A 57,671-nucleotide genomic window follows, 5' to 3' on the forward strand; every position below is an offset into this window, starting at 1 on the left:
CGGCAGGCCTCGTCGGCCTGCCCGCGGTATCCGGTTCTCAAGGTGCCCGCCGCGGGTGCTCGCCCGCGCGGCAGGGAGATATAGTGCCACTCCCCGGGGGCGCCGGGGGCGGGATTCTCTCCCTCCACACTGTCTACATATTTGCACCATTCTTTCCGTTAACTCACCCGATCTTTACCGTATAGGCGCTAACGGCCTTCCCTGCCCTATGGCCTTCCCCCTAGACCTTATAGAGTCCTAACCTGGCGGCGTGCTTTTCTTTGTAGACATTCAAACGAAACGGGGTACCCTCAGGCACCCCGTTGCAATAGCTATAGGCAGCTGGCTTAAGCCTCGAGCGCCTTCTTGGCGATGGCGGCAAGCTCGTTGAAGGACTCGGTGTCCTCGTAAGCCATCTGAGCGAGAACCTTGCGATCCAGCTCGATGCCGGCAAGCTTCAGGCCGTGCATGAACTGCGAGTAGGACAGGCCGTTCAGACGCGCGGCGGCGTTGATACGGGTGATCCAGAGGCTGCGGATCTCGCGCTTCTTGTTGCGACGATCGCGGTACTGGTACTGCAGGGAGTGCTGGACCTGCTCCTTGGCATGCTTATACGTACGCGAAGCGGCACCGTAGTAACCCTTCGCACGGCTCATAACGGTACGGCGCTTCTTCTTGGCGCTCACAGCGCGCTTCACACGTGCCATATCTGATCAACTCCTAGTCAAATAGTCTTTCGTACGTAAGATGGGAAGTTCGGCTTAGCGGCCGGCGAGACGCGCGGTGACGACCTTCTTGTCGGCAGCGGCGATCTCGGTCTCCTGACGGAAGTTGCGCTTGCGCTTGGTGGTCTTCTTGGTGAGAATGTGGCTCTTGAAGGCCTTGGCGCGCATGAGCTTGCCCGTACCGGTGCGGCGATAACGCTTCTTGGTGCCGCTGTGGGACTTCATCTTAGGCATGAGACTTCTCCTTAATCTTCCTTACGCTATTTCTTAGCTTCGTTCTCGCTGTCCTCGACATTGTCGAAGGCGCCCTTGATGGGAGCGAGGAGCATGAGCATGTTACGTCCCTCGAGCTTGGGAGCGCTCTCGACCGTGGCATACGGCTTGAGGTCCGCTGCCAGGCGCTCGAGCACATTGAGACCCTGCTCGGGATGGGCCATCTCGCGGCCACGGAACATGATGGTGACCTTGACGCGGGCGCCCTTCTTCAGGAAGCGCATCACGTGACCCTTCTTGGTCTCGTAATCGCCCACATCGATCTTAGGCCGGAACTTCATTTCCTTGACCTCGACCCGCGACTGGTTCTTGCGGGCCTGCTTGGCCTTCATGGCCTGCTGGTACTTGAACTTGCCATAATCCATGACCCTGCAAACCGGGGGCTCCGCGTTGGGCGCGATCTCCACCAGGTCGAGTCCCTGCTCGTCAGCGACGCGCTGGGCGTCGCGGATGCCAAACAGGCCGAGCTGCGAACCGTCGACACCGATGAGACGGCAGGTGGTCGCGGTGATCTCCCCGTTGATGCGGGTGGCATCAGACTTAGCTATTGTCCCAACCTCCTTCTTGAGAGACAAAACAATACCCGGATGCCTGACAGGCGGCATCCGGGTACACAGGTCAAATTAAGGCATGATTCGCCTTGATCTTCTGTTGTGCAACCAGACAGCTACCTCGCAGGCGCCGAAAGGTGGGAGCTCTTGCCCCGCTTTCGATGGGCACTGGAATCAGTGCGTTGGCTATACTAGCACAAAGTCGCTCGGCAGTTGGGCCTTCATGCTTTCGCCATAGGAATCAAGCGACAGCGGCTCGGCCTATTCCCACGTCTTCCAGATATCGGGCTCATAGCCGATCGTCGCCTTCTTGCCGTTGCGCACGATGGGCTCCCGCAGGACCTGCTGGTTCTCGAGGAGCTTGTCGAACTTCTGGCTCTCGGCGAGATAGGTGATGAGTGCAACGGTGTCCTGATCTTTCGCCTTGGGGTCGATGAGCGCATCGATGCCGCCCGCTGCCTGCATGACGCTCATGAGCTCACCTTTGCTCATCTCCTTTTCCTTCAGGTCGATGAACTGGAACTTGATGCGGCGCTCCTTGAAGTAGCGCTGGGCCTTCTTGGTGTCGAAGCTCTTCTTGGTGCCGAAGATCTGGATGTTCATGGGACCTCCCCCGGGCAAAAGGGGACGGCGCCCCCCTTTACCCCGCTTATGAAAAGGGCCCCATTGCTGGGGCCCTGACTGTTCTATATGGTGCCCGAGGCGAGACTCGAACTCGCACGATGTCGCCACCGGTGGATTTTGAGTCCACTGCGTCTGCCAATTCCGCCACTCGGGCACAGCACGCGACCTATAGTAGCATACGGCCGGTCGGTTACACCTCGTGCATTTCGACAAGCTCGATGGCGCGGCGCATCTCGTCCTCGTCGCATCCGCGGCCCTCCACGGTCGCCTCGCCCATCTGGTTATCGAACGGATCCCAGCGCACGCCGTTGGATGCCGGCGTCAGCTCTGCCTGGTACTGGGAGTTCGCCACCATGCGCCAGGGATCGAGGTTGCCGAAGTAGTGGAGACGACGTGCCTCGTTGCCCTCGCGGCGAGCGGACGAGCCGAACGAGCAGTCGGCCCACAGCCAGCCGAACTCATCGGTGTGGAACATCGCCCAATCGTGCGGGCCCACGTAATCCGGGGAGACATATAGTCCGCTTTGCCAACGCGCGGGAATGCCCGCGATACGGCACATCGTGATAAAGGTGAGCGCCATGACGCCGCAGTCGCCGCGCAGCGACTTCGCGCAGTTATCTGGAATGCAGTCGAGCTGGGCATACGGGGGCTGATAGCGGTAATCCACGTTCTTCGTGATGTAATCGTAGATGGCGCGCGCCTGGTCGATCGGGCGCTCGATGTCGCCGACGACGCGCGCGGTCAGGGTGCACAGGTACGGCGTGAACACGATATGGGGCGCAAGCTCGGCAAGGTCGTCATCGGTGACCGTATCATCTGCTACGACGTGCTCCGCGGGAGCCGGCGCGCAGGTGTCGACATACGGGGCGTGGATGCGGTAACGGTAGCTCGCCTCGAAGGAATGGTTCTCCCTCGACCCCCAAAACGCCGTGCGCGCGGGGGCATCCTCCTTGGCAACGAGCACGCCGGGGGTCCAATCGTAGACGTCGATATCGGATTGCTGCGGACAGGCGGCCGGGACGGGCAGCCAGGCGCGGAGCATCTCGCCCGGCGTGGCACCGGGGATATCGATGGAGACCTTAAGCGCGATCTCGCAGGTCAGGCCACCCTTCTCATGCATGCGGTCGAGCATGGCGTCGCGCATCTCGAGGTCGCGGGACTCCTCCTTCTTGAGGCCGGGGACCTCGTGCGGATACACGCGCAGCGAGTCGAGGAAGTTGTCGAGGAAGCGCTGCTCGCCCTCGATGAAGCGGGTGTCGATGCGCTTGCGCGCGATGAGGTCATCCAGCTGCTTTTCGGTGAAGTCCGGCCACTCGGATCGAATGGCCGCAAGGGCATCCGCGCGCGTCACGCAGAACTGCTTCGCGAGCCTGCCCATGCGATGGCGCTCGACACGCAGGCACGCCGCGAGCTCCGGTGTGATATCGCCGCTCAGCAGCTCGTCGCACGCGTGCACGGCCTCGCGAAGATACCCCGCCTGCTTGAGCCGCTCGATCTCTGCGGGCAGCCCCACGACCAGAAAGCGGTAATCGTCGTTGGATACCTCGTCGGTGCATCCGACCGGCCCATCCACAACAAGCTTGCCCTCCTCAGGCCACTCAGTCCTAACCGCCATCTCTCCCCCTCGCATCGCGTACCGAATCCCGCCGCAAGCCGCAGCGGGCCACTCCCGATTCTACCCCCAACACCCCCGAGGCGCGAAGCGCAGCACAACGTCCCGACCCCAACCCCCGCCCAGCTTCGCCTGCTCTGCCGCAAATCGAAACCCCTGGCCCCATAAAACGCGGGAAGGCCCCGGAGGGATTTCCTAAGCTGACAATCCCGCAGCCGCGAAGCGGCGAGGACGTCAGCGTGGAAACCCTCCGGGGCCTTCCGCGTTTTATGGGGCCAGGCGTTACGCCTTGTTCACAGAGCCGAACTCCTCCATGAGTTCCTTGGTGCGGGCGACGATGGCATCGCGGCCGGGCTTCAGCAGCTTGCGGGGGTCATAGCCCTTGCCCTGCTGATCCTTGCCCTCCTCGATGTAGCCGCGAGTCGCAGCGGCAAAGACGAGCTGGAGGTCGGTGTTGACGTTGATCTTGGAAACGCCCATGGAGATGGCCTTCTGGATCTGGTCAACGGGGATGCCGGTACCGCCGTGAAGGACGAGCGGGAGGTCGCCGACCTCGGCCTTGATCTCGGCCAGACGGTCAAAGGACAGACCAGCCCAGTCGGCCGGGTACACGCCATGGATGTTGCCGATGCCGCAAGCGAGGAAGTCGACGCCCAGGTCGGCGATCTGCTTGCACTCGGCGGGATCGGCGAGCTCGCCGTTGGAGGCAACGCCGTCCTCGACGCCGCCGATGCCGCCGACCTCGGCCTCGATGGAGATGCCCTTGGAGTGGGCGAGCTCCACGAGCTCCTTGGTGCGGTCAAGGTTGATCTGGAAGGTCTCCTCATGGGAGCCGTCGTACATGATGGACGTGAAGCCAGCCTCGATGCACTTGAAGCAGTCCTCATACGAACCGTGGTCGAGGTGCAGGGCAACGGGGACGGTGATGTTCAGGGCCTCAACGGCAGCCTTGACCATGTCGGCGCAGACCTTGTAGCCGCCCATCCACTTGGCGGCACCACCGGTGCACTGCATGATCAGAGGGGACTTAGCCTCCTCGGCAGCCTGAAGGATGGAAAGGGTCCACTCGAGGTTGTTGGTGTTGAACGCACCGAGGGCGTAGTGGCCGGCCTCGGCGTTCTTGAGCATCTCTGCCGCGTTAACGAGCATAAGAAGACCTCCTGTTTAGGTTGCTCCAATACCTTCGGCAATTCTACCACTGTCCATTACGGCAGATATCGCAAATGTACTGCCGAAATCGCAGCAAGACCCCTCATTTTGCGACAGATTCCCCCAGCTCAAAGGCATCGCTCAGACACTCTGAAAGACGCTGGTGTTAATTTGTGGAAACCTTCCCATAATCGCCAGCGGGGGCAAAGGGGGTCCGAGTGACAAGCCTGCGTGCGGAAACTCGGCAGATGCGGACACAACGCGGGCTAAACCGGACCGCCCACGTACCGCGCGGAGCTGCGGAACCTGCCGTCCACGCCGATGAGATCGCGTACGAGACGCAGATAATAGCTGCGCTGTGCAGCTTCGGGGAGCTCGATATCGCCCGGGTGGATCTCGCCGGCGGAATTCTCGTCAACCGGCCGCGGAGGACAGCGGTCGTAGAGGCTCACCTTGCCGGTGTCCTGCCACAGCCCGTCCACGCAGGCGATGCGCATGCCGATCGTCCCTTCTTTCCACCGGTCGACCTCGCACAGATGCCGCGCGAACACCTCATAGCCTTGCCCCGTTCGAACGTCCACCAAATTCGCCATGCAGGTCTGCAGATCTTTCTTTTCGATGGCAAATCGCGAGAAGAACTGCGTCTGTGCCACCTGGCGCAGCACATCAACCATCTGAGCAGGAAAATCCTCGGGCGGATCGTCGACAAGAACCTGCAGGGGCGTCTTCCCCTCGCGCATCGGCCGCTCGAACACCAGCCACTCGAAATAGCACATGCTCGCGACCACCAGATCGCTCTCGGTGGGACTCGGCTCGTAGCAGACAGCAGGATCTACGCAGCTGTCGAACTCCCCGCTCGCCTCATCCAGCATCCCATCGAGCGAATCGTGCATCCGCTTGACCGCAAGCTCGACCGCCCTCAGCGCACTTCCACCAGTCTCCATCTCGGTACCTCCCTATACAATGCCTCTGGGACATCGTAAGGGTAGCGATAGGAGTCTTAATTTATATCGGACTTCGTATAGTATTTTTCGCATGTCTTACCGCATATGCAGTGTGCCCAACAGAATCCCGACAAAGCGGGAGGGAGGGCGCCGAACTCCCAGCTCAGTGCCCTCCCCCTTTTTGGTCAAGCTGTTTGGCGACGCAGAAATCCCATAGGTCGCGATGTCACGCTCCGAGGTCCAGGGGATGCGCTTTTAATAGCCCATATTGAGCGCGCGGCGCACGAAGAGGTTGCCCTCGAGCTCAGCCCCCGCAGTCGTCGATTGCCCGTGGCCGCACAGGCAGAGCGTGTCCTGAGGCAGCAGGCGAAACAGATGCGCAAGCGAGTGCATGATGGTCGTCTCGTCGCCGCCGGGAAGATCGGTACGCCCATGGCCGCCCGGGAACAGCGTGTCGCCGCAAAACGCCACGTTGCCGCTCTCGGTCGCGGCAAACAGCACGATACCGCCCGGGGTATGGCCCGGCGTGGCGATGACCTGCAGGTTCACGTCGCCGAACTCGATGCGATCACCCTCTGTCAGTAGGCGATCGGGCGCAGGCGGCTGCTCGGTATCGATACCCCACGCCTGGCGCAGCCATCCGACGTGGTCCCTTGCGGTCTCGACGTCGTCGGCAGCGATAACGAAGGGAACGTCGTCGCCCAGGGCGCGGCGCAGGCCCGCGACGCCTCCCGTATGGTCGGCGTGTCCATGCGTGCACACGAGCGCCACGATGCGGACCTCGGGATGGCGCACCGCGAAGTGCCGAGCGAGCTCCTCCCCTTCCCAAGCGGGATCAATCACCACTGCCTCGTCGTCGGAGGTCACAAAGTACGTGTTCGTCTGGATGGGCCCGTTTTCCACGCACTCGATGGAAAGCGTCCCGTGCGGCTCGAGGTCGAGTGAGAAATCGGAGGCAGGCATGCCAGTCATGTCATTCCTTTCGCATGAAACGCCCCGCAGGCGATCCCGCGGGGCATGAGATGTCGAAACAGCTGCGAGGCCTTTCCAGGTAGACCCGGGTCCGGCCCGAGGCCTTCCCAGGTGCCCGAGATTGCCCCGAAAGCCGAGGGCGCACGCCTTGCGTGCGGCGCCCGAAGGCTTGAGGGCAGGATCGGGACCCAATCCGGCTGTTAGGCCTTTCCAGGTGCCCCAGATCGCCGTGAAAGAGGAAGGAAGCACGCCTTGGCGCGGCGACCGACCGATTGAACGGCGAGGTGGGGTGCCTGGGAAGGCCTAACCCCGGCGCTTCATGGTGATGTTACCCTCTCCCGGCATGAGGCGGCGAACGTCGTAGACGCTCTCGACAGCCGAGATGGAGGCGAACAGCGGGTCGAGGCCGCTTGCATCGGAGATCTCGACGAGGAAGCGCAGGACCGCCATGCCCTCGCGGTCGGTGGATGTCGCCGCCGACAGGATGTTGCCGCCGACATCTCCGATGGCGATCGTGACGTCCTTGAGCAGGCCCATGCGGTCGAGGCACTCGACAACAATCTCGACCTGGAACAGGGCATCGGCCGCGTTATCCCACTCGACCTCGATCATGCGCTCGGGGTGCTCCATGAGACCCTTCACGTTCGGGCAATTCGCACGATGCACCGATACGCCGCGACCGCGCGTGATGAAGCCGACGATGTCGTCTCCCGCAACGGGGTTGCAGCAATGCGCGAGGCGCACGAGCAGGTCCTTGCTCTCGCCGCCCTTGACGATGACGCCGGAATTGGACTTGCTCGACGAGCGCGGCTTGCGGTTGGACCCGCGCTCGACCTCGGTGGCGGCGGGCTCGGCCTTCGTCGGGATCTCGGGCTTGGGGTCGAGAATCTGCTGCACCTTGTTGCCCACCATGCGCACGGGCAGCTTACCGGCGCCGATCGCGGCGAAGATGTCGTCGATCTGCTTGAGGTTCAGCTGCTCGGCAACGGTGTTGAGCGCGCGCGTCGTGCGCTGCGTCGAGATGCCGTATCCGCGCTTGCGCAGGTCCTTGGCGAGCATGTCGCGACCGGCCGTCGCGTTGTCGTCCTTGGTGGCGGCAGCGAAATAGCGCTTGATCTTGGAGCGCGCCGAGGGCGTGCGCACGATGTTCAGCCAGTCGCGCGATGGCCTCGACGCCTTGTTGGTCATGATCTCCACGCGGTCGCCCGTGGCCAGCTCATGGGTGAGCGGCGCCATGACGCCGTTCACCTTGGCGCCCACGCAGTGGTTGCCCACCTCGGTGTGGACGGCGTAGGCGAAGTCGAGCGGCGTCGCCCCGGCGCGCAGGCTCATGACCTCGCCCTTGGGCGTGAACACGAAGATCTCGGTGTCGTAGAGATCGGCCTTCAGCGTGTGGAGGAACTCCTTGGCGTCGTCGATCTCGTCGGAAGCCGCCCAGTCGAGCGAGTGCTTGAGCATGTTGATCTGGTCGTCGAGTCGCTGGGCCTCGTTCGACTTGGTCGCGCTCGAGCCGCCGGAGCGCTTGTACAGCCAGTGCGCGGCGATGCCGTATTCAGCCTGCTCGTGCATCTCGTAGGTGCGAATCTGGATCTCGAGCGGACGCGCGGTCGGGCCGATGACCGTCGTGTGGAGCGACTGGTAGTTGTTGAGCTTCGGCATGGCGATGTAGTCCTTGAAGCGTCCCGGCATGGGATGCCACAGGGTATGGACCGCGCCCAGCGCGGAATAGCAATCGCCCACCGAATTGGTGATGACGCGAAGCGCGACGAGGTCGTAGATCTCGGAGAACTCCTTGCCCTTGCGCTTCATCTTCTGATAGATGGACCAGTAGTGCTTGGAACGGCCGTTGATCTGGTAACCGGTCAGGCCGACGCGCTTGAGCTCGTCGTCGAGCGTCTTGATGGTGTCGGCCAAAAAGCGCTCGCGCACCTCGCGGCTCTCGGCGACCATGCGGGCGATGCGCTGGTAGGCCTCGGGCTCCAGATAGAAGAACGAGAGGTCCTCGAGTTCCCATTTGATGGATGAGATACCCAGGCGGTCGGCAAGCGGCGCGTAGACGTCCATGGTCTCGCGCGCCTTGAACAGGCGGCGATCCTCGCGCAGCGCGGCGAGCGTACGCATGTTGTGCAGACGGTCGGCGAGCTTGACGATGACCACGCGGATGTCGCGGCTCATGGCGAGGAACATCTTGCGCAGGTTCAGCGCCTGCTTCTCGTCCATCGTGTCGACGTCGATGTTCGTGAGCTTCGTCACGCCATCGACGAGCTCGGCAACCGTATCGCCGAACATCCCGCTCACGTCGGCAAGAGAGGTCTCGGTGTCCTCGACCGTATCGTGCAGCAGGGCGGCGCACACCACGTCGCAGTCCATCTTGAGCTCGGCCAGGATGATGGCGACCTCGACGGGGTGGTTGATGTACATCTCGCCGCTGCGGCGCTTCTGCTTGGCGTGTTTCTCGGCCGCGAAGCAGTAGGCGTGCTCCACCTTGTCGCGGTCGTCGTCGCCCATGTACTTGCGGCAGAGGTTCGCGAGCTTGTCGTAGTTGTCCGCCATGATCTCGAAGGGCAGGTCGTCCGCATGAGCATAGTGGACAAGAGCTGATGTGGGCTGCAGCTCGCCCTTCTGATTGCTGTGCTTGTGCGGCTTCGTGCCGAACATCGGCTTGTTCGCAGAGGCGTCCATGGCGTCCCCCTCTTACCTGCTCTGTGGCGTGATAGGTCTGTTGATACGGTCAAGCATATCAGATGCCGATGCGCTGAGCGCCCAGCTCCTGAACGCCGAGAACTCCATGCGCGCATGGATGCCCTCGAGGTAGCGGATGGAACTCGTGAGGTCGACGCGCCCCGGATGCTCTGCCATCTGGATGCGCCTGCCGTCATCGAAACCCGTGATGGATGCGAAGCCCAGCTCCTCGAACACGGCGAGGCCGCACGATACCGTCCGCTCGTTGACCGGGAAGCGCGCATCGATGGCAAGGCACATCTGCGCGATGTCGAGGTCGCTTGCCGAGAAGCTATCCTGGCCGGTGCGTGTCCGGTTGGAGCGCCACATGGTCTGCAGCGCGCGATACAGCGTGACGAGCTCATCGCGCTCGGGCGCCGCGATGTCCAGCAGGCGCTCGTTGATGCGCGCGTCGCGCGTCGAGTACAGCAGGTGGATGAGGGCGGGCATGCCATCGCGCCCGGCGCGGCCGCTCATCTGGTTGAACTCGATGGCGCCGAACGGCATGTGGTACAGCACGACATGGCGGATGTCGGGAAGGTTGACGCCCTCGCCGAACGCCGAGGTCGACACGATGCAGCTAAGCTCGCCCGAGCGGAAGGCATCCTCGACACGGCGGCGATCGTCGCGCGAGAGCCCGGCGTGGTAGAAGGCGATCCTGCTCGCGAGCTCGGGCACGCGGCGGCGCAGCATGCCGGCAAGCGTCATGGCCTGCTCGCGCGAGTTGACGTACACCACGCATTTCTCGCCGAGCGCCACGATGGACACCAGACGGTTCTCCCTGCTCGCAAGGTCGCGGTCGTCCTCCATGCGCAGGTTCTCGCGCACGGCGTCGTCGACCACGATGCGATCGATGGGCAGCAGCCGGCGAATCTCGGAGAGGATGCGGTCATCGCAGGTGGCCGTCGTCGCAAGCACCGTCGGACGGTTGAGGGCGCCCAAGATATCCGGCAGGTCGAGATAGGCGTCGCGCTCCCCACTGCGCGCCATGCCCGCGTGGTGCGCCTCGTCGATCACCACGAATCCGATACGCCCCGCCTGCGCGAACCGCGCGCGGTTGATGGCGAGAAACTCCGGTGTAGTGAGCACGATGTCGGTGGCCCCCTGCGCCAGGCGCGCAAAGGCGCCATCGCGCTGGTCGACAGACGTGCCGCCGGTCAGGACCTGAACATGCAGGCCGAGGTCGGAAAGCGCGTTCACGAGGTGGAACGATTGGTCGGCCACGAGCGCGCGCAGAGGGTACACGAGCACGCTCGCGCGCCCGCGCAGAATCGCCTCGCGCGCCGCGTGCACATGGAAGATCAACGATTTGCCCCGCCCCGTGCCCATGACCGCAAGCACGCCCTTGCCCCGTGCCAAGGCATCGAGCGCCTCGGTTTGGGTTCTATGCGGGCGCGCCGACCCGATAAGCGAGTGAATAAGCGAGCGGGTGAGCTCGTCGTAGGAAAGCCGGGAGAGCATACGTCGGCGATCGGACGAGACGGCGGGGTCTGCCGCCGCGGGCGCGGGATCGGCAGCCTCGAGCAGCATGGCGGCGTCTGCAGCCTCGGCATCCCCATCGACGGCGCCCGCCGGCGTGATATCGCACGACGAGTCGTCGCACGAATGGCACAGGATGTCCTTCACCATGAGCTTCGGCTTCACCCTGCCCTGCCAGTGCTCGGCGACCGCCTCGAACACGAGGTCGACCACCGAATCGCATGCGACGCGGTCGTCGATATCGGGCACGCGGAACATGATGGCGGGCACGCTCGCGATGCCGTCGGTTGCCACGAAGCGCATATGCTCGCCGCTCTTGCCCACCGCGGCGCGATCGACCATGGTCACGCCCGCCACACCGAGCAGCGGGACCTTGTTGCCCTGGCCGAACGGTTCGAGCGCCGAGATGGCCTGGATGGTATCGATATCGAGCTCCGAGAGCTCCACCATGGCGGTGACCTCACGACGGTCCTCGAACTGCTCGGCCGGCAGACGGTCGAGCACCTCTGCCAAACGGGTGCGGAACTCGTCGAGGCGCGAGGCGTCGAGCGTTACGCCCACCGCCCCCGCATGGCCGCCGAAGCGGATGAGCACGTCGGAGCACTGCTCGACCGCATCGAACAGGTTGACCGACCCGACCGAGCGCCCCGACCCGCGCGCGATGCCGTCGACAATGGAGAACATGAGCGCAGGCACGTGATAGCGACTCGTGAGGCGGCTCGCCACGATGCCCTTCACGCCCTCATGCCAGCCCTCGCCGCCCACGACGATGACGCGGCTGCCGTCATAGGTGCGCTCCACGAGGTCGATGGCCTCGTCGGCTAGCTTCGACTCGATATCGCGGCGCTCCTGATTGATGTGCTCGAGCTCCGCGGCGAGCCGTCCCGCCTCGATAGGATCCGTCGCGAGCAGCAGGTCGAGCGCCAGCGTCGGGTCGGCCATGCGGCCCGCGGAGTTGAGGCGCGGGATGAGCGAGAACGAGAGCGAATCGGCGGTTATGGTGGCGAGGTCCGTGCGGGCAAGCGATGCGAGCGCGATGAATCCCGGGCGCGCGGTGGCGCGCATCTGGGCGATGCCCTCGGCCACCAGCGCGCGGTTCTCGGGCGTGAGCAGCATCATGTCGGACACCGTGCCGAGAGCCGCGACCTCGGTATAGCGGCGCCACAGATCGGGCATGCCACGGCGCTCGCCCAGCACCTGGACGAGCTTGAGCGCCACGCCCGCACCGGCGAGCTCGCGGCTCGGGCTGTCGGCAACGAGCTTGGGGTCCGCCACGGGCACGCCCACGGGCACCAGATCTGCCGGCTCGTGATGGTCGGTCACGGCTATATCCACGCCGCGGGCCGTGAGGGCCGCGACCTCCTCGCGCGCTGCGATGCCGTTGTCGACCGTCACGATGAGCGAGGGATGGCACGCCTGCGCCACGCGATCGAGCGCCGCCGTCGTCAGGCCGTAGCCCTCCTCGAAACGATGGGGAATGAAGGGATGGACCGTGCCGCCCAGAACACGCAGCGCCTCGGTGAGCAGGCAGGTCGAGGTGATGCCGTCCACGTCGAAATCGCCGAACACCGCGATGGACTCCTGCGCGTCGAGCGCGGCGCACACGCGATCGGCCACGTCGAACAGGCCGGGGATGCACGACGGATCGGCCCAATCGCGCTCGAGCGACGGGGTGAGGAACAGCCGCCCCTCCTCCACCGAGCGGATACCGCGCGCCGCCATAATGCGCGCGACGAGCGGCGCCACGCCGAGGCCGGCGGACAGTCGCCGCTCGGCGGCCTCGTCCCGATCGACGACGGTCCAACGGTGGGATGTCTTAAGCGTGGACATGCTGCACCGCCCTATCAGCTCGAGGTACGGGGGCGATGCATGATGATGCGCGGCGCGCGCAGGACGCACCGTGCCGGATATGCGGTCGAGGCATAGGGGCACTTCCTAGAAGATGAGCCCGCTGCGGCGGGCCGTGCTGTTGTTCGCCCCCAATTATACGCACGAAGCGGACAAATCCCCCATCCGACCGGATGGACGGAAGCGTTACGGAGGTGGAGCGTCATCGAGGGCGACGGACCGATACGCAACGACCTGGCGTGTGCACCTTGTTTTGTGAAGCGCAGCGAAGGTGCAATCGACCGGTAACACGGGTGCGCTAGCATAGCTTGCGGCAACGCGGGGCTCGCCCGTGCCGTCGTGACGACAAGCTGTTGAGGAAGGGGGTATCGCGCAGATGATCGCACAGGGCTACCGCCAGATGGGGTCGTACCTTTCGTCGCACATGACGTTTTTCGTTCCCCTATGCGTGGCGCTCGGCGTCCTGCTCCCCCAGGCTTTCGGTCCCGTGTCGACCTTCGGGCCCATCATGTTCGCCATCATGACGTTCCAGGGGTCGCTCAACAACACCTTCAAGCAGCTCGCCGGCGTGTTCCGCCATCCTTTGAACCTGCTCATCATCCTCGGCGTCATCATGGTACTCATGCCTGGCCTCGCCTATGCGTGTGCCATGCTGCTATTCGGCGACAACATGGACCTCGTGACCGGCATCGTACTCGAGTACAGCGTACCCATCGGCATCGTGAGCTTCATGTGGGTCGACATGTATCGCGGCGACACCTCGCTCGGCCTGGCGGCAATCCTCGTATCGACGGTGCTCTCGCCGTTCACGATCCCGGCTACGCTCTCATTCCTGCTCGGCGCCACCGTGCACATCGACGTCATGGGCATGATCGTCGACCTGATCTTCATGATCGCAGCGCCCGCGATTGCGGGCATGGCCGTCAACGAGCTCACGCGCGGATGGGGACACGAGAAGCTCTCCGGCGCCCTGAGCCCTGCATGTCGCGTGCTCATGCTGCTGAACATCACCGCCAACTCCACGAAGATGAGCGCCTACGTGCTCAACATGAACCTGCAGCGCCTGGAGGTCGCCTTGTTCATCTTGGTGTTTGCCACCTGCGGGTTCTTTATCGGTCTGTCGGTCGCGCGCCTCATGCACGGCTCCCAGTCGCTGCTCGTGACCATGAGCTTCGACTGCGGCCTGCGCAATATCTCGTCGGGCGCCACGCTCGCCGCGCAGTATTTTCCCGGCGAGACCGTGTTTCCCGTGATGTGCGGCACGATCTTCCAGCAGATTCTCGCAGCGACGTTCGGTCATATCATCGAGCGGCTCTGCTCCGAGGACACTGCCGAGCGCGACCGGAAGGTCGAGCAGGCAAAGCGCCTGTTGCGCAAACGGAACCGCTAGCGATTCGCTGCCCTTGGGCGGCTCCATCGTACTGCGCTGGGGTCTTTCTTGGATGAATATGCCGGTTTTGCACCGCAGGCTACGTCAACGTGAGATGCAAGGATCAAATTTGCGACTTTTGAGAGGGTTGCATCGCGCCTCGATTGATTCGGTCATTGGTCATGTATACGCAATTCATCTGAACAGCGCATTTACGATCATGACTGCATAGAATTGAGACCCTCCAGACATTCAATCTACCCACCGTTCTTGTGAGGTATCTCAAAAGTCGCGAATTTGACACTCAACCTGCCTCGCGTCGCTCTCTGCGGACAAACCACCTGCATAAAACAGGCTGCGCTAAGCCTTTTTGTGGATGCCTGACCGTCAGCCTCGCCTCGACCGTGCGCGGCCCGCCGAACAACCCCCGGCCGCAACACCCGTTACAGCCTAGCAAGCCCCGGCGGTGCGCCAAACAGCCCGCCAAGCGGATGCGCAACGACCGTTCAATGGCAGATCGTCCACTTGATACCGCGACGCGCTACAGCAGGCCGAAATGCTCCAGTGCGCGAGCGAGGCCGTCCTCGTCGATATCGCCGCAGATATAGTCGGCAGCGGCTTTCGCCTCGGCATCGCCGTTGCCCATGGAAACGCCCATGCGCACGAACCTCAGCATGTCGGCATCGTTCTCGCCGTCGCCGAACGCCATGGTCTGCTCCTGCGGAATGCCGTAATGGTCGAGCAGCGCCTTGATGCCCGCCACCTTGCCGCCGTGCGCAGGCACGATGTCATAGGCGCCGCGATGCCAGCGCGTCGCCTTGCAGCCGGGAAGACGCGCCATGAGATCGTCCTCACGCAGGGAGTCCTCGTACACGATGGCCTTGAGCACCGGGATCTCCGGATTCGGCTCGTCGATCGCGGGCACCGGCGTGGAGACTTCCTCCTCCACCTGGCGCACATGGTCGGTCACAACATTAATGTACATGCGCACCGACTCATAAAACAGGATGGGGCGTCGGCGCGCATAGAACTCTTCGTGCAGCACGTCGAGATCGTGGCCCACAATGGGGTCGGCGAAGACAACGTTTCGCTGCGCATCACGTGCTTCCTGGCCACCCACCAGAACATATCCGTCGAATGTGAGGTCCTGAAGCGGCAGGAAATGGAACTCGCTCATGGAGCGGCCGGTCGCCACGAAGACCTTGCAGCCGCGGCGGCGCAGCTCCTCGAGAGCCTCGACCGTGCTGGGCGGGACGCGCTTGGTCTTATGGGAGACGAGCGTGCCGTCCACATCGAAGAAGAACGCCCGCGGCGCGGGGTCGAGAATATGCGCGCTTTCCATAACCTTATGCCTCCATCCGACTCGATTCCGGAAGCATTATAGCGTGCGCACGCTGGAGGCGAGGGCATATCCCCACTTCGCGGTATCGACCTACCAGGTGTCGGCACCATACTCCGCAAAGACTTGCGGGACGATATCCCTCAGCGCCGCCGCGGTGGGAAACACGTCGGTCACGTATTCGAACGTCCCGCGATAGGCATCGAGGCCGACAGTGAGCTTGAATGCCTGGCCGAAGTCCTCGGAATGCGCGTAGGCGATCGCGCTGAGCCCACCGCCGTCGAAGCTGATCGTGAACGTAACGCCCTGCGACTCGCCGAACACGGGCGTGCCCTTGGAGAAGCTATCCTCGTAGCCCGCCCGCTCGAGCAGCTGGCGTATCGCCTCCGTTGTGCCCAAAGGATCGGCATCGAGGGCCTCGGCAAAGGAGGAGGCGCCGCACGCCGAGGCGATATCGCCTGTGGAGATACCCCCTTCCGCAAGGGCCTCGGCGAAGCGCGGATCGCACGCGATCATGTCGTCGGAGGTGGTCGCATCGGCATGGGCGCCGGCGAGTACGCCCTGTGGCAGGGCGCGCAGGTACGCGGAATGCCTGATCACGTTGATGCCGGGAGTGAGCTCCGAGCCCTCGGAATCCTTCTCGTCCTCCCCGCTCGCAGCGGGATCGGCAGAGACCTCCGCAGAGCCCTGTGGGGCGGAGACGCCCTTGGCCGCATCGGTCGCACTCGGCGACGCGCATCCTACCAGTATGGCAGCGAGCATACAGGCAGAGATCGCGATGCCCATAAACGTTGTTGCAAGCGTATAGCCGATACCGCGGCCTCGGTTGGTCATATCGTGCCCCCTAACCGGGTGAGTTCCGCCTTCATGGTACAGGGAGTCCACAGCTCGTTCGCCCGCCCGCCGCGTCGCGCATCGGCCTATGTCGCGCGGGCGTAGCCCAACGGCACGAGCATCTCACCGGTTGTCCGCAACCCAGCAGATGGCAAGCGTCACGGCAAGAAACAACCAAAACGGTAATCCCATAACGCCCCTCCGCAGGCAGACAACCTCCCTTTGAAGCCAGTATTCCCACATCGAATGCATCTTGATCGAGACGACGCCAACTGGGCACAAGAAGCGCAAACGAGTGCGCAGGAGACAGGCGGATGCAATCGGGTTCGGCGAACCCGACACGTACGGCCTCGAGAAAACGCACCCTGAGCATCATGACATCCGCCGAGGAACCGGGAAGCTGGGGCGCTTCGCAGATGTCCGACCTGCGAAGCGCCTGTCGCGAGCAACGGTGGAACGGAACCCGAGGCTACCCTTCGGAACGCGCAGCCTCAAGCAGTGCCGTCTTCAGATCGGACTCGATCTGGCGCATGCGGCCCTCCGCATCGGCGCGCGCAGCGCGGCCCTCCTGCTGAATCTTCAGCGTCTCGTGCAGCGTGTCGATCAGGCGCTTGTTCACCTCTTCGAGCGTTTCCACGTCGACGGTGCCGCGCTGCGTGGCGCGCTCGGCATCCACCGCGCCTTGCTGCAGAGCCTCGGCGTTGGCACGCAGCAGCTTGTTCGTGGTGTCATCCACGTCCTTCTGGAGGGTAAGCGCCGCCTTCTGGTTAGCCAGGCCGAGTGCGATCACCATCTGCGACTTCCAGAGCGGGATGGTGGTGGAGATCGTCGTGTCGATCTTGTCGGAGATGCTCTTGTCGGCGTTTTGCAGCAGCTTGATCTGCGGCGCCATTTGCAAGCTTACGATGCTCACGCGGTCGAGATCGTCCAGACGCTTCTCGAAGCGGTCGAGCTTGTCCTTGAAGTCCTTGAGCACCTGCGCGCCCATCGCGTCGCCGGATGCCTGCGCCTCCGCCTCGAGCGCCGGGAGCTGCTCCGAGCGAAACGCTCCAAGCGCCTCGTGGCCGGCAGCGATGTAAACCTTGAGCGAGCGGTACTGCTCGACGTTGCGCTGGTACATGGTGTCGTACATGGCAATGTCGGCAATCATCTGCGCCTGGGCGCGCTCGAGCTTCTCCACGACCTCATCGACCTGGGGCGATACCTTCTGATAGGTGCGACGCAGCTTGTCGATGCCAACGACGACCTTACCGATGATGGGAACCTGCTTCACACCGGAAAGCTCGGCGCTCTCGACATCGGTCAGCAGCTCGCGCAGCAGCTTGCCGGCCTCACCTGTCGACTTGCTCGACGTGCGGGAGAGCACGTCGTCGGCAAAATCAGACATCGAGCGCTGCGCGTCGCGCGCATAGGTGCTCTCGATACCCGACTTCATGAAATCGATGCCGCGCGCAATCTCATGGGCGCGCGCCTGGTCCTCATCGGACAGCGCAACCGCAGGCGGCCGCTCAAGGGCGACAGGCGCCGCCTGTTGCTGCAATGTCGCCCCCTGCGAGGCGGCGATATCCGCAAGGTTGATCCTCTTCGTCTGAGAAACCGTTGTGTCGAGCTGAGTGTCGGACATGGCAAACCTCCTCGTCTCGGCATGGCGCCGAAATCGTATAGATATGCGCAGGGCCCCTACGAGCCGCTCACGACTTCGATCAGCCGGCCCATAGCTGCCGGTGCGGGCAGCTCAACCGCGGCGGGCACGCGCTCGGCGATGCCGGCGACGCCGAAGCGCTCAGCGCTGTCGGTGCCGAGCTGCGAGGCTCCCCGGAACCCGTGGCGCTCCCACGCGAGCTTCTGCACCTCATCGCTCATCAAGAACTCGGTCAGCTGCTCGCCCGCCTCGTCGAGCGCCATGATCACATGCGTCGACCACACGGTCGGCGTTGTGTAGGCGACCACCAGGCTATCGGCCACCTGTGCGAACAGATCGGGCTCGTTGACCGACAGGTCGAGCACTTGGCTCTCATAGCCAACCATCATGGGCTTCGACCCCTCACCGAGCGTCAGAAACTGACGGAAGGAGTCCTCAGAGCTCGTCTCCATCCAGCCGGACTTCGCGAAGATCTTACGGATGGACCCCACATTCGCGTCGATGCTCTCGACGGAAGCCGGCTGGCCGCCCGCCAGCGAGTTCGCGACGAGCGCTGCCCACTCGTTACCCGAGTTGGACTCCGCCGGATCGGTGCTATCGATGCGGAACTGGCCGTATCCCGCGGTGTAACCGAGGTCCGCCCATGTACGGTCGGCAAGCATCGCTTCCACGGCGGCATCGACGTTCAAGGTGTAGACTTCTCCGTCTTTAGCCATGATTCCCGACCCCACGAGCGCATCGGCAACGTCGCGATAGGTGTAGATCACAATGGGCGAGTTCAGCACGATCTGTTCGGACACGGGCTCGATTCCCCGTTCATGTCCGTGTGCCACCGCAGCTTGCGACGAGGGAAACAGGTAGTCCATGCCCTCGATGGGCGCCTCCATCATGGCGAGCGACCCCGCCTTGCGATAGCCGATGGAAAGCGCCGCCTGCTCCGCCAGGCTGATGAACTCGGGGTCATCGAACAAAGAGATCTTCTCGCCGCCGAGATATCCCGTCATCTCGATGGGCTCCACCGGCGCGGGCGCAGGCTCGGGCTCGGGCTGCGCCTGCCGAAACAGCATCGCGCCGCCGACGACAAGCACCGCCGCGAGCACGCATATCAATCCGATGATCCTGCCCTTAGACATCCTCTTGTTCCATTCTTCCACCACCATCAGACGACGTCGCGTCCGCCGGTGCATCCGGCTTGTATCCATCCATCTCCATCAGGCGTTTAATGGCCTCCGAGCTTGCCTCGAGCTCCGATGCCTTCGCACCGGTCGCACGCGCAAGCTCACCTTTGGCCGCACCCTGCAGCGCTGCGAGCGCCTCGAGCGCATCCGCGTGCGCGCCCCGCAGAAGCTCCGGCGTGCTCAAGCGCTCGACAGCCAGATAGCCATCGAGCATGCGCACGCATTGGTCCGCATAGGTCGACAGAAAATGGCCGAGGCGCCGATAGGTGGCCGGCTGTTCCTCGACCGCCGTGACGAGCGCGCTGATATCGCGCAAGAGATCGTCCACCTCGCGGTTGATGGCCGCATCGCGGATCTTGCCGCGACGCGCCCCGATTTCGCGCACGAGCCGATGCGCCGCGTCAATCTTCTCCACCGCGGCATCCCCTTCGGGAAGCATACTCGCCGCCACGCCCGCCAGCCGACGCTCGGGACGCAGCAGCGCGCCGACGCCCACATACAGAAGCCCCGCGACTGCGACGCCCACCGCGAGCCCCAAAGCGCCGCCGATGATCACCGCGCATGCAATGCCCGCTGCGATGCCCGCTATCGCGCCTACGACATACCCCATATACCCGTGCACCCTAGTTGTAGCCTTTGACCTGGCGGAAGACCGATGCAAGGTCTCCGGAGCGCCCGTCGAAGGTCCGTCCGTTGGATAAGCTCGAAAGCTCATCGAGCTGCGTGGGGTCGGCATCGCCGAACATGATGGGAAAGATAGGTACGTCCACGGCCGCCTCGGCGTAGGCGGAGATGAACGCGTCGCGCGTGTACGTCTCGGATACGCCATCGCTCATGAGGGCGATCGCAACCGTGTAGCCGCCCTCAGTCTTCGCCTGGCGTGCGAAATCGAGCGCGCGTATGAGGGCCGCGTACATGTCGGTACCGCCGATGGCCTCGCGATCCCGCGCGTACCGGAGCAGCGCCGCGGTATCGGAACCCGTCGCGACGAGTGCCTCGTCAGGCTGCCCGGCAAACGGGATGAGCACGTTCACGTCATCCTCGGTCGGCTGGATCATGGACTCTGCCGCGCGCGCCGGGTCAAGCGCTTGGGTGAGTCCGTCGACGACACCCTGCTTACCCGCGCCGAGCATCGAGCCGGAGTAGTCGACAGCCCACACGGTATAGGAGGCCTTCTTGAGACCGGTCTGGTAGAGCGTGAGCGCCTGCGAGATCACATCGCCTGCCGGCAGCGGTATCGACTTGAGCGCACTCGCATCCTCGATGATCCCCCACTCGGAGCTGAACGCCTGCTCGACTTCGGCATCATCGGCATGAACGACCTTTCCTCCCAAGCCCGTTCGCCGTCCCACGCGCTCCATCTCGAGGGTGGCCTCGGGTTCGGCGAGCGCCTCCTGGAAACTCTTAAAGGCGGACTCCGCCTCTTCGCTCTGCCCGCGGTCGACGAACGCCAGAGGGCTGTCGGACACCGCTATGCCGTCGGCCGGGTAGATGACGAGCATCGGCTCATCACCCGCCTCTTCAAGTTCACGGTTCGCCTGCGAGACGAGAGATTCGTAGTTCACCATCGCCTGGTGCTGATCGGGGTCGGCCACGACCATCTCCTTCAGCCAGTCAGACGAACCCGAGGAGCGGTCCACGCCATCAAGCAGTGCCGCCACCCGGCCGGTAAGGTTACCGTCGGCGAGGTCCTCGGAGGTAAGCGGCCCGTCGGCTTCCGACAGCGCCGTCAAGAAGGCAAGATAAGCAGAAGCGCCGCTGTTCGACTGCGTCGCCGATGTCATGGCGAACGTAAGCCTTCCCTCCTGCACAGCCTCGAGAATCTCGGCGGTTGTAGGTGAGGTCGTCGTACCCGACTCGTCTGCCCACCCGAGCTCTATTGCTTTCGATTTCGCGATGCCGAACACGACGGGCGTCGTCGAGGTCGACTGCACGTTGCGCGTGATACGCTGCGTGTCGCCCATCGAGATCCACATGGACGAGGCGGGCCAGACGGCGTCGTAGTCCTCGCCGCCCGCCTCGAGCACCGCCATGATATCGAGCGAACCCATGTAGTGCATCTCGACGGCAACGCCGGTGGCGCCGACGGCGTACTTGATGGCGCGCGCCGCCTCCTTGTTTTCGGAGCCTGACGCGATCTTAAGCGTGGCCACCGGTTCGCCGTCGGTCAGATCGAACGTCTGGACATTATCCTGCTCGGCCACGGTCACGCCTGCGACCTCTGAGGGCTCCTGGGAGTCTGTCTGGGCCGGAGTGTCGGAGGCCGCTTCAGGGGCGCTCTCCGTCAGACCGGAGCACCCCACGAGCACCGTGCACAGCACGACCATCAGCACGCTTGCCAGAAACCCTGCCGCAAACCGATGACCCTTCATGGCGAAACCTCCGCCCAAACCGCTTGAATTACCCAAGCTACCTGTGGTTTTGCCATTCTATCAAACGCATATCAGAGCAATGTAAAGCCCGCGGGCATGGATGATCGAGGCGAATGGAAGGAGCTTCCTGCGCCTTTTCATCCAGGAAGCTCCTTCAAAAGGAGACTCTCATGCAAGCCCGAAAGCAGACACGGGTATGCGCGCAGAAAAGGCGGCCGGCCTCCCATGCGGGAAGCCGGCCGCCGAAACCGTGGCAGATGGGCTATCCCAGCTGCCAAGCTAGCCGCTCTGCTTCGCGTCAGCCGCCCAGATAGGCCTTGCGGACGTCGTCGTTGTGCAGCAGATCCTGACCGGAGCCGGACAGCGTGATGGTGCCGGTCTCCATGACGTAGCCGCGCGTGGCGATCGAAAGCGCCGCCTGGGCGTTCTGCTCGACGAGCAGAATCGTCGTGCCCGCCTGGTGCAGCGCCTGGATGATCTCGAAGATCTGCTCGACCAGGATGGGCGCCAGGCCCATCGACGGCTCGTCGAGCATGAGCAGCTTCGGGTTGGCCATGAGCGCACGACCCATGGCGAGCATCTGCTGCTCGCCGCCCGACAGCGTGCCGGCGATCTGGCGGCGGCGCTCCTTCAGGCGCGGGAAGTGCTCGTAGACGCGCTCGAGATTGCTCGTGATGGTCTCCTTGGGCTGCGTGTAGGCGCCCATGTCGAGGTTCTCCTCGACCGTCATCTGCTGGAAGATGCGACGGCCCTCGGGAACGTGCACAAGGCCCTGCTCCACGATCTTCTCGGCAGGGGTGTGCATGATGTCGGTGTCCATGAACTTGATGGAGCCCGAACGCGAGCGCAGAAGGCCCGAGAGCGTCTTGAGCGTCGTGGACTTGCCGGCGCCGTTCGCGCCGATGAGCGCGACGATCTCGCCATCGTTGACCTCGAAGGAGACGTTCTTGATGGCGTGGATCGCGCCATACCACACGTTGATGTTGTAGACGGAAAGCATCTTTACGCCTCGACCTCCTTCTGCTTACCGAGGTAGGCCTCGATGACGGCGTCGTTCTGCTGGATCTCCTCGGGCGTGCCCTTGGCGATGATCTTGCCGAAGTTGAGCACGCAGATGCCCTCGCAGATGTTCATGACGAGGTTCATGTCGTGCTCGATGAGCATGATGGCGATCTGGAACTGATCGCGGATCTTGACGATGTTCTCCATGAGCTCAGCCGTCTCGGACGGGTTCATGCCCGCCGCCGGCTCGTCGAGCAGCAGCAGCTTCGGGTTCGTGGCCAGCGCGCGCACGATCTCGAGACGACGCTGGGCGCCGTAGGGAAGGCTTCCCGCCTCGTGGTCGGCAAGGCCGGCCATGTCGAAGATGTCGAGCAGCTCGAGCGCGCGCTCGTGGTAGTACTTCTCGCTCTTCCAGTGATGGGGCAGGCGCAGGATGGAGGTCGCCATGCCGCAGTGGTGCTGGTTGTGCAGGCCGACCGCGACGTTCTCCTCCACCGTCAGCGTGTTGAACAGGCGGATGTTCTGGAACGTACGCGCCACGCCCAAGCGGTTCACGCGCGCCGGGTCGAGGCCGGCGGTGTCGTGGCCGTCGACCATGATGGTTCCGCGCGTGGGCTGGTAGACCTTGGTGAGCAGGTTGAACACCGTGGTCTTGCCGGCACCGTTGGGGCCGATGAGACCGCAGATCTCGGTGCGACCGACAGTGATGTTGAAGTCATCGACGGCCTTAAGACCGCCGAAGTCGATGCCCAGATGCAGGCACTCGAGCGCAGGGGCCTTGCCCAGATCGCGCTCGGGCATGATGGACACGCTCGGCACCGGCACCATCTTGGTGCTCTCGCGACGCTGCTTGGCAAAATCGGTGAACTTACTCATTGCCCTCACCGCCTTCCGTGGCCGCGGCAGGGGTCTTGGGCTCACGGCGCAGCTTGGAGCGCAGGGCCTCGGCCGCGCGCTGGTAGAGCTTCGTGTTGGGCACGACCATCACGAGGATGAGGACCACAGCGTAGATGAGCATGCGGTAGTTGTTGATCGGGCGCAGCACCTCGGGCAGCACCGTGAGGAAGGCCGCCGAGATGATGGAACCGGAGATGTTGCCCATGCCACCCAGGACCACATACACCAGAATCAGGATCGACTGGTTGAAGTCGAACTGCGACGGCGTGATGGTCGAGTAGTTCATGGCGTACAGCACGCCCGCGGCGCCCGCGAGGGCGGAGGCCACGGTGAAGGCCATGAGGCGGTACTTGGTGACGTTGATGCCCACGCTCTCCGCGGCGATGCGGTTGTCGCGCACGGCCATGATGGCGCGGCCGTCGCGGCTGTGCATGAGATTGAGCACCACGGCAACGGTGATGAGCACGAGCACGATACCCAGCGCGAACGTCGAGATCTTATCGATGCCCACGGCGCCCTTCGGGCCGTTGACGAGGATCATGCCCTGGTTCATGCCGAGCGAGGAGCTGTCGGTCATCGAGAAGTGCAGACCGGCGTCATCGACACCGATATAGAAGTTGTTCAGCAGGTTCTTGATGATCTCGCCGAACGCGAGCGTCACGATGGCGAGGTAGTCGCCGCGCAGGCGCATGACGGGGATGCCCACCAGAAAGCCGATGATGCCGGCGGCGACGGCGCCGATAGCGGCGGCCGCCACGAACAGCAGCAGCTCGGACTCGATGCCCATGCGCGTAAGGCAACCCGCGGCGACGACGCCCGTGAAGGCACCGACGCTCATGAAACCCGCGTGGCCGAGCGAAAGCTCGCCCGACACGCCGACGACAAGGTTCAGCGACACGGCGAGCGACACATATGCGCAGATCGGAACGAGCTGACCGGACAGCGAGTTGGAGATGAGCCCCATGCCGTCGAGCAGCGTGACCGCGACGAACGCCACGAGCACGATGGCGTAGGTGATGATCGTCGAGCGCGTCTGCGGCTTCAAAGCCTTGATACCCATATGTCTCACCTACACCTTCTCGTTCACGGGCTTGCCGAGCAAGCCGGCCGGACGGATGAGCAGCATGGCGATGAGCACCGCGAAGACGACGGCGTCGGCAAGCTGCGTCGAGATGTAGGCGCGGGCCAGGATCTCGATGATACCCAGAAGCACGCCGCCGAGTGCGGCGCCGGGAATGGAGCCGATGCCGCCGAGCACCGCCGCCGTGAAGGCCTTGATGCCGGGCATGGAGCCGGTCGTGGGCATGAGCGTGGGGTACGCGGAGCACATGAGGATACCGGCGATGGCCGCAAGGCCGCTGCCGATGGCGAACACCATCGAGATGGTGGAGTTCACGTTGATGCCCATGAGCTGGGCTGCGTCGCGATCCTCGGAGCAGGCGCGCATGGCCTTGCCCATCTTGGTCTTCGTGGTGAAGAGCGTCAGCGCGACCATGATGACCACGCATGCGAGGATCGTGATCACCGCGGTGGCACTGATGGTCAGGCGGCCATCGAACAGCTGCAGAGCGGGCAGGGCGATGATGGACGAGAACGACTTGGGGTCGGAGCCCATGATGAGGAGCGCCGCGTTCTGCAGGAAGTAGCTCACGCCGATCGCGGTGATGAGGACGTTGAGCGACGGGGCGTTGCGCAGGGGCTTATAGGCGAGACGCTCGACCACGATGCCCAGCACCGTGCAGCCAATGACCGACAGCACGACGCCCGCAAGGGCGGGAAGCCCGAGGTAGCTCACGGCGCAGAAGCAGATATAGGCGCCAACCATGATGACGTCGCCGTGGGCGAAGTTGAGCATCTTGGCGATACCGTACACCATGGTGTAGCCCAGAGCGATGATGGCGTACACGCTGCCGAGGCTCGCACCGTTGATGATATTGGCGAGAATTTCCATGGCCCCTCCTTTCCACTTTTCATAAACCGAAAGCGGAGGCCGCCCTGCGGCAGGCAGCCTCCGCTCAAACCGTACGTATGCGTTAAGCCCTAGGCATCGAGCGGCATGTAGACGCCGCCCTGGATGACCATGCCCATGGGCTGCTTGGAGATCTCGCCCGTCTCGGACCACGTGGCGGCCTCGCCGGCGGTGGTCAGGCCCGTGAACGAGAAGTCGCCGGAGGTGAAGACCTCTACGAGCGCGTCGCAGATGTCGGAGTAATCGGCATCGGCGGCCACGCCAGCCTGCTCGAGGGCGTCCTTGAGCGCGTAGACGCAGTCATAGGCGTCGGCAGCGAACTGGTTGGGGGTCTCGTCGGCGATCTCCTCGAACTTGGCGACGAAGTCCTTGGTGGCCTCATCCTCGGCGGTAGCGACGAACGGGGTCAGCAGCATGCAGCCCTCGGCGAGCGCGGTGTCGAAGCCCTCGACGGTCAGCAGGCCGTCCATGCCGTCGACGCCGAACCACTTGGGGGCATAGCCCATCTGGTTGGCCTGGGTGAGGATCAGCGAGATCGGGGTGTAGTAGATCGGCAGGAACACCAGGTCGGCGCCGGCGTTCTTGGCGTCGTTCAGCTGCACGGAGAAATCGGTCGCGGAGTCATCGGTGAAGGTGGTCTCGGACACGATCTCCAGACCCAGCTCGCCAGCCTCGGCCTTGAAGCTGTTGTAGATGCCGGTGGAGTAGGTGTCGGAGTTGTTGTAGATGATGGCGATCTTGGTGCCGAGCGCCTGCTCGGAGATGTACTGCGCGGAAGCCGCACCCTGGTTGGGGTCGGTGAAGCACATCTGGAAGACGTTCTCCTTGCGCGGCGTGGAGACGTTGCCGTCGGCATCCGGCTGGCCGCCGATGACGTCGGTGGAGGAGCCGGACGGGGTGATCTGGAACATGTTGTCGGTGTTCGTCTCGGAGGACACGGCGACGCACGGGGTGGTGGTCACGGTGCCCATGAGGATCTGCATGCCCCAGTCCTTGAGGTTGTTGTAGGCGTTGACGGCGCGCTCGGCGTCGTTCTCGTCGTCCTGGAAGTTCAGCTCGAACTGGATGTCGCCACCGGCGGCGTTGATCTCGTCGACGGCGATCTGGGCGCCATTCTTCACGGCGTTGCCGTAGATGGCCGCAGCGCCGGTGGTGGGTCCGATGCCGCCGATCTTGAAGGCGGCACCCGTCGCGGAGCCCGTGGAGCTGCTGCCGGCAGAAGACGCGCCCTCATCGTTGGAGCAGCCGGCGAGAACGCCCGCGGCCCCCAGACCGGCAATACCTGCAATGATGCTCCTGCGGCTGACGACAGGGTTGAACGACGTACCGTTGAGGCTCGACATAACGGCTCTCCTCTCGCATTGAGGCCGGGGCGCTTGCCTCGGCGGAGTATGGAAACACCCACCCCCGAGAACCGGCGACTTTCCCCCGCTGTCCCGTATTGGTGGTTCGGTCCACCTTACTCGTTTTATGCAAAAAACGTAAGGTGTGTGTTTGACGTTAATACGCTGGTGCGCGGCTTACTTTGAACGCCAGCGAATCAACCTGCCCTTTCGTTGCAAACTTGCGGGTCAACACCTCTGTTACATCTTCGTTACACCGCGCGCGTGTATGCAAAAAGCTCCGCTTGCGTCCACATGATGGAACATGTTCAACCCAATTCATCACGGCGAAGGAGACACCATGGACAAGACCGCGCGCACCGTAAACGTCGGCCTCATCGGCCTGGGCACCGTGGGCGGCGGTGTTGCCCGCCTCATTGCCCGCCATCGCGACGAGTATCTGAAGGCGTACGGCATCGACGTGCGCATCAAGCTCGCAAGCGCGCTCGAGCCCGAGCGCGCGGCCCAGCTCGGCATCGCACCCGAGAACTTCACGACCGACTGGCACGATGTTGTGGCCGACCCCGACATCGACATCGTCATCGAGCTCATCGGCGGCGACCACCCCGCCACCGAGATCTTCGAGGCGGCGCTCACCAGCGGCAAGCACATGGTATCCGCCAACAAGGCCCTGCTCGGCCGCCATGTCGAGCGCCTGGCCAAGCTCGCCGCCGAGAACGGCGTGCAGATTCGCTGCGAGGCCTCCGCGGGCGGCGGCATCCCCATCGTCAACGCGCTCGAGCACGCGCTCGTGGGCAACGAGATCCTCACGGTGGCCGGCATCCTGAACGGCACCACCAACTACATTCTCTCGCGCATGGACGCCGAGGGCCTCGACTTCGACGAGGTGCTCGCCGACGCGCAGCGCCTGGGCTACGCCGAGGCCGACCCCACCGCCGATGTCGACGGCTTCGACGCCGCGAGCAAGGTGGCCATCCTCTCGTCCATCGCGTTCCACACCCGCGTGACCACCGACGACGTGTTCCAGGAGGGCATCCGCAAGGTGTCCGCGGCCGACATCGAGCAGGCGCGCAGCCTGGGCTACGTGGTCAAGCTGCTGGGCATCGCCCGCAACACGGCTGACGGCGTCGACGTGCGCGTGCACCCCACCATGATTCCCGCCGACCACATGCTCGCCAGCGTGAACGGCGCCATGAACGCCGTGTACGTCGTCGGTGACGCCGTGGGCGAGACCATGTTCTACGGAGCGGGCGCCGGCTCCTTCCCCACCGCGAGCGCCGTGGTGGGTGACGTGCTCGAGCTCGCCGACGCCATCAGCCACAACGAGCAGGTGCAGGCCGAGATCGAGCCGTTCGACCGCGTGCTGCCGCTGCGCTCCATCGACGACCTGTCCACCCGTTACTACATTCGCCTCGTGGTCACCGACGAGGTCGGCACGCTGGCCCCGGTGGTCGACGCGTTCGCGCGCCACGGCGTATCGATCTCGACTATCAACCAGCTGCACGACGGCGACGGCACGAAGTGCTCTGTCGTGTTCCTCACCCACACGGCATCCGAGCGCGACCTGCAGGCGCTGCGCGCCGACCTCGAGGCGCTCGACCCCGTTCGCGAGGTGGCGAGCGTCATCCGCATCGAGGACGTAGACGCCTGGGCGGAAGGCGCCGAGGCGAACGAGTAGGCCCGCGACGGCGCAACCCCCTTGCATGCCCAGCCCGCGTCCGGCCAGCCAGCCGGACGCGGGTTTTTCCGACGAAAAGCGTTCTCCGAGACCTGGCGGTACCAAATTCGCGACTTTTGAGAGGGTTGCAATCAGCCCGAAGTTGCTCGATCACACCGGCTGCATAGAGTTTTTAATTTACCTGCGTTAATGACGAATGTTTTGCATACTTTTGGATGTTTTGGCGCGGTCAGAAACCCACCGATTTGATGAGATATCTCAAAAGTCCCGGATTTGACACCTCACCCGCAGGGCCACGGTTATATGCGGCGGAGTCGCCGCATATAACCGTGGCCCTGCCGTCAGATAATGAATCGCACCTGCCGGCAGCAGACGGCCGGCGTCCCTAGCGGTAGCCCATCTCCTCGAGCATGGCCTCGTCGTTGCCGAAGTAGTGCCCGACCTCGTGGATCACGGTCTTGCGAACCTCCTCGTGCACGCGCTCGCGCCCCTCGAAGCAGCGCTCGTGCGGCCCCTTGAAGATCGTGATGACATCCGGCAGGTCGCCCTCGCCGTAGTACGCGCCGCGCTCGGTGAGCGGCAGGCCGTCATAGAGCCCCAGAAGCTCGTCGTCGCATACCTCTGCCCCGTCGCTGTCCATGGCGGCAAGCTGATCGTCATCGGGCTCATCCGCCACGGTGACGATGACGTTCTCCAACGCCTCGAACAGATGGTCCGGGATGCTATCCAGCGCGTCGGAAACGATGCCTTCGAACTCCTCGTCGGTCATGCGGTACATACGGTAATCCTTCCTGCGCCCACGCTAGCGGTGGTCCTCCTCGAGCCACTCGACGGCAAGATCGATCCAACGCGCAACATGCTCGTCGAGATGAGCCTCATCGGCGCCGGTCTGCTCGGTGGCAAGCGAAAGCCCATGGCGGCCGCGGTGGAACACATGGCAATCGAAGTCCACACCCGCCCGATCGAGTGCCTCGGCATAGGCGAAGGTGTTGGCCGGCGGCACGAAGGCATCGGCCGCGGTGTGCCATATAAAAGTGCGCGGCGTATCGCGGTCCACAAGGTTCTGCACCGCATCGAGCTCGCCGTCGACACACAGGGCACGCGCGATGACCTCGTCATCCGGCCAGCCGAGCGAGAAGTCGATCACGGGATAGCACAGCACCTGCGCCGCCACGGAGATGTCGCGCATCGCGCAATCCGCCTCGAAGGGAAAGCTCAGACGACGCGAGACGGCGGAGTACGCGGCGCACAGGTGCGCTCCCGCCGAGAAGCCGACGAGCGCGATGCGGTCCTCGTCGACCGACCACTCCTCCGCATGTGCGCGCACCGTAGCCACGGCATGCGCGAGGTCGTAGAGCGGATAGGGCAGCAGCGCCGTGCCGCGCGCTGCCTCCGCATGGTCGAGCACGGTGTAGTCGACCACGAACGCCTGGTAGCCGCGAGCCAAAAACGCGAGCGCGATGGGCTCCGCCTCGCGCTCCGAGCAGCGCTGGTAACCGCCTCCGGGGCAGATGATCACCGCGGGGCGCAGACGTCCGGCCTGCACGGGGATGTTGTCCTGAAGATACAGCGTCATCGTGGGGGTCTTTTTGCCGTAGGGCTGACGAGGCAGCTCGATGGTCTCGAATCGCATGGATGGCTCCCGTTCTGTTGTCGATAGGAATAAAGATACCCAGACGGTCGCACCTCAAGCAGCCGCATGCCCGCACATTCTGGCAACGATGTGCCCCTCCCCGGCTCACGCGCCCGCAGACCTTCGCCTGTCGTATCATGGAAGGGTTAGCACACCGTGCGGCTCAAGGTACCGGGAGCAAGCGCCTCCGGCAGCCGCTGCCGCGCGGAACCCACGGCCACATCCGTACAGGAAGGCAGGATTCAATGGTCTCACGCATCTATGTGGAGAAGAAGCCCGGCTTTGACGTCGAGGCATCGCAGCTCAAGGCGGAGCTGACGAGCATCCTCGGCATCAGCGGCCTCGACGGCTTGCGTCTCCTCAACCGCTACGACGTGGAGGGCGCCGACGAGGAGCTGTTCGCGCGCTGCACGCCCGTAGTGTTCTCGGAGCCCCAGGTCGACGTCACCTACGACGAGCTGCCCGACGTGCCCGGCGCGACCGTGTTCGCCGTCGAGTTCCTGCCCGGCCAGTTCGACCAACGCGCCGACTCCGCGAGCGAGTGCATCCAGCTCATCAGCCAGGGCGAGCGCCCCACCGTACGCTCCGCCAAGGTCTACATCCTGACCGGCAGCCTTTCCGATGCGGATGTCGACGCCATCAAGCACTACGTGGTCAACCCCGTCGAGGCGCGTCTCGCCAGCCTCGAGAAGCCCGAGACGCTCACCACCGAGGTCCCCGATCCCGAGCCCGTCGAGGTGCTCGACGGCTTCCGTGAGCTCTCGCCCGAGGAGCTGGCGGCCTTCATCGCCGAGCGCGGTCTTGCCATGGACGAGGCCGACATCGCGTTTTGCCAGCAGTACTTCCTCGACGAGGGCCGCGACCCGACCATCACCGAGATCCGCGTGATCGATACCTACTGGTCCGACCACTGCCGCCACACCACCTTCGGCACCGTGCTCACCGACGTCGCGATCGACGACGAGGTCGTCCAGGCCGCCTTCGACCGCTACATGGAGATCCGCCATGAGCTCGGCCGCGACGAGAAGCCCGTCTGCCTCATGGACATGGGCACCATCGGCGCCAAGTACCTCAAGAAGATCGGCCAGCTCAAGAACCTCGACGAGTCCGAGGAGATCAACGCCTGCACCGTGCGCGTGACCGTCGACGTCGACGGCGAGGACCAGGACTGGCTCTTCCTGTTCAAGAACGAGACCCACAACCACCCGACCGAGATCGAGCCCTTCGGCGGCGCGGCGACTTGCATCGGCGGCGCCATCCGCGACCCGCTCTCCGGCCGCAGCTATGTGTACCAGGCGATGCGCGTGACCGGCGCGGCCGACCCGACCGTGCCCGTGTCCGAGACGCTCGCCGGCAAGCTGCCGCAGCGCAAGCTCGTGACCACCGCCGCGGCCGGCTATTCCAGCTACGGCAACCAGATCGGTCTGGCCACCGGCCAGGTCTCCGAGCTCTACCACCCCGGCTACGTGGCCAAGCGCATGGAGATCGGCGCCGTCGTGGGCGCCACGCCGGCCGACCACGTGCGCCGCGAGTGCCCCGCGCCCGGCGACAAGATCATCCTGCTCGGCGGCCGCACCGGCCGCGACGGCATCGGCGGCGCCACCGGTTCGTCCAAGGCGCACAACGTCGAGTCCATCGAGAAGGACGGTGCCGAGGTCCAGAAGGGCAACGCCCCCATGGAGCGCAAGCTGCAGCGCCTGTTCCGCCGCGGCGACGCCTGCCGCCTCATCAAGCGCTGCAACGACTTCGGCGCGGGCGGCGTGTCCGTCGCCGTGGGCGAGCTCGCCGACGGCCTGTACATCGACCTCGACCAGGTGACCAAGAAGTACGAGGGCCTCGACGGCACCGAGCTCGCCATCTCCGAGTCCCAGGAGCGCATGGCCGTTGCCGTGGCCGAGGACGACGTCGACGAGTTCATGGGCTACGCCGCCGAGGAGAACCTCGAGGCGACCGTGATCGCCGAGGTCACCCACGAGCCGCGCGTCCGCATGGCCTGGCAGGGCGTGGCCATCGTCGACCTCACCCGCGAGTTCCTGGCGTCCAACGGTGCGCCTAAGCACCAGGCGGCGCACGTGGAGGCCCGCTCCGTGTGGCAGCCCGCTTGGGAGGGCACGACGCTCGCCGAGCGCATGACGAGCCTCGTCACCGACCTCAACGTGTGCTCCAACAAGGGCCTGTCCGAGCGCTTCGACTCCACCATCGGCGCGGCGACCGTGCTCATGCCCTTCGGCGGTAAGACCCAGCTCACCCCCGCCGAGGCCATGGTCGCCAAGTTCCCCGTCGACGGCGAGACCACCACGGCCTCCGCTATGGCCTGGGGCTTCAATCCGTTCCTGATGGAGAAGGACCAGTTCGCGGGCGCCTATCTGTCCGTCGTGGAGTCCGTGGCCAAGCTCGTGGCCGCCGGCTTCGCGCACGAGAGCGCCTACCTCACCTTCCAGGAGTACTTCGAGCGTCTGCGCACCGAGCCCGAGCGCTGGGGCAAGCCCGTCGCCGCGGTGCTGGGCGCCCTCATGGCCCAGGTCGACCTGGGCATCGGCGCCATCGGCGGCAAGGACTCCATGTCCGGCTCGTTCGAGGACCTGGACGTACCGCCCACGCTCGTGAGCTTCGCCGTGGCCGTCGGCCGCGCCGACGGTGCCGTGTCGCCCGAGTTCAAGGGCATCACGCACCGTGTCGTGCGCATCGCGCCGGCAACCTACGGCGAGGACTGGCGTCCCGACGTGGCCCAGCTGCTCGACGCCTTCGCGCTCGTGGAGAAGCTCGCCGACTCCGGTGCGGCGCTCGCCATCTCCACGCCCGGCTACGGCGGCACCGCCGAGGCCCTGTTCAAGATGAGCCTCGGCAATCAGATCGGCCTGGAGCTCGCCGAGGACGTCGACATTGACAGCCTCTTCGAGCCGATGTACGGCAGCTTCGTGATCGAGCTTTCCGACGACGCCGACGCCCTGCTCGAGAACGCGCCCGAGGGCCTCGTCATCGAGCCGCTCGGCACCACCGTCGAGGCCTATGTGCTCGACACCGCCAACGAAACCATCGACCTCGCCGAGCTGCAGGAAGCCTGGGAGAGCGCCCTCGAGGGCGTGTTCCCCTACCGCACGCCCGCCGATGCCGACCTGCCTGCCGTGGAGCCCGTCACCTTCGCATGCGATGCCCCGCACGTGTATACCGGCGAGAAGTTCGCGCGCCCGCGCGTGATCATCCCCGTGTTCCCGGGCAACAACTGTGAGTACGACTCCGCCCGCGCCTTCCGCACCGCGGGCGCCGCGGCCGACACCTTCGTGATCAACAACCTCACGCCCGAGGCCGTTGCCGAGAGCACCCATGAGCTGGCGCGCCGCATCCGCGAGAGCCAGATCGTCATGATCCCCGGTGGCTTCTCCGGCGGCGACGAGCCCGACGGCTCCGCCAAGTTCATCACGGCGTTCTTCCGCGCCCCCGAGGTCACTGAGGCCGTGCGCGACCTGCTGCAGAACCGCGACGGCCTTATGCTCGGCATCTGCAACGGCTTCCAGGCGCTCGTGAAGCTCGGCCTCGTGCCGTACGGCGACATCGTCGACGCCACGCCCGACGCCCCGACGCTGACGTTCAACACCATCGGCCGCCATCAGAGCCGCCTGGTGCACACGCGCGTGGCCTCCAACCTGTCGCCCTGGCTGTCCGCCTGCACGCCCGGCGATACCTACACCGTCGCCATCTCCCACGGCGAGGGCCGCTTCGTCGCCAACGACGACGTGCTCGCCAAGCTCGTGGCCGGCGGCCAGATCGCCACGCAGTACGTGGACGAGGCCGGCGTACCGTCCATGGACCTCGACGTGAACCCCAACGGTTCCGTGTGCGCCATCGAGGGCATCACGAGCCCCGACGGCCGCGTCTTCGGCAAGATGGGCCATGTGGAGCGCCGCGGCGAGGGCCTGTACGCCAACGTCCCCGGCGAGAAGTTCATGCCGATCTTCGAGTCCGGCGTCGCCTACTTCGCGTAGGGCGCGCGACAGCCGATATGCAAGCGGGTCTCCCTCGGGAGGCCCGCTTTTTGGTTCAACGGACACCGATCGTGCATATTGTTTCCAGCCGATCACATATAGCCAGAACGTACTTTAGCATGCTATAGTGACTGCAATCCGATGGCTGGATAGGCCAGCCACAGGACGAGGAGGATTCCATGACCTACACGGCTCACATGCGCTTCGCGTTCACGGCGCAGCCGGTTGCTGCCGCGTGGTGGTGGAACAACTCCATATCTCGTCTTTCGGATTAGCAGCCGGCCTTATCGCATATCGCGCTTACAGGGCTTCCGGGCGATCCGGAAGCCCTTTTTGCGTTCGGGCCGTCTGCAGGCGCGCAGCAGGAATGCGGCCCTTCGCGAAGCGCGAGCGCTTCTGCCGGCTCGCACCCCCGATTTTCAGACAGTCGACGACCACGAGATACGTTCTTCAGAAAGGAACCGCCATGAGCGCCCAGACCGCCCGCACCCCCTATCGCCTGCACCTGACCGAGGACCAGATTCCACGCCGTTGGTACAACCTGCGCGCCGACATGCCCAACAAACCCGAGCCCATGCGCCTGCCGAACGGCCAGGTGGCAACCGCCGCGGATATCGCCCCGGTGTTCGCCGACGAGCTGATCGCCCAGGAGCTCGACGACACGACCCCCTATTTCGACATTCCCGAACCGGTGCTCGAGATGTATCGCGTCTACCGCCCGAGCCCGCTCGTGCGCGCCTACAACCTCGAGCGGGCACTCAACACCCCGGCGAAGATCTACTACAAGTTCGAGGGCAACAACACCTCGGGTTCCCACAAGCTCAACTCGGCCATCGCGCAGGCCTACTACGCCAAGGCGCAGGGCCTGACCAACGTGACCACCGAGACGGGAGCCGGCCAGTGGGGCACCGCGCTTGCTGAGGCCTGCGCGCACTACGGCCTTGACCTCGATGTCTTCATGGTCAAGTGCTCCTACGAGCAGAAGCCCTTCCGCCGCAACGTCATGGAGACCTTCAACGCCCGCGTGACGCCCTCCCCCTCCGACACCACCGAGGTCGGGCGCCGCATGCTCGCCGCCGACCCCACGAACTCCGGGTCGCTGGGCACCGCCATCTCCGAGGCCGTCGAACGCGCGCTCAACGTACCGCAGAACAAGGGCCGCTACCAGCTGGGATCGGTGCTGAACCAGGTCGTGTTGCACCAGTCGATCATCGGCTTGGAGAGCTACGAGGCCATGCACGAGCTCGGTGAGTACCCCGACATCGTCATCGGCTGCGCCGGCGGCGGCTCGAACCTCGGCGGGCTTATCGCCCCCTTTATGCGCGACAAGCTCACCGGCGCGCGGCCCGACACGCGCTTCGTGGCCGTCGAGCCGGCAAGCTGCCCCTCGCTCACGCGCGGGCGCTTTGCCTACGACTTCGCCGATACCGGCCAGACCTGCCCCCTGTGCAAGATGTACACGCTCGGCAACGGCTTCATTCCCAATCCCGACCATGCGGGCGGCCTTCGCTACCACGGCATGAGCCCCATCGTGAGCCAGCTCAAGCACGACGGGTATCTGGAGGCCATCGCCGTGCGGCAGACCGATGTCTTCGCTGCGGCGGAGCAGTTCGCCAAGCTGGAGACCATCCTGCCCGCGCCCGAGAGCGCGCACGCCATCCTCGCAGCCATGCGCGAGGCGGAGGCCTGCCGCGAGACCGGCGAGGCGAAGACCATCCTCTTCGGCCTTACGGGCACGGGCTATTTCGACATGGTCGCCTACGACAAGTTCAACCGCGGCGAGCTCGAGGACTATATCCCCACCGACGAGGAGCTCGAGCGCGGCTTCGCCACGATCCCGAGCAACCCGGGCATTCAGTAACGTGCCTGCACGGCCGGGTTTTATACGCGACGGCCCGGCCGTGCGGATCCCCTTGGTCACGCTGGGGCATTCGCGCAAAAAGGGCGGCCGAACTCGGTTCGACCGCCCTTCTCTTGAGGGGTTTTCGCTTTCGCGTCCGCCCTACTTAGCGAGACCCGCCTCCTCTGCCGGCAGCGGCTTCTTGAGGAACGACAGGATCAGGCAGGCCACCACGGCGCCGATCGCCAGCGCGGCGAGGTACATGACCGGGTTGCCGATAACGGCGATGACCCAGGCGCCACCGTGGGGTGCGGGGCTCGTGCAGCCGAAGGCGGCGGAGATGGCGCCGGCAAGCGCAGAGCCGATGATGCAGGAGGGAAGCACACGACCGGGGTCGGCGGCGGCATAGGGGATCGCACCCTCGGTGATGAACGACAGGCCCATGATGTAGTTCACCACGCCCGCCTTGCGGTCGGCGGAGCTCCAGCGGTTCTTGAAGATCGTCGTGGAGAGCGCGATGGCAATCGGCGGAACCATGCCGCCCACCATGACGGAAGCCATGATGATCTGGCCGGTGGAGGTGCCGTCCGCAAGCATCGCGGTGCCGAAGACGTAGGCAGCCTTGTTGAACGGGCCGCCCATGTCGACGGACATCATGCCGCCGACAACAGCGCCCAGAAGCACCATGTTACCGGTGCCCATGCCGGCAAGGGCGCTCGAGAGCCACGCGTTGATGGCACCGAAAATCGGGTTCAGAGCGAGCATCACGAGGCCGATGAGGAAGATCGAGATCAGCGGATAGAGCAGCACCGGCTTGATGCCCTCGAGCGAATCGGGCAGCCTGTCGCAGGCCTTCTCGATGCCGTAGGTGATATAGCCGGCGGCAAAGCCCGCGAACAGCGCGGCGATGAAGCCGCCGGAGATGAGTGCGCCCTGGGCCTCGGCGTCCATAGCCGTGGCGAGGTAGCCGAGCGTGTAGCCCTGCTTGGCGATCCAGCCGCCCACGAAGCCCGGCGCCAAACCCGGACGGTCGGCGATGGACATCGAGATGTAGCCGGCAAGAATCGGCAGCATGAAGTTGAAGGCCTGGTTGCCCACCAGGTTGAAGAAGGCTGCGAGCGGCGTCGAGGAGCCGTAGCTCGCTGTGCCCATACCCGCTTGGTCAAGCAGGAACGAGATGGCCATGAGGATACCGCCGCCCACGACGAACGGCAGCATGTGGGAAACGCCGTTCATGAGGTGCTTGTACACGGTGGAGCCCAGGCTCTCGGTGGCGCCGGACGCCGCGGGAGCGGAAGCGCCGCCCTCAGCATGGCAGATGGGCGCCTCGCCGTTCATGATGATGTTGATGAGCTTCTCGGCGTCGTTGATGCCCGCCGACACGTTCGTGGAGTAGAGCGGCTTGCCGTTGAAGCGGCCGAGCTCGATGCCCTTGTCGGCGGCGATGATGATGCCGCGGCAGGCGGCGATCTCCTCGGCGGTGAGGGCGTTCTTGGTGCCCACGGAGCCCTGGGTCTCGACCTTGATGGTCACGCCCATCTGCTCGGCGACCTTCTCGAGGTTCTCGGCGGCCATGTAGGTGTGCGCGATACCCGTGGGGCATGCGGTGATGGCAAGCACCTGCGGCAGGCCCGTATCGGCAGCGGCGCCGGCGTCAGCCGCGGCGGCCTCGCGCGCGGCCTTGGCGGCAGCGGCCTTGGCCTCCTTGGCAGCCTGCTCGGCATCGTGCTCCGCCTCCGCCTTGTCGATTGCTGCCAGGAACTCCTCGGGGGTCTTGGCAGCGCGCAGCGCGGCGGCGAAATCGGCATGCATGAGCAGCGCGGACAGCTTGGCCAGCACCTCGAGGTGGACGTTGGCCTGCGTATCCGGCGCGGCGATCAGGAAGATGAGGTCGGAGGGCTTGCCATCCGGCGCCTTCCAGTCCACGCCCGCGGGCACCGTGATGGCCACGAGCCCCGCCTTGGACACGGCCGCGGTCTTGGCGTGCGGGATGGCGATGCCCTCTCCCACCGCGGTGGAGAACTGAGCCTCACGGTCGAGAACCGCCTGGCGGTACTTCGCGCGATCGTTCACCGCACCGCATGCGACCTGCAGGTCGACGAGTTCGTCGATAGCCTCCGCCTGCGTGGCGGCGACAACGCCCAGTTTCACCCCGTCTTTCTTCAGCAACTCGGTGATTTTCATGGTTTACCCCTTTCCCCGGCACAGGCCGGCCCCACCGCCCGGGAGGACGGATTGTCTACAACGATGGATATGGATCTCATCGTGCCGCCCGTCGGACGCGACGGCACGCTGGAACGCTAGCGGGCGAGCAGCTCCTCGACCTGGTCGCGCGTGGCCAGACCCAGCGAGAACGCGCTGGCCGACCCCGTGCACACGCCCATGCGGAACGCCTGTTCGAACGAGCCGTCGCTCTCCAGGTAGCCGGCGACGAAGCCAGCCACCATCGAGTCGCCCGCGCCCACGGAGTTAACCACGGTGCCCTTGGGTGAGGGGCTTTCGATCACATCGCCGTCCTCGGTGACGAGCACGGCGCCCTCCCCCGCCATGGAGACGAGCACGTTGCGCGCGCCGCGCTCCTGCAGCTTTCGGGCATACGGAACCACGTCCTCGCGCGTCTTCAGCTCGACGTCGAAGATCTCGCCCAGCTCGTGGTTGTTGGGCTTGATGAGGAACGGATGGAACGGCAGGACGTTCACCAGCAGGTCGCGTGTCGCGTCGACGACGATGCGCACACCGCGACCGTCGAGGCGCGCCAGGATGCGCTCGTAGATGTCACCGGGCATCGTTGCCGGCACGCTGCCCGACACGATAAGGATGTCATCTGCGGTCAGCTGATCGATCTTGGCGTAGAGCGCCTCGACGTCGGCGTCGGTGATGGCCGGTCCGATGCCGTTGATCTCGGTCTCCTCGGCAGCCTTGACCTTGACGTTGATGCGGCTCATGCCCTCGCGCACCGAGATGAAATCGGTGTCGATGCCCATGGTGCGCAGGCGGCGCGCGATCTCGTCACCCGTGAAGCCGGCGAGGAAGCCCCAGGCGCAGCTTGCATGACCCAAGTTCTTGAGCACGATCGAGACGTTCACGCCCTTGCCGCCCGCCATCACGGTCTCGCGCGAGACGCGGTTGACCGCGCCGAGCGTCAGGTTGTCGACGCTCACGACGTAGTCGAGGCAGGGGTTGAAGGTCACGGTGTAGATCATGGGGGCTGCTCCTTTGCTTGGGACCGATTATGCGGATAATCACGCGGCGGCAGATGCCACGATGATGTTCGAATACTCTTCGAAGTCGGGCGGAAGGGCCTCGGTCACAATCGTCGCATCGTCGAAATCGGCGAACGTGACCGGCGAGACCATGGAGAACTTGCTGGAGTCGCACAGCACGTACGGACGGAGCGTCTGGGCAAGAGCCGTCGACTTGACGAGAGCCTCCCCCGTCTCGGGCGTGGTGAAGCCCTCGTCGGGCGTCGCGCCGTTGGTGCCGAAGAACCCGATGGTGAAGTGATAGCGCCCCAGGACCTCCACCGTCTGCTCGCCTACCAGCGCCTCGGTGACGGGCTTGAGCTCGCCTGCGGGGACGAGCACCCGGCAGCCCTTGGACAGCAGAGTGTGGGCTGCAGAGATGGAGTTGGTGAAATACGTGGCGCGCGTCTCGGTGATGAAATCGACGAGGCGCTCGGTCGTGGAGCCGGCATCGATGTAGACGAAGTCGTCGGGACCGATGAGCGTAGCGGCGAAGCGCGCGATGGCGGTCTTCTCCTCCAGACGCACGCTGTACTTCTCGTAGACGGTCTGGTCTGAGGAAACGACCGTGCGGGTGACCGCGGTGGCTCCTCCGCGGACCTTCACGATGCGACCCATCTGCGCCAGACGCGTGAGGTCGCGACGAATGGTGGACTCGGAGGCGTCCAGCAGCTGCATGAGATCGGTTGCGGTGATCGATCCGTGTTCGTTGACCAAGGCGACGATCTTCTCAAGGCGGTCTTCTGCAAGCATCTGCGCTCCTCTCATCGTGTCCCGTGGATGGAATCTGTCAAAACCATCCAAAACCATTCTAATTCGTTCACAACGAGAGAATAGCACCAGAATTGGTCACGTTCGTTCAAAATCGGTCACCATGGATGAACGGTCGATTTATGCCCGCGAACGGTTACGGAACCCAGCGTGACAGTTGGGACGGGGCGCTTGGTACCATCAAAAGACCTGACAACATGCCCCTCACGAGAAAGGACATCCCATGAGCCTGTGGTCCGACCTCGCCAAACTGAAGAGCTGCCACTGGGTGGAGCTCTCCCATCCCCTCACCGACGACAGCCCGTATTGGGCGGGCATCCCGGAGGGCTCGGTCGAGCTCTGCCGCACGGTGTTCGACTACGACGAGGAGATGCTTTCCTGCCGTATCCACACCTACAAGTTCCCCGGGCAGTTCGGCACGCATGTCGACTTCCCGAGCCACTTCACGCCCGGTGCGGTGGGCTCGGAGGCCTACGGTGCCGCCGATATGGCCATGCCGCTCGTCGTGATCGACCTCACGCCCAAGATCGCCGAACAGGGACCGGATGTCGCCATCGATGTCGCCGATATCGAGACGTGGGAGGCCGAGCACGGCCGCATTCCCGAGGGCGCGTTTGTGGCGCTGCGCACCGACTGGCACCTCCGCTGGCCCGACAACGACGCGCTCAACAACTTCGACGAAAACGGCGGCGAGCACTGCCCTGGCTGGTCGATGCCCGCGCTGCAGTTCCTCTATGAGGAGCGCGGCATCGCCATGAACGGTCACGAGACCTTTGACACCGACGCGTCGTATCTGGCGGCCGAGGCCGACGACCTTGCCTGCGAGCGCTGGGTGCTCGACCACGGCCACCTGCAGGTCGAGGTCATGGCGAACCTCGACAAGGTGCCCGCCACGGGCGCCATCGTGTTCGTGAGCTGGCCGCGCATCGAGGGCGCCACGGGCCTTCCCGCCCGGGTCGTCGCCGTATTCGAATAAACGCCAACGTCCCGCCCGCGAGCGACCCGTCAATCGACGGGCATGCGGGCGGGAGGACCCCTGCATCGAAACCATGGGTTTGTACCGTATAGAGGCTCTTAAACGGTACAAACCCATGGTTTCGCTCTTGCCCGCCAACGAGGCGCGCCCATCACCTCCACGACCCGTCACCTTGCGCTATCCTTGTGACCATTGTTCGCAATAGGGCGCACAACCGGGCGCAAACCACGTCGAAGGGAGGGGCATGCAGCCGACAGGCACCAAGACGGCGGCCTTCAGGCAGGCGCTGCCGCTTTCCTTCCCTATCATGGTGGGATTCATCTTCCTCGGCATCACCTGCGGCATGTACGCGAGCTCGCTCGGCCTGCCCTGGTGGATGCCCACGTTCATGTCCATCGCCATCTTCGGCGGCTCGGCCGAGTTCGTCGTGGCGTCCATGCTGCCCGGCGTCTTCGACCCGCTCACGACCTTCGCGGTGATCCTCGTCGTGCAGGCGCGCCATCTGTTCTACGGCCTATCGATGCTCAAGCCCTTCGCGGGCATGGGGCGCAAGAAGCCCTATCTCATCTACGCCCTATGCGATGAGTCGTTTTCCATCAACTACGGCGCCCATGTGCCCGAAAGAATCGACCGCGGCTGGTTCATGCTGTTCGTGAGCCTGCTCAACCAGGCCTCCTGGGTGCTCGGCTGCACACTGGGCGGCGTGTTCGGCAACATGATCCCCCTCGATATCGAGGGCATATCGTTTGCGATGACGGCCCTGTGCGTCGTCATCTTCCTCGATCAGTGGCTGCAGGAGAAAAGCCACGTGAGCTCGCTTACCGGCCTCGCGGCGTCCGCGCTGGCGCTCGTCCTCTTCGGGGCGGACGGCTTTTTGATTCCCGCGATGCTGATCATCCTCGCCGTGATGGCCGTTCTACGACCGCGACTTGAAAGCATCTACAGCTCCGATGACGCCCCCGCCGCGGACGGGAGCGGTGCCGCATGACGACGCTCCAGCAGATCGCCACCGTGCTCATCGCCGGCGCCGCCACCGTGCTCACGCGCTTCCTTCCCTTCTTCGCGTTCCGCCATGGTGCCCCTCGCTTCATCCGCTATCTCGGAGACGTGCTGCCCGGCGCCATCTTCGGCATGCTTGTAATCTACTGCCTGAAGGACGTTGACGTTCTTGCCGGGTCGCATGGCGCACCCGAGGCGATCGGCATCCTTGTCACCGGCGGCATCTACCTCTGGCGCCGCGACATGCTGTGGGCGATCCTCACCGGCACCGCCTCCTACATGCTCCTCGTGAACCTTGTCTGGTGATGTCCATTTTCAGGACGGAGATGTTTTGGGACATTGCGCGGCGCACCGCGCAATGTCCCAAAACATCTCCGTCCTGAAAATGGACATCCGGCCCGTACATTGCCTACAATCAAAGCTCGACTTCTACAGACGGTTGAGGCCACGGCGCCCCTTGACGCCGTGGCCCTGGGAGATGAGCCGCATGGATATCGATCGCCCGCGCGCACTCGACGCGTTTTACGAATACGTCGCACCCTACGACGCCGCCAACCCCCGCATCGCACTCAAGATCGAGCACACCCGCCGCGTCGCGACGCTCTGCGACACCATCGCGCGCAGCGAGGGCCTGCCCGCGGCAAACGTCGACCTCGCATGGCTCTGCGGTCTTTTGCACGACATCGGCCGTTTTGAGCAAGTTCGGCGTTGGGAGACCTTCAGCGATGCCGAGAGCGAAAGCCACGCCCAGCTAGGCGTCCAAGAGCTCTTCGAAACCGAAGACGACGCACCGGGCAACATTCGCCGCTTTGCCGACGAGCGCTACGAGGACAATCTCATCCGCGCCGCGGTCGGTTTCCACAGCGACTTTCGCCTGCCCGACGACCTCGATGCCCGCACGCGCCTGTTCTGCAACATCGTCCGCGATGCGGATAAAGCGGACATCCTGCGCACCGTGAACGAAAGCAGCGTGGAGACGATCCTCGGCGTCGACAAGCGCGCCTTTTTGGCCAGCCGGTTTTCCGACGAGGCCCTTCAGGCGTTCAGCGAGCATCGCTGCCTCAAGCGCAGCGAGCGCCACGAACCCGCCGACTACCTGATCGGCCTCATCTGCTTCGTGTTCGAGCTCGTATTCGCCGAGACGAAGCGGGCCGTCGCCGCGCAGGGCCACCTCTTCCGCGTGCTCGACGACCCCTTTGGGCTGGACCGCCCCTTCGACGACCTGAAGACCCAGGAGACCTGGGAGCACATCGGCGACGAGGTGCGCATCTACCTGCAAACCCGCCGGTAATAAAACGGTGCGAGCGGAACGATCCGCTCGCACCGTCGCCTTTTTGCTAGGAGTGCAGGGTCTCGAGAAGCGCCTCGGCCACCTCGATGCAATCGCCCACGACCTTGTAGTGCGCGGCGCCGAATATCGGAGCGTCGGGGTCGTCGTTCACCGCGATGACGGTCTGGGCACCGCCGATGCCCGCCAGGTGCTGGATGGCGCCGGACACGCCGAGGCTCACCAGCAGCTTGGGCGCCACCGACACGCCGGTCTGCCCCACCTGGTGCGGGTACTCGAGCCAACCCGACTCCACGAGCGGGCGGGTGCAGCCGAGTTTCGCGCCGAGCGCGTCTGCGAGCTCGCGCATGAGCGGCAGATTCTTCTTGGACCCGATGCCGCGACCGACGACCAGCAGGCGCTCGGCATCGGCGATCGACGCACCCGCATCGGCAGTCTCGTACCCGAGCACGCGCACGCGCGGCACCACGCTGTCGTCGAGCGAGACCTCGCTCACCGTGCCCATCCGCGTGCTGTCGAACTCGGGCGCCGCGAACACGCCGGGGCGGACCGTCGCCATCTGCGGACGATGCGCCGGGCACACGATCGTGGCCATCAGGTTGCCGCCGAACGCGGGGCGCGTCTGCTGCAAAAGACCTGTCTCGGGGTCCATGGCGAGCACGGTGCAGTCGGCGGTAAGACCCGTCTGCAGACGGACCGCCACGCCGGGCGCGAGCTCGCGGCCGAACGCCGTCGCGCCGTAGAGGATCGCCTCGGGCTTGCGCGGGCGCGCAAGGTCGCAAATCCAACGCGCGAACACCTCGGCATCGCGGTGGGCAAGCCGCTCGTCGCGGCAAACGAGCACCTCGTCGGCACCCGCGGCGATCAGCAGCTCCTCGTTGGCCGAGGGCGCCTCCGCCCCCTCGCCGAGCACCGCGGACACGCGGCAGCCGCGCTCGGCGGCGAGCTCGCGGGCACGCCCGAGCAGCTCGAACGCCACGGGAAGCACGCGCCCCTCGTCGTCGACCTGTGCGAACACCCAGATACCCGCATACGACGCGAGCTCGGCGGCATCGGCCCGCTCGTCCTTCTCGATCGAGATCGCATCCACCGGGCAGGCATCGACGCACGACCCGCAGAACACGCAGGAATCCGTGGGGCGCGCAAAGCGGTTCGGCCGTTCCCCCACGAGCTCGATTCCCGCCGACGCGCACGCCTTGACGCAGCGGCCGCACCCGATGCACAGCTCGCGATCGACCATCAACCCGCTCATCGGCATGCCTCCTCAATCAGCGTGGCCAGCGCCGCTGCCTGCTCGGCAGCCGTGCCCTCAACGGGCACCGCCTCATGGGCGCGCTCAGGAACGAACGAACGGACCACCTGCGTCGGCGATCCCGCAAGCCCCGTGCGCGTCGGATCGGCCTTCACGTCGGCGGCCGTCCTCACCGCCACCGGCGCGTCCTCCGCCGCAAGCACGCCCGCGATGCTCGGCATCCGAAGCTGCGCGGCATCCTTTGCCACCGTGATGACGGCGGGCAGCTCGACCTCAACGAACTCGCGGCCGGCATCGGTTGCCCGCTCGGCGGACAGAACCTTCCCGCACAGCTCGACCAGGCGCTCGACCCCCGCGATGCAGGGCACGTCGAGTGCGCCGGCAAGCTCGGGACCGATCTGCGCCGTGTCGCCATCGACCGCCATCTTGCCGCAGATAACAAGATCGACGGGCGCCCCCATGCTCTCGATGCCGCAGGTGAGCGCATAGGCCGTCGCAAGCGTGTCGGCGCCCGCGAAGGCACGATCCGAAAGCAAAAGACCGTCGTCGGCACCGCGGGCGATGCAGTCGCGCAGCAGCCGTTCCGTGTCGGGGATGCCCATCGACAGCACGGTCACGTCCACGTGCTCACCCGCCGCGGCGCGCTCGTCCTTGATGCGCAGGGCGAGCTCGAGCGCCGTGGCGTCAAACGGGTTCACGACCGCCTGGCGCCCGTCGCGCACGATGGTGTTGGTCACGGGGTCCATCTTGACCTCCGTGGTGGAGGGGACCGCTTTCACGCACACCACGATCCGCATGGGCTATGCACCCCTTTCACACGTCTCGAGTTCGAACAGATTGCCCTGACCCAGCTGAAGATAGGGGTCGAGCTGCCGCTTGAGCGAGGCCATCTCGCAGATATGCTGCTCGCCGTACATCACCGCCAAGAAGCTCCGCTTGAGCTTGCCCACGCCATGCTCCGCCGACACCGCGCCGCCCATGTCCGTGACCGCACGGGCCCACTTCTCGAACAGGCGCTTTCCCGCTGCGTAGTCCGCGGTGTTGCGCGGCAGCACGTTGACGTGCAGGTGGTTGTTGCCGATATGCCCCCAGGCGGCCGACTCGAGCCCGGCTGCGGCGAGGTCGGCGCGGTAGAGCGCCATCACGTCGCGCAGGCGCTCGTCGGGTACCGACATGTCGCTGCCGAGCTTGGTGATCGTGGGGTCGGTGCGGCGGCGCTCGTCGATAAGCATGTTGACGCTCTCGGGCACGGCATGGCGGAAGAACCGCTGCGTCTCGCGGTCGATGTCGGTGCGGCCGACCCAGGTGGCAGCATTCGAGCCACCGCAATCGCGCGCGATATCGCCCAAGCGCGCAAGCTCAGCGAGCGCCTGCTCGCGAGAGGAGCACGCGAGCTCAACATACACGCAGCACGACCAGGCATCGTCCATCGCGGGCAGCGCCGAGAACGCCGTGCTACGCTCGCGCTGGCGGCGCAGGATGTTCAGGGCGTCGGCGTCGAAATACTCGATAGCGCAGGCGTCCGACAGCACGGGGCGCACGGCGCAGGTGAAGTCGATCGCATCGGACTCGCTTGCAAAGAAGCAGTTCACACCCCAGCTCACGGCCGGCGTCGGCATCAGCGCGAGTTCGAGTTCGCAGATGATACCGAGCGTGCCGTCGGAGCCGATGAAGAGGTCGATGGCGTCCATGTCGTCCTCCACGAAGTAGCCCGAGGCGTTCTTCGTGCAGGGCATGGTGTAGGTCGGAAGGTCCAGCTCCAGCGTGCGGCCGGACTCCGTGGCAAGCGTCAGGCGACGGGCCCTCGCGCGCACCTCGCCGCGGCGCAGCGCGACGACGTCGCCGTCGGCGAGCGCCACGCGCAGCGCGCGAACGTGCGGGCGCATGGGGCCATAGGCGTAGCTGCGCGCGCCCGAGGCGTTGCAGGCCGCCATACCGCCCACGCACGCCGAGGTCTCGGTCGGGTCGGTGGGAAAGAACTGCTCGGGGCCGGCATATAGCTCCTCGAGCGCATCGAGGCTCGCGCGGTCCCAGCCATCGGTGGGAACGGTGTGGCGAGCCAGGTGCCGACGGAGCTCGGAAAGGATCACGCCAGGCTGCACGCGCAGCAGGTAGGTTCCATCTTCATCGCGGGAAAGCCCAAGATAGGCGGTCGCGCGCGACAGGTTCATGACGTGCCCGCCCGACGGCACCGCGCCCGCGGCGAGACCCGTGCGCGCGCCCTGCACCGTGATGGCAACCGGCTTGCCATCGGCGCCGGAGACCCCGTGCAGGCTACGCAGCACCGAACGGATCTCGTCCTCGGTTCGGGGAAACGATATGGAATCGGCCGTGCCCACGCTGCGCGATTCATCGCGCAGATACTCTCCGAATTCCGGAGTCATCGGCAACATATCCACCATAGCGCGCCTTTCTTTATCAAACTAAAGCGTCACGGATTCCAAAGTATACAGAAACGGCCGAAGTCTATACGGATGGCTCCCGATTATGACAAGCACGTGAACAGAGGGTTACGGGCTTCGCGGCATGCGAAAACCGCCCGGAGGCGCCTGCCCGCACGCGCGATTCATGGGGATATACCGCTGTTTTCGGGCCCGCCGCCGGGTCCATGCTGGCACGTTTGGGCGGCGGTAAGGCCATGCGCGAGGGGCGGTAAGATTCGGCTGATAGGCTGGCAGCACCCGTTGCCGCAGGCGTGACCTGCGAAGAAGGAGGATGCCATGGCCCTGTATTTTCCCCAGCACAAGCTCGCGCTCGACATCGTGGACGACCCGCACAGCTCGCCGATCGACGCCGATGCGTTTCCGGGGCTTACCGTCGTGCCCGTCACGCACGATGAGGTGACGGGGCCAGCCGCAGCGCGGCGGCTCGTGCGCAAGCTCTCGCGCCGTGGCTGGATGGGCGCCCCGAGGTTGCAGGCACCGCACGACGACCTCGCCAGCCTGATCGAGGAGGCAGCCGGCCGGCAGCAGGATTCCAGCCGATAGCGCCCCTGCCAGGCCGCCTCTCCCCAACCCCCGCGCCGCCGTTTGCTACCATGGCTTTCGACATCGAAACCCATGCGTCGCTGCGGCGGCGCCTTGTTTTGCGGAGTTGGCACATGATCGGACTGGGAACGCTCATCAACGTCGCCTGCATCCTCGCCGGCGGTATCTTCGGCTTGCTCGGCGGGCGCTTTCTCGTGCCGCGCGTGCAGGAGACCCTCATGAAGGCGACGGGCCTCTGCGTCATCTTCGTCGGGCTTTCGGGCACGCTCGAGGAGATGCTCGCGATCCAGGACGGCGCGCTCGCCACGGGCGGCACCGCCATGATGATCGTCTCGTTTGCCCTGGGCTCTGCCATCGGCGAGTTCATCGACCTCGACGACCGCTTCGAGCAGCTCGGTGTCTGGCTCAAGCAGAAGACCGGCAGCACCGACGACGCGAGCTTCGTCAACGGCTTCGTGAACACCTCGCTTACCGTGAGCATCGGCGCCATGGCCATCGTCGGGTCCATCCAAGACGGCATCGCGGGCGATTGGACCACCCTCGCGCTCAAAGGCGCGCTCGATGCCATCATCGTCTGCGTGATGAGCGCATCGTTCGGGCGCGGTTGCCTGTTCTCGGCGCTGCCTGTAGCGGCGATCCAAGGCTCCATCACCCTGCTCGCCCAGCCCATTCGCCCGATCATGACCGCCGCGGCGCTTTCTAACCTCTCGCTGGTGGGATCGATGCTCATCTTCTGCGTGGGCGTGAACCTGATCTGGAAGGGGACGTTCAAGCCGGCGAACATGCTGCCCGCGGTGGTCGTCGCCGTCATCTGGGCGCTCATCGCGCCGTAGGGGCTGTGAGGGATTCGCCCGCCCTGAACACCCGTTACAGCGGAGCGCCCGGCTCGCATGTGTGCGAACCGGGCGCTCCAAATCGTTTTGCCAGCTACAGGCTACACGAGCCTGCCGTTGCAGTGATCGATCATGTGCTGGATCATCTGGGCCTCCCAATCGGCGAAGTCACCGCGACGGTGCTTGAGCTCGCCGTCGACCAGCTCGTCGTAGTTGACCTTGATCTTGATGAAGCGCGTGACCTTGTGGGCATCCTCGAGCGACAGGCAGCGCTCCTCGCACTTGAAGGCGCCGAGGCCGAGCAGCATCTTGGGGTTGTACATCACGTGGACCTGGTCGTCGTCATCCTTGTAGACGGCGAGCGCCTTGGTGACGCCGATCTGGTTAGCAGCCAGGCAGACCGCGTCGTCGATGGAGTTCATCGTATCGATAAGGTCCTGCGCGATCGCGGCGTCATCGGCCGTGGCGGGCTCGCAGGGCTGGGAGAGGATGGCTTCGTCGTGCACGAGCTCTTTAATCATGAAGAGGTCCTTTCGGATGGGTTCGTTCGGTGCGCCGCGGGGCGCTCCACGATAGTAGCGTAAATCGGCAGGGCCGCTCTCCAAAGAGCGTCCCCTCACCCAAAATAGCGTAGGATATCGCATGTCCCATCGGCCCATTGCTTGCGAGGCCCCATGCTGAACATCGTGCTCTTCGAACCCGAGATTCCCGCCAACACCGGCAACATCGGACGCACCTGCGTCGTCACGGGCACGCGGCTCCATCTGATCGAGCCTCTGGGCTTCTCGCTCGACAGCAAGATGCTGCATCGCGCCGGCCTCGGCTACTGGGAGAACCTCGACGTTCGAGTCCATGCTTCATGGGACGCGTTCCTGGACGCCTGCAACCTGCGCGGCGCGCACGCGGGCAGCCGGCTCCATCTGCTGACCAAGAAAGCCCAGCGCACCTACGCTCAGAGCACCTATCGCGATGGCGACTATCTCGTGTTCGGAAAGGAGAGCTCGGGCATTCCCGAGCGTATTCTCGCGGAGCTTCCCGGCTGCTGCGAGCGCATCCCCATGCTGCCCGACCGCGATTCGCTCGCGAACCGCGCGCAGTGGGAGGCCCACGAACAGGAGCTCCATGCGGGCGCAGGCGATAATGCGGCCGCCTCTCCCCTGCTGCAGCAGGATATCTGTGGCAATTTCATCGATCCGGACGACTACCGCATCAGCGCGCTCAACCTTTCGAACGCAGCGGCCGTTGTCCTGTACGAGGCGCTGCGCCAGACCGGATTTCCGGGCATGGAGGCCTAGCGGCCGCACCGAAACGGCCCCGCTGCACCTCGTCGGAGGGCGTCGCTGGGCGGCGCTGGCAAAAGTTGTAACTTGAGCATTTTTCTGGCACCCTATCACCCCGACAGACCGTCCTCTTTTCGCCTCGTTGAGGCTCAAATCGGGCTCTTTGGCATCCGAAAGCCTCCTGATTCGGTCATGGGGCTCGACCGAAAAATGCTCAAGTTACAATTCCTGCCAGTCAGCGGACCTAAATCGGCCCCAATCGACGCTGCCGACCAACCACACTGGCTGAAAAGGCGACTTTTGTACCGCGCGCAACGGCTTCGGGAACCTAGCTTGCCCGTATAAGCCGCGATACAGTGATAGGTTAAGAGCGTTTGTCCGCCTTGGCCGATATTGTAAGTCCGTTCTGTCCGTTTATATGAACAGCCCGGGTACACAACTCGCATTTTCAGCCAAGCAGCTCAAACCAAAGCTTCGACCGATGCACCCCGCCAGCATGAAACGCCCCGTTTTGCCAAGAAAAGCCCGCCGAGGCGCAACACCTCGACGGGCCGAACAGACTTGGCGAGTATAAAACCTACTCCTTGCCGTTCCAGCAGTAGGTGCAGACCTTCGAGGGGTCGATGCCGATCGCCTCGAGCATGCCGGGCAACGACTGATAGCCGAGGCTGTCGAAGCCGAGCTGCTCGCAGATGCGGCGCAGCATGCAGCCGCCGCGCTCGGTGGAGCTGTCGGCGTACTCGTCGAGATGCTTGTCGCCCTCGGGACCCTCGAGCTCGCGCACGACGCGGCGCGCGATGAGGTCCATATCGGACTTGCCGCGCGAGAACGACAGGTACTTGCAGCTAAACATGATGGGCGGGCACGCAGAGCGCATGTGCACCTCTTTGGCGCCGGCCTCGTACAGGAAGTTCACGGTCTTGCCGAGCTGCGTGCCGCGCACGATGGAGTCGTCGACGAACAGGAGCTTCTTGTCCTTGATGAGCTCGGGCACGGGGATCTGCTTCATCTCGGCGATGCGGTTGCGCACGCTCTGGTTGGACGGCATGAAGGAGCGCGACCAGGTAGGCGTGTACTTGATGAACGGGCGGGCGAAGGTGGCGCCGCACTCGTTGGCGTAGCCGATGGCGTGCGGCAGGCCCGAATCGGGCACGCCGGCAACGTAATCGACCTCGGGCAGCGTGCCGGCGGCAGCCTCGTCGCGAGCCATGATATGGCCGTTGCGGTAGCGCATGACCTCGACGTTCACGCCCTCGTAGTTCGAGTTGGGATATCCGTAGTACACCCAGAGGAACGCGCAGATTTTCATCTCGGTGCCCGCGGGCGCCATGGTCTCGTAGCCGTCGGCGGTGATGCGCACGATCTCGGCAGGGCCGAGCTCGTACTCGTCCTCGTAGCCAAGCTTGTGGTAGACGAACGACTCGAACGAGATGCAGTAGCCTTGGCCCTCGATGTCGCGGCCGATGAGCACGGGCAGGCGACCCATGCGGTCGCGGGCGGCGAAGATGGTGCCGTCCTCGGTCATGACCAGCAGGGTGAGCGAGCCCTCGACCACTGACTGCGCGAACATGATGCCCTCGACCAGGTCTTCCTTCTGGTTGATGAGCGCCGCGACGAGCTCGGTGCCGTTGACCGCACCCGAGCTCATGGCCATGAACTGCGCGCCGCCCTGGTCGAAATACTGCTCGATGAGCTGGTTGGCGTTGTTGATGATGCCGACGGTCGTGATGGCGAACACGCCGTGGCGGGAGCGCACCAGTAGCGGCTGGGGATCGGTGTCGCTGATGCAGCCGATGCCGCTCGTGCCATGGAAGCGGGCGAGGTCGGCGTCGAAGCGAGAACGGAACGGCGTGTTCTCGATGGAGTGGATCTCCTTCTGGAAGCCACCCGTCCCCTCGCAGATCACCATACCGGCACGTCGCGTACCGAGATGCGAGTGGTAGTCAACGCCGAAGAACACATCGAGCACCACGTCGCGCTTGGACGTTGCGCCAAAGAATCCGCCCATACCTTGCCCTCCTGTTGGGATTTCGGAACCCAACAAGTATAGAGTGGCGGCGGGGCGTCGCATCAGGGCATCGGCAATTTCACACGGTTATGATTTTCCGCGCGCAGGCAAAGCGGCATAACGGACAGCTGCGACGATCTTCACCTACGCTAGGCACTGCCCGCAGAGGTTATATCCCATCCGCTCCGCCTCGGCGAGCGAGCCGTGGAAATCCTCACGGTTGGAACGCGCGATGTCCTCGACGCCGGGGCACTCCGGATCGTGCACCTTGTGCGTGTTGGTGTTGAGCACGTAATCGTCGACCTCGTTCGCCTCTGCGTCGCCCTCGCCCACGGCGGCGTCATCGGTCAGGCGCGCCTCGCCTGTGACGTAGTCGATCTCCACACCCGGCTGCACGTTGGGGCACCATACCGAAAAATCGATGCCGCGACCGTCGTCCTCGAGCGAGTAGGCCTCGACCTGGATACCGCGGCACACGAGCTCATCGCCCTCGAACACGGGCGTCGAGCGGTAGAGCACGTGGTTGTCGGTGTCGTAGATGTAGTCGGCGACCTCCTCCTCGTACAGGCGCATGACGTCGGCGTTCATGTAGCGCGTGCCCGTCACGAGGTTGCGCTCGTTGGCGTTCTCGGCCGCGAGCGCCCAGCCGATCAGGTGACTGCGGTTGTAGAGCGACTCGCCCTCGATGAAGTCGTAGCGGATGGAATGCCAGCCGGAGGGGTGAACGTCGCTGATGCTCTCGCGCTCCTCGCCACGGGCAGGAAGCGTCTCGGGGCCGAGACACGCCTCGGCGACGCCGCAGCGGCCGAGCTCGTCCAGGCCGCTGTAATGCTCATAACCCAGGTTGTCCTCGGCGTAGGCGATCTCCTCGTCTGTAAACGACGATTGCTCGACGGTCGCCTCGGACGACAGCTCGACATAGGAGCCCGCCGACGCGCCATCCTTCGTGCCGCCGCAGCCGGCAAGCACGAGGGCAAGGGCAAGGCAGATGAAGGCAAACGCTCGTACGATGCGCTGGTTCATGCAAATCTCCTCATGGCTGGCGGTGTCTCCGCCCTGCAGATTGGTGCAACGGGCACCATTGTGGCATGCCCGCGCAAAGCGCTGAGCAGATGACGGCCCGTTTGGACTGTAAGTTTAGGGTTAGATTGGGGCAAGGCCGCACGACGCGCGTGGCCCCGCAATAACACCAGCAGGGTATCCGGCGTGCAAGGCGGTGCGCAAAGTATGAGTTTTCCGACAGCTACGGCCGAAAATCGGCCGCTATCTGTCGGAAATCTCGGACTCTGCGCGATGCGGGCCGAACACCCCTACACGAGATAGCGCGCCTGAAGCTCAGCGCGGGCGTCGGCGCCGATGCCCAGCGCGCGATCGATGTAGCCGAGCATGCCGCCGAACTCGCGGTCAACGGCTTCGGAGGCGGCGGAGAGGTAGCGCGCATCGACGCCGTTGAACGGATCCTCGGGAACGCCGTCGACCACGGCAAGACCATAGAAGCGGTTTGTGGCCATATAGTCGGCGAAGATGACCTCCCAGGGAACGCCGAGGGCCGTCTCCATGAGCACGCTCGCCATGCCGCAACGATCCTTGCCCGCCGTGCAGTGCCATAGCACCGCACCGGTCTCGCAGGCGAGGACCTCCTCGAAGAACGTGCGGTAGGCGGTGACGCCGATATCGTCGAGCAGCATGTGCGGGTAGAGGGTGATCATGAGCTGCGCGGGTTCGACCTCGCCGCGCATGACCTGCGAACGCACGCGGTCCATATCGGTCTCGCTGCGCGACACGCCCGCCGCGGGCTCCTGGAACACCGGCAGGTGCACGAAGCGCAGGCCGGAGATCTCGCCGACCGGGTCGGGACGCTCGGCGCACTCCTCATCGGTGCGCAGGTCGACATCGAGACGCAGGTCGTACTCCTCATGCAGGCGCGTCAGGTCGGTACGCGTGGCGGGAGCAAGCAGGCCGCTGCGAAGCAGACGGCGCCCCCGGATGCGCCTCCCGTCCGCTGCGGGCATGCCGCCCAAATCGCGCGTGTTGGGAAGCCCCTCGAACTCGATATGTCCGTTGTCGATGTGCCCGGCAAGCTGCGCCGCGTCCTGCTGCATGTGCGTTCCTCTCTTCGATAGCTATCCTTTCAACCTTACCAGAGGCCAAGGGCACATGCCCATCTGCCTTTGTCAGGTTGCGGTAAGCATGCGACGTCCGCCGAAGCACGCGACGTCTGCCGAAGCACGCATGAACAAACACGAAATTGAGCGTATCTTTGCCTACGATTCGGGTAGGAAACCGCATAGGTATGCGAGCGGCGAAGCCCCGCACGCCGATGGCGACATCACCGTCGTACGGCGACCAAACCTTCGCATGACCTTTCGCACCGCGCCGGGGTGTCCCCTTGCCCGCCCCGGCGCGCCTTTCGATGCAAACGAGCCCCGTGGTTGCGCAGCTGGCGACGATACTTGCCCGCAAGCCAACGTCGGTCAGATCCACTGCCACAGGAGTCGCAATCTCTTGGACGCTCTGCACGCAGGCCCAGGCGCATGTAAAGCAGCCTCAGGCGCGCCGCATGGAATGTTGACGCTTCAGCACCTCTTTCGATGCCGTACGGGGTGAACATCCCCGCGCATTTCCCGCAGCTGCGGAACTTTCACCGGAGGCATCATGGGCACCCATATGCGCCATCTGGCGGCTATCGTACTCGGCAACCTTCTCGTGGCGTTCGCCGTCACGGCATTCATCGTTCCGCATGGTCTTGTGCTCGGCGGCTCCACGGGCATCTCGCTCGTGGTGACGCACTTCGTGCCGCTGCAGCTCTCGCTTGCCGTGCTCATCGTGAACGGACTGCTGTTCGTGGTCGGATCGTTCTTCCTGGGAAGGACCTTTGCCGCCTCGACCATCGTGAGCACCGTCGCCTACCCGCTTGCCATGGCCGTGCTGGAGATGCTGCCGATCGCAGAGCTTGCGCAGGACCATGTGCTCGCTGCGATCTGCGGCGGCGCCTTCATGGGCGCAGGCGCCGGCGTCATCGCGCTGATCGCGCACAAATACCTGCATCTCAACGTGTCGGCGTTGCTGTGGGGCATCGACGCCTTCGTGATCGCCTGTCAGTTTCCGCTCTCCAGCTCCGAGCAGATCCTGCTCGGCATTCTTGCGCTGTCGCTGCTCTCCATCGTGATGAACAAGGTCATGGTCATGGGGCGCTTGCAGGTCCAGCTGCTGATCTTTTCGCCCGAGTACGAGAAGATCCGCGAGCTGATCCTCACCGAGCAGGACGCGGGCGCCACGATGCTGCCCATCGAGCAGGGCTACACCCACGCCGACAGCAAGGCCGTGCTGTGCGTCATCCCGCGCCGCAAGCTGTGGCCCATGCGCGAGATGATCAACTCGGTGGACCCGCACGCGTTCTGGGTTATCTCCGAGGTCAGCGAGGTCCGCGAACGCGAGCTCACTCGCCGCGTGGCGTAACCTGGCCTCTCTGGGGACGTAGCCGGAAGGCGCCAAGGGCCCGCGGCCCCTTGGCGCCTTCCGGCTACGCCCTCTGAGAGGCCAGCGGGACAGCCGAGGCGTCTACGAGGAGAACGCCTCGACCCAGTACTTGTAGCCGTTGTCGTCGATCAGGCAGCTGACGCCGAGCTTCGTGAAGTTGGGATTGACCATGTTGGCATAGTGCCCAGGCGAGTTCGTCCACGCCTGGTTCACCTGCGCCGCCGACCTCTGACCAGCAGCGATATTCTCGCCCACCGCCGCCGCAGGAGGGAAGATGATGAAGCACGAAGTGCCATCGGGTCGCCCGTGCGAGAACGAGATCGTGAGCTCAGCCGCGCGGACCTCTGCCGTTGCAGCGAGCTCATCATCCCACGCAAGCGGCGCCACGCCAACGGCGGCGCGCGCCTGATTCACCAGACCGAGCACGTCGCGCGCCTCGTTCGGGCTGTAGCGCCCTCCAAACTGATGCGCGCCAGTGGCCATGTCGAACTCGCGGGGCACGCCGTCGATCACGCGACGCCCGTGGACCATGCGCCCGGTCGACGTGTCGTAGTAGACCCACTTGAAATCGATGTCCGAAATCAAGAATTGCCAGCCGTAGGTCACCGCACCGGTGTCGTCGGCAAAGTACATCCAGCCGGGCTCGTCGCCATGGCTGCCATCGATATAGCGCTCGCCATGAGCCATCTGGCCGGTGATGTAATCGTAGAACACCCATTTGCCGCCGTTGGAATCGAGATAGCGGAAGCCTTTTGCCATCTCGCCGGTCACCGGATCGAAGTAATACCAGCCGCCATAGCGGTAGTCCTCGCCCTTGACCATGTGGCCTTCCGCATCGTAGCGCACCCACTTGCCCCGACTGCGGTCCTCGTTGGAAACAGGGATGAACACGTCTTTGTCCGTCGCCATCGTGCCGTCGGCGTCAAACCAATACCACGCGTCGGAAGCCGGGTCGTACACCTGCTTGTCGCGGGCCATAACGCCATTGTCGTACCAGTAGCGCTCCCCTCCCGACTCGACCCAGCCGTTCTGGGGAGCCGCGAAGGCGGGGGCGGCCCAGGTGAACGCGGCCACGGCAACCGCAATGGTCGTCATCTTCAGAAAGTTCACGCGCTTGGTGCCCATAGCGTCCCCCATCACTCCATCTGCCAGCCGATTCGGTGGATGCCCCCATTGTAAGCAGGGGTTTTACATGGGCAGACGAACGCCCAGTATGAACGGCCATATCGCGCTGGCGGGTGGCGGACGGAGGACCTGAGCAAAAAGGCGTGCGAATGTCCCAAAACATCTCCGTCCCGAATGTGGACACGTATGTCCACTTTCAGGACGGAGATGTTTCAGGACATTGCGGGGGTGATGACCACCTTGAGGCAGTCGTCTTCGCGGGCCTCGAAAGCGCGGTACGCCTCGAGGATGTCGTCCAGCGGATAGCGCTTGGAGATGAGCAGGCTCGTGTCGAGCTTGCCAGCCGCGATGAGGGCAATGACCTCATCGAGACCGGATGCGTCCACGCCACCGGTCTTGAAGATGAGGTTCTTGCCGTACATCTGGGGCAGAGGCAGCGTCTGGTCCTGCTCGTACATGGCAGAAATCACCACGATGGCGTTGGGGCGGGCGATGCGCCAGGCCATCTCGAAGGTGTCGGGACCACCTGCTGCCTCGATGACGGCGTCCGCGCCGCGGCCGCACGTCGCCTCTTGCACGAGCGCCTCGACCTCGGTCTGGCTCTTCCCCGTCGGGTTGATGGCGATGTCGGCAAGCCCGTGGTCGACCGCGCGGCGCAGGCGAACCTCGTCGACGTCAAGAGCGATGATGCACCCGGGATTCGCCAGCCGCGCGCACATCATGGTCGTGAGACCGACCGGCCCCGCACCGATGACCGCGACGGAGGAGCCGGGCTCGATCTCCGCCAGGCGCACACCCCACCAGCCCGTTGCCAGGATATCGCCCAAGAAGAGCGCGTCCTCGTCGGAGACGCCATTGGGAATGCGCGTGAAGGCGTTGTCCGCCATCGGTACGCGGACGTATTCGGCTTGGCAGCCGTCGATGGTGCAACCCAGCAGCCAGCCGCCGTGCTCGCAGTTGTTGACCCAACCGCGCTTGCAGAAGAAGCATTCACCGCAGAAGGTCTCGCAGTTGACGGCCACGCGGTCACCCGGCGAGAATCGCGTCACCCCCGAGCCGACTTCTTCGACCACCCCCACGAACTCGTGGCCGAGCACCGTATCGGGCAGCGCACGGGGAACGGCGCCGCGCATGATGTGGAGGTCGCTCGTGCAGATGGTCGAGCGCGTCACGCGCACGATGGCGTCAGTCGGCTCCTGCAGCTTCGGACGCGGGCGCTCGAGCAGCGCGATGTTTCCGTGACCGTCATGCACCAGTGCCTTCACATTGACCTCCCCTGCAACGAGACCCCTCAATTGTACTCGGCACGATGTCCACTTTCAGGACGAAGCGGCCTCGCTGGCACCTCCGTGCTGAAAGCGGACCTCAGCTGAAGATCTTTGCTATGGCAGCTTGGTAGTCGGGTATGGTACGGACCTTCCTAACGGCGCGGTGGACCGTCTGCGGGTCGTCGAACGCGTGCTGGGCGTAGGAC

The 57,671-nt window shown here is 64.6% G+C and carries 48 protein-coding genes and 1 tRNA gene (1 of these 49 running past the window's edge); 12 read left to right on the plus strand and 37 right to left on the minus strand.

The window, feature by feature from the left end; translation table 11 throughout:
• Positions 1–326 precede the first annotated feature (326 nt).
• The 11 genes from rplT to recJ all read right to left on the minus strand — a co-directional run bounded on the left by rplT (position 327) and on the right by recJ (position 12,859).
• Entirely contained in the window at positions 327–686 is a 360-nt protein-coding gene (gene rplT / locus H6A16_RS08660) for a 50S ribosomal protein L20 (RefSeq protein ID WP_204618240.1), read from the minus strand.
• A 54-nt stretch (positions 687–740) separates the two neighbouring features.
• Complete coding sequence (gene rpmI, locus H6A16_RS08665) at positions 741–938, minus strand: 50S ribosomal protein L35 (RefSeq protein ID WP_204618242.1); 198 nt, start codon at positions 936–938, stop codon at positions 741–743.
• A gap of 26 nt (positions 939–964) precedes the next feature.
• Positions 965–1,552, minus strand: coding sequence for a translation initiation factor IF-3 (gene infC / locus H6A16_RS08670; RefSeq protein WP_428830080.1), 588 nt, complete (start codon positions 1,550–1,552; stop codon positions 965–967).
• A gap of 237 nt (positions 1,553–1,789) precedes the next feature.
• Positions 1,790–2,131 carry an arsenate reductase family protein gene (locus tag H6A16_RS08675; RefSeq protein ID WP_204618246.1) on the minus strand — a complete coding sequence of 114 codons (342 nt, stop codon included), beginning with the start codon at positions 2,129–2,131 and terminating at the stop codon, positions 1,790–1,792.
• A gap of 88 nt (positions 2,132–2,219) precedes the next feature.
• A tRNA-Leu gene (locus tag H6A16_RS08680) sits at positions 2,220–2,306 on the minus strand.
• A 36-nt stretch (positions 2,307–2,342) separates the two neighbouring features.
• A complete protein-coding gene (locus H6A16_RS08685; protein ID WP_204618248.1) occupies positions 2,343–3,767 on the minus strand; it encodes a transglutaminase-like domain-containing protein in 1,425 nt (474 codons plus the stop codon).
• 279 nt (positions 3,768–4,046) lie between these two features.
• A complete protein-coding gene (gene fba / locus H6A16_RS08690; RefSeq protein ID WP_204618250.1) occupies positions 4,047–4,913 on the minus strand; it encodes a class II fructose-1,6-bisphosphate aldolase in 867 nt (288 codons plus the stop codon).
• Between the two features lie 266 nt (positions 4,914–5,179).
• On the minus strand, positions 5,180–5,857 hold the full coding sequence (locus H6A16_RS08695; RefSeq protein WP_204618252.1) for a hypothetical protein: 678 nt from the start codon (positions 5,855–5,857) through the stop codon (positions 5,180–5,182).
• 255 nt (positions 5,858–6,112) lie between these two features.
• Entirely contained in the window at positions 6,113–6,829 is a 717-nt protein-coding gene (locus H6A16_RS08700) for an MBL fold metallo-hydrolase (protein ID WP_204618254.1), read from the minus strand.
• Positions 6,830–7,132: 303 nt separating this feature from the next.
• Positions 7,133–9,382, minus strand: a complete 2,250-nt coding sequence (locus H6A16_RS08705; RefSeq protein ID WP_342589748.1) for a bifunctional (p)ppGpp synthetase/guanosine-3',5'-bis(diphosphate) 3'-pyrophosphohydrolase — start codon at positions 9,380–9,382, stop codon at positions 7,133–7,135.
• A gap of 141 nt (positions 9,383–9,523) precedes the next feature.
• On the minus strand, positions 9,524–12,859 hold the full coding sequence (gene recJ, locus H6A16_RS08710; protein ID WP_204618257.1) for a single-stranded-DNA-specific exonuclease RecJ: 3,336 nt from the start codon (positions 12,857–12,859) through the stop codon (positions 9,524–9,526).
• 394 nt (positions 12,860–13,253) lie between these two features.
• On the opposite strand from recJ, the gene H6A16_RS08715 reads away from it, so the two are divergent.
• A complete protein-coding gene (locus H6A16_RS08715; protein WP_204618259.1) occupies positions 13,254–14,267 on the plus strand; it encodes a bile acid:sodium symporter family protein in 1,014 nt (337 codons plus the stop codon).
• Between the two features lie 520 nt (positions 14,268–14,787).
• Here the strand turns inward: H6A16_RS08715 and H6A16_RS08720 are convergent.
• The 11 genes from H6A16_RS08720 to H6A16_RS08770 form a co-directional block, all read right to left on the minus strand.
• On the minus strand, positions 14,788–15,588 hold the full coding sequence (locus H6A16_RS08720; protein ID WP_204618261.1) for a Cof-type HAD-IIB family hydrolase: 801 nt from the start codon (positions 15,586–15,588) through the stop codon (positions 14,788–14,790).
• Between the two features lie 90 nt (positions 15,589–15,678).
• On the minus strand, positions 15,679–16,419 hold the full coding sequence (locus H6A16_RS08725; RefSeq protein WP_204618263.1) for a hypothetical protein: 741 nt from the start codon (positions 16,417–16,419) through the stop codon (positions 15,679–15,681).
• A gap of 469 nt (positions 16,420–16,888) precedes the next feature.
• Positions 16,889–18,043, minus strand: a complete 1,155-nt coding sequence (locus tag H6A16_RS08730) for a toxic anion resistance protein (protein WP_204618265.1) — start codon at positions 18,041–18,043, stop codon at positions 16,889–16,891.
• A gap of 56 nt (positions 18,044–18,099) precedes the next feature.
• On the minus strand, positions 18,100–19,194 hold the full coding sequence (locus H6A16_RS08735; RefSeq protein ID WP_204618267.1) for a hypothetical protein: 1,095 nt from the start codon (positions 19,192–19,194) through the stop codon (positions 18,100–18,102).
• Positions 19,187–19,975, minus strand: coding sequence for a 5-bromo-4-chloroindolyl phosphate hydrolysis family protein (locus tag H6A16_RS08740; RefSeq protein ID WP_342589747.1), 789 nt, complete (start codon positions 19,973–19,975; stop codon positions 19,187–19,189). Before H6A16_RS08740 ends, H6A16_RS08735 begins: the two co-directional genes overlap by 8 nt.
• Entirely contained in the window at positions 19,863–21,611 is a 1,749-nt protein-coding gene (locus H6A16_RS08745; RefSeq protein WP_204618271.1) for a vWA domain-containing protein, read from the minus strand. The genes H6A16_RS08740 and H6A16_RS08745 overlap by 113 nt, the downstream gene beginning before the upstream one ends.
• Positions 21,612–21,909: 298 nt before the next feature.
• Positions 21,910–22,611, minus strand: coding sequence for an ABC transporter ATP-binding protein (locus H6A16_RS08750; protein WP_204618274.1), 702 nt, complete (start codon positions 22,609–22,611; stop codon positions 21,910–21,912).
• A gap of 2 nt (positions 22,612–22,613) precedes the next feature.
• Entirely contained in the window at positions 22,614–23,489 is an 876-nt protein-coding gene (locus H6A16_RS08755) for an ABC transporter ATP-binding protein (RefSeq protein ID WP_204618276.1), read from the minus strand.
• Positions 23,482–24,570 (minus strand): branched-chain amino acid ABC transporter permease, encoded by a 1,089-nt coding sequence (locus H6A16_RS08760; RefSeq protein WP_204618343.1) that lies wholly within the window; start codon positions 24,568–24,570, stop codon positions 23,482–23,484. Before H6A16_RS08760 ends, H6A16_RS08755 begins: the two co-directional genes overlap by 8 nt.
• 9 nt (positions 24,571–24,579) lie before the next feature.
• Positions 24,580–25,461: a branched-chain amino acid ABC transporter permease gene (locus H6A16_RS08765; protein ID WP_204618278.1), complete on the minus strand. Its 882-nt coding sequence runs from the start codon at positions 25,459–25,461 to the stop codon at positions 24,580–24,582.
• Between the two features lie 89 nt (positions 25,462–25,550).
• Positions 25,551–26,822 (minus strand): ABC transporter substrate-binding protein, encoded by a 1,272-nt coding sequence (locus tag H6A16_RS08770; protein ID WP_204618280.1) that lies wholly within the window; start codon positions 26,820–26,822, stop codon positions 25,551–25,553.
• 340 nt (positions 26,823–27,162) lie between these two features.
• On the opposite strand from H6A16_RS08770, the gene H6A16_RS08775 reads away from it, so the two are divergent.
• The gene (locus H6A16_RS08775) at positions 27,163–28,500 is read left to right on the plus strand and encodes a homoserine dehydrogenase (RefSeq protein WP_204618282.1); all 1,338 of its coding nucleotides are present in this window, start codon (positions 27,163–27,165) and stop codon (positions 28,498–28,500) included.
• 385 nt (positions 28,501–28,885) lie between these two features.
• Here the strand turns inward: H6A16_RS08775 and H6A16_RS08780 are convergent, their stop codons facing one another.
• Positions 28,886–29,278: a metallopeptidase family protein gene (locus H6A16_RS08780; RefSeq protein WP_204562628.1), complete on the minus strand. Its 393-nt coding sequence runs from the start codon at positions 29,276–29,278 to the stop codon at positions 28,886–28,888.
• Positions 29,279–29,302: 24 nt separating this feature from the next.
• Positions 29,303–30,133, minus strand: a complete 831-nt coding sequence (locus H6A16_RS08785; protein ID WP_204618285.1) for an alpha/beta hydrolase — start codon at positions 30,131–30,133, stop codon at positions 29,303–29,305.
• A gap of 245 nt (positions 30,134–30,378) precedes the next feature.
• Between H6A16_RS08785 and H6A16_RS08790 the strand changes: the two genes are divergently transcribed.
• Both H6A16_RS08790 and H6A16_RS08795 read left to right on the plus strand, forming a co-directional pair.
• A complete protein-coding gene (locus H6A16_RS08790) occupies positions 30,379–34,116 on the plus strand; it encodes a phosphoribosylformylglycinamidine synthase (RefSeq protein ID WP_204618288.1) in 3,738 nt (1,245 codons plus the stop codon).
• Between the two features lie 466 nt (positions 34,117–34,582).
• Positions 34,583–35,977 carry a TrpB-like pyridoxal phosphate-dependent enzyme gene (locus H6A16_RS08795; RefSeq protein ID WP_204618290.1) on the plus strand — a complete coding sequence of 465 codons (1,395 nt, stop codon included), beginning with the start codon at positions 34,583–34,585 and terminating at the stop codon, positions 35,975–35,977.
• A gap of 141 nt (positions 35,978–36,118) precedes the next feature.
• Here the strand turns inward: H6A16_RS08795 and H6A16_RS08800 are convergent, their stop codons facing one another.
• The 3 genes from H6A16_RS08800 to H6A16_RS08810 form a co-directional block, all read right to left on the minus strand.
• Positions 36,119–38,140, minus strand: a complete 2,022-nt coding sequence (locus H6A16_RS08800) for a PTS fructose transporter subunit IIABC (RefSeq protein ID WP_204618293.1) — start codon at positions 38,138–38,140, stop codon at positions 36,119–36,121.
• Positions 38,141–38,256: 116 nt separating this feature from the next.
• Positions 38,257–39,159, minus strand: a complete 903-nt coding sequence (gene pfkB / locus H6A16_RS08805) for a 1-phosphofructokinase (RefSeq protein ID WP_204618295.1) — start codon at positions 39,157–39,159, stop codon at positions 38,257–38,259.
• 39 nt (positions 39,160–39,198) lie between these two features.
• The gene (locus H6A16_RS08810; RefSeq protein ID WP_204618298.1) at positions 39,199–39,951 is read right to left on the minus strand and encodes a DeoR/GlpR family DNA-binding transcription regulator; all 753 of its coding nucleotides are present in this window, start codon (positions 39,949–39,951) and stop codon (positions 39,199–39,201) included.
• A 241-nt stretch (positions 39,952–40,192) separates the two neighbouring features.
• On the opposite strand from H6A16_RS08810, the gene H6A16_RS08815 reads away from it, so the two are divergent.
• The 4 genes from H6A16_RS08815 (at position 40,193) to H6A16_RS08830 (ending at position 43,235) form a co-directional block, all read left to right on the plus strand.
• Positions 40,193–40,945: a cyclase family protein gene (locus H6A16_RS08815; protein ID WP_204618300.1), complete on the plus strand. Its 753-nt coding sequence runs from the start codon at positions 40,193–40,195 to the stop codon at positions 40,943–40,945.
• A 244-nt stretch (positions 40,946–41,189) separates the two neighbouring features.
• On the plus strand, positions 41,190–41,933 hold the full coding sequence (locus tag H6A16_RS08820; RefSeq protein WP_204618302.1) for an AzlC family ABC transporter permease: 744 nt from the start codon (positions 41,190–41,192) through the stop codon (positions 41,931–41,933).
• Positions 41,930–42,250 (plus strand): branched-chain amino acid transporter permease, encoded by a 321-nt coding sequence (locus H6A16_RS08825; RefSeq protein ID WP_204618304.1) that lies wholly within the window; start codon positions 41,930–41,932, stop codon positions 42,248–42,250. Before H6A16_RS08820 ends, H6A16_RS08825 begins: the two co-directional genes overlap by 4 nt.
• Positions 42,251–42,431: 181 nt before the next feature.
• Positions 42,432–43,235 (plus strand): HD domain-containing protein, encoded by an 804-nt coding sequence (locus tag H6A16_RS08830; RefSeq protein ID WP_239458311.1) that lies wholly within the window; start codon positions 42,432–42,434, stop codon positions 43,233–43,235.
• Positions 43,236–43,281: 46 nt separating this feature from the next.
• Here the strand turns inward: H6A16_RS08830 and H6A16_RS08835 are convergent, their stop codons facing one another.
• Genes H6A16_RS08835 through H6A16_RS08845 form a run of 3 tightly spaced genes read right to left on the minus strand, consistent with a single transcriptional unit; the run spans position 43,282 to position 46,886 of the window.
• Positions 43,282–44,484: an FAD-binding protein gene (locus H6A16_RS08835; protein ID WP_204618309.1), complete on the minus strand. Its 1,203-nt coding sequence runs from the start codon at positions 44,482–44,484 to the stop codon at positions 43,282–43,284.
• Positions 44,481–45,281 carry an electron transfer flavoprotein subunit beta/FixA family protein gene (locus tag H6A16_RS08840; protein ID WP_204618311.1) on the minus strand — a complete coding sequence of 267 codons (801 nt, stop codon included), beginning with the start codon at positions 45,279–45,281 and terminating at the stop codon, positions 44,481–44,483. Before H6A16_RS08840 ends, H6A16_RS08835 begins: the two co-directional genes overlap by 4 nt.
• A gap of 3 nt (positions 45,282–45,284) precedes the next feature.
• Complete coding sequence (locus H6A16_RS08845) at positions 45,285–46,886, minus strand: FAD-binding oxidoreductase (RefSeq protein WP_204618313.1); 1,602 nt, start codon at positions 46,884–46,886, stop codon at positions 45,285–45,287.
• A gap of 318 nt (positions 46,887–47,204) precedes the next feature.
• Between H6A16_RS08845 and H6A16_RS08850 the strand changes: the two genes are divergently transcribed.
• The gene (locus H6A16_RS08850; protein ID WP_204618316.1) at positions 47,205–47,471 is read left to right on the plus strand and encodes a hypothetical protein; all 267 of its coding nucleotides are present in this window, start codon (positions 47,205–47,207) and stop codon (positions 47,469–47,471) included.
• 113 nt (positions 47,472–47,584) lie between these two features.
• Positions 47,585–48,304: a DUF554 domain-containing protein gene (locus H6A16_RS08855; RefSeq protein ID WP_204618318.1), complete on the plus strand. Its 720-nt coding sequence runs from the start codon at positions 47,585–47,587 to the stop codon at positions 48,302–48,304.
• Between the two features lie 101 nt (positions 48,305–48,405).
• Here the strand turns inward: H6A16_RS08855 and H6A16_RS08860 are convergent, their stop codons facing one another.
• Entirely contained in the window at positions 48,406–48,825 is a 420-nt protein-coding gene (locus tag H6A16_RS08860) for a peptide deformylase (protein WP_204618320.1), read from the minus strand.
• Positions 48,826–48,978: 153 nt separating this feature from the next.
• Here H6A16_RS08860 and H6A16_RS08865 point away from each other — a divergent pair, with 153 nt between their 5' ends.
• On the plus strand, positions 48,979–49,599 hold the full coding sequence (locus H6A16_RS08865; protein WP_204618322.1) for a tRNA (cytidine(34)-2'-O)-methyltransferase: 621 nt from the start codon (positions 48,979–48,981) through the stop codon (positions 49,597–49,599).
• A gap of 562 nt (positions 49,600–50,161) precedes the next feature.
• Here the strand turns inward: H6A16_RS08865 and H6A16_RS08870 are convergent.
• The 3 genes from H6A16_RS08870 to H6A16_RS08880 all read right to left on the minus strand — a co-directional run bounded on the left by H6A16_RS08870 (position 50,162) and on the right by H6A16_RS08880 (position 53,694).
• Positions 50,162–51,592 (minus strand): amidophosphoribosyltransferase, encoded by a 1,431-nt coding sequence (locus H6A16_RS08870; RefSeq protein WP_204618324.1) that lies wholly within the window; start codon positions 51,590–51,592, stop codon positions 50,162–50,164.
• A gap of 144 nt (positions 51,593–51,736) precedes the next feature.
• Positions 51,737–52,615: a DNA/RNA non-specific endonuclease gene (locus H6A16_RS08875; protein ID WP_204618326.1), complete on the minus strand. Its 879-nt coding sequence runs from the start codon at positions 52,613–52,615 to the stop codon at positions 51,737–51,739.
• Between the two features lie 287 nt (positions 52,616–52,902).
• Positions 52,903–53,694 (minus strand): tyrosine-protein phosphatase, encoded by a 792-nt coding sequence (locus H6A16_RS08880; RefSeq protein WP_204618328.1) that lies wholly within the window; start codon positions 53,692–53,694, stop codon positions 52,903–52,905.
• A 553-nt stretch (positions 53,695–54,247) separates the two neighbouring features.
• On the opposite strand from H6A16_RS08880, the gene H6A16_RS08885 reads away from it, so the two are divergent.
• A complete protein-coding gene (locus tag H6A16_RS08885) occupies positions 54,248–55,051 on the plus strand; it encodes a YitT family protein (protein WP_204618330.1) in 804 nt (267 codons plus the stop codon).
• Positions 55,052–55,153: 102 nt separating this feature from the next.
• Here the strand turns inward: H6A16_RS08885 and H6A16_RS08890 are convergent, their stop codons facing one another.
• The 3 genes from H6A16_RS08890 to H6A16_RS08900 all read right to left on the minus strand — a co-directional run.
• Positions 55,154–56,209, minus strand: coding sequence for a CAP domain-containing protein (locus tag H6A16_RS08890; RefSeq protein WP_204618333.1), 1,056 nt, complete (start codon positions 56,207–56,209; stop codon positions 55,154–55,156).
• A gap of 200 nt (positions 56,210–56,409) precedes the next feature.
• On the minus strand, positions 56,410–57,462 hold the full coding sequence (locus H6A16_RS08895; RefSeq protein WP_204618335.1) for an alcohol dehydrogenase catalytic domain-containing protein: 1,053 nt from the start codon (positions 57,460–57,462) through the stop codon (positions 56,410–56,412).
• Between the two features lie 100 nt (positions 57,463–57,562).
• A protein-coding gene (locus H6A16_RS08900) for a tRNA dihydrouridine synthase (RefSeq protein WP_204618337.1) crosses the window boundary here: on the minus strand, positions 57,563–57,671 show its 3' end. It continues 812 nt past the right edge of the window; the window shows 109 of its 921 coding nt (coding positions 813–921); the start codon falls outside the window, past its right edge — the gene reads right to left on this strand; its stop codon occupies positions 57,563–57,565.

The organism is Collinsella tanakaei, assembly GCF_016900375.1.
GTDB lineage: Bacteria > Actinomycetota > Coriobacteriia > Coriobacteriales > Coriobacteriaceae > Collinsella.

What these genes read in the sequence shown, in the direction of transcription:
- H6A16_RS08770 (WP_204618280.1), bottom strand. Translation starts at nt 26,822, where the DNA reads ATGTCGAGCCTCAACGGTACGTCGTTCAACCCTGTCGTCAGCCGCAGG.
- H6A16_RS08785 (WP_204618285.1), bottom strand. Translation starts at nt 30,133, where the DNA reads ATGCGATTCGAGACCATCGAGCTGCCTCGTCAGCCCTACGGCAAAAAG.
- H6A16_RS08705 (WP_342589748.1), bottom strand. Translation starts at nt 9,382, where the DNA reads ATGGCGGACAACTACGACAAGCTCGCGAACCTCTGCCGCAAGTACATG.
- H6A16_RS08815 (WP_204618300.1), top strand. Translation starts at nt 40,193, where the DNA reads ATGAGCCTGTGGTCCGACCTCGCCAAACTGAAGAGCTGCCACTGGGTG.
- H6A16_RS08765 (WP_204618278.1), bottom strand. Translation starts at nt 25,461, where the DNA reads ATGGAAATTCTCGCCAATATCATCAACGGTGCGAGCCTCGGCAGCGTG.
- H6A16_RS08725 (WP_204618263.1), bottom strand. Translation starts at nt 16,419, where the DNA reads ATGACCAACCGAGGCCGCGGTATCGGCTATACGCTTGCAACAACGTTT.
- H6A16_RS08860 (WP_204618320.1), bottom strand. Translation starts at nt 48,825, where the DNA reads ATGATTAAAGAGCTCGTGCACGACGAAGCCATCCTCTCCCAGCCCTGC.
- H6A16_RS08790 (WP_204618288.1), top strand. Translation starts at nt 30,379, where the DNA reads ATGGTCTCACGCATCTATGTGGAGAAGAAGCCCGGCTTTGACGTCGAG.
- H6A16_RS08675 (WP_204618246.1), bottom strand. Translation starts at nt 2,131, where the DNA reads ATGAACATCCAGATCTTCGGCACCAAGAAGAGCTTCGACACCAAGAAG.
- H6A16_RS08890 (WP_204618333.1), bottom strand. Translation starts at nt 56,209, where the DNA reads ATGGGGGACGCTATGGGCACCAAGCGCGTGAACTTTCTGAAGATGACG.
- H6A16_RS08780 (WP_204562628.1), bottom strand. Translation starts at nt 29,278, where the DNA reads ATGTACCGCATGACCGACGAGGAGTTCGAAGGCATCGTTTCCGACGCG.
- H6A16_RS08740 (WP_342589747.1), bottom strand. Translation starts at nt 19,975, where the DNA reads ATGCCGACCCCACGCAGCTCGATGAGCTTTCGAGCTTATCCAACGGAC.
- H6A16_RS08800 (WP_204618293.1), bottom strand. Translation starts at nt 38,140, where the DNA reads ATGAAAATCACCGAGTTGCTGAAGAAAGACGGGGTGAAACTGGGCGTT.
- recJ (WP_204618257.1), bottom strand. Translation starts at nt 12,859, where the DNA reads ATGTCCACGCTTAAGACATCCCACCGTTGGACCGTCGTCGATCGGGAC.
- H6A16_RS08750 (WP_204618274.1), bottom strand. Translation starts at nt 22,611, where the DNA reads ATGCTTTCCGTCTACAACATCAACGTGTGGTATGGCGCGATCCACGCC.
- H6A16_RS08810 (WP_204618298.1), bottom strand. Translation starts at nt 39,951, where the DNA reads ATGCTTGCAGAAGACCGCCTTGAGAAGATCGTCGCCTTGGTCAACGAA.
- H6A16_RS08885 (WP_204618330.1), top strand. Translation starts at nt 54,248, where the DNA reads ATGGGCACCCATATGCGCCATCTGGCGGCTATCGTACTCGGCAACCTT.
- H6A16_RS08870 (WP_204618324.1), bottom strand. Translation starts at nt 51,592, where the DNA reads ATGGGCGGATTCTTTGGCGCAACGTCCAAGCGCGACGTGGTGCTCGAT.
- H6A16_RS08730 (WP_204618265.1), bottom strand. Translation starts at nt 18,043, where the DNA reads ATGTCCGACACTCAGCTCGACACAACGGTTTCTCAGACGAAGAGGATC.
- pfkB (WP_204618295.1), bottom strand. Translation starts at nt 39,159, where the DNA reads ATGATCTACACCGTGACCTTCAACCCCTGCCTCGACTACGTCGTGAGC.
- H6A16_RS08685 (WP_204618248.1), bottom strand. Translation starts at nt 3,767, where the DNA reads ATGGCGGTTAGGACTGAGTGGCCTGAGGAGGGCAAGCTTGTTGTGGAT.
- fba (WP_204618250.1), bottom strand. Translation starts at nt 4,913, where the DNA reads ATGCTCGTTAACGCGGCAGAGATGCTCAAGAACGCCGAGGCCGGCCAC.
- rpmI (WP_204618242.1), bottom strand. Translation starts at nt 938, where the DNA reads ATGCCTAAGATGAAGTCCCACAGCGGCACCAAGAAGCGTTATCGCCGC.
- H6A16_RS08775 (WP_204618282.1), top strand. Translation starts at nt 27,163, where the DNA reads ATGGACAAGACCGCGCGCACCGTAAACGTCGGCCTCATCGGCCTGGGC.
- H6A16_RS08855 (WP_204618318.1), top strand. Translation starts at nt 47,585, where the DNA reads ATGATCGGACTGGGAACGCTCATCAACGTCGCCTGCATCCTCGCCGGC.
- H6A16_RS08735 (WP_204618267.1), bottom strand. Translation starts at nt 19,194, where the DNA reads ATGTCTAAGGGCAGGATCATCGGATTGATATGCGTGCTCGCGGCGGTG.
- H6A16_RS08840 (WP_204618311.1), bottom strand. Translation starts at nt 45,281, where the DNA reads ATGCGGATCGTGGTGTGCGTGAAAGCGGTCCCCTCCACCACGGAGGTC.
- H6A16_RS08850 (WP_204618316.1), top strand. Translation starts at nt 47,205, where the DNA reads ATGGCCCTGTATTTTCCCCAGCACAAGCTCGCGCTCGACATCGTGGAC.
- H6A16_RS08875 (WP_204618326.1), bottom strand. Translation starts at nt 52,615, where the DNA reads ATGAACCAGCGCATCGTACGAGCGTTTGCCTTCATCTGCCTTGCCCTT.
- H6A16_RS08795 (WP_204618290.1), top strand. Translation starts at nt 34,583, where the DNA reads ATGAGCGCCCAGACCGCCCGCACCCCCTATCGCCTGCACCTGACCGAG.
- H6A16_RS08835 (WP_204618309.1), bottom strand. Translation starts at nt 44,484, where the DNA reads ATGAGCGGGTTGATGGTCGATCGCGAGCTGTGCATCGGGTGCGGCCGC.
- H6A16_RS08745 (WP_204618271.1), bottom strand. Translation starts at nt 21,611, where the DNA reads ATGAAGGGTCATCGGTTTGCGGCAGGGTTTCTGGCAAGCGTGCTGATG.
- rplT (WP_204618240.1), bottom strand. Translation starts at nt 686, where the DNA reads ATGGCACGTGTGAAGCGCGCTGTGAGCGCCAAGAAGAAGCGCCGTACC.
- H6A16_RS08760 (WP_204618343.1), bottom strand. Translation starts at nt 24,570, where the DNA reads ATGGGTATCAAGGCTTTGAAGCCGCAGACGCGCTCGACGATCATCACC.
- H6A16_RS08715 (WP_204618259.1), top strand. Translation starts at nt 13,254, where the DNA reads ATGATCGCACAGGGCTACCGCCAGATGGGGTCGTACCTTTCGTCGCAC.
- H6A16_RS08880 (WP_204618328.1), bottom strand. Translation starts at nt 53,694, where the DNA reads ATGCAGCAGGACGCGGCGCAGCTTGCCGGGCACATCGACAACGGACAT.
- H6A16_RS08845 (WP_204618313.1), bottom strand. Translation starts at nt 46,886, where the DNA reads ATGGTGGATATGTTGCCGATGACTCCGGAATTCGGAGAGTATCTGCGC.
- H6A16_RS08865 (WP_204618322.1), top strand. Translation starts at nt 48,979, where the DNA reads ATGCTGAACATCGTGCTCTTCGAACCCGAGATTCCCGCCAACACCGGC.
- H6A16_RS08695 (WP_204618252.1), bottom strand. Translation starts at nt 5,857, where the DNA reads ATGGAGACTGGTGGAAGTGCGCTGAGGGCGGTCGAGCTTGCGGTCAAG.
- H6A16_RS08720 (WP_204618261.1), bottom strand. Translation starts at nt 15,588, where the DNA reads ATGGAAAGCGCGCATATTCTCGACCCCGCGCCGCGGGCGTTCTTCTTC.
- H6A16_RS08830 (WP_239458311.1), top strand. Translation starts at nt 42,432, where the DNA reads ATGGATATCGATCGCCCGCGCGCACTCGACGCGTTTTACGAATACGTC.
- H6A16_RS08700 (WP_204618254.1), bottom strand. Translation starts at nt 6,829, where the DNA reads ATGACTGGCATGCCTGCCTCCGATTTCTCACTCGACCTCGAGCCGCAC.
- H6A16_RS08825 (WP_204618304.1), top strand. Translation starts at nt 41,930, where the DNA reads ATGACGACGCTCCAGCAGATCGCCACCGTGCTCATCGCCGGCGCCGCC.
- H6A16_RS08755 (WP_204618276.1), bottom strand. Translation starts at nt 23,489, where the DNA reads ATGAGTAAGTTCACCGATTTTGCCAAGCAGCGTCGCGAGAGCACCAAG.
- H6A16_RS08820 (WP_204618302.1), top strand. Translation starts at nt 41,190, where the DNA reads ATGCAGCCGACAGGCACCAAGACGGCGGCCTTCAGGCAGGCGCTGCCG.